Consider the following 57,671-nt stretch of genomic DNA (forward strand, 5'->3'; position numbering starts at 1 on the left):
CCCGCGCTGCGCACCGACCCGCTCGTCGCGCTGCCCACCGAGCCGCCCGCCACGGCCGGCGGCTGGAAAGTGCGCGAGGCTCCCTCGGGTGCGGAGTACGCCGCTTCGGTCGAGGCCGCCGTGGCGCGCATGAGGAGCGGTGAGTTCGACAAGGTCGTCCTCGCCCGCACCCTGGAGCTGTCCACGGACAGCCCGCTCGACCTGCCCGCCATGCTCCAGCGCCTGGCCCGCCGCGACCCGCGCGGCTACTCGTTCGCCGTGCCCACGGGCGCGGGCCGCACCCTCCTCGGCGCAAGCCCGGAGCTGCTCGTCTCCCGGCACGGCAACCGCCTGACCGCCAACCCCCTGGCCGGTTCGACGCCCCGCTCGGCGGACCTCGCCGAGGACGTGCGCCGGGCCGCCGCGCTGCTCGAATCGGCGAAGGACCTGCACGAGCACGCCGTCGTCGTGGACGCCGTGCACAAGGCCCTCGCCCCGTTCTGCACCGAGCTCGACGTGCCGGAACGGCCCACCCTGGTCCGCACCGCCACCATGTGGCACCTGTCGACGACCGTCACCGGCGAGCTTGCCGAACCGGCCACCTCCGCCCTGGAGTTGGCCACCGCCCTGCACCCGACTCCGGCTGTCTGCGGTACCCCTACCGGGCACGCCCGTGACGTGATCGGCGAGCTTGAGCCCTTCGACCGCGGCCACTACACCGGCATGGTGGGATGGAGCGACGCGCGCGGCGACGGCGAGTGGGTCGTCACGATCCGCTGCGCCGAGGCCGAGGAGACGCGGAGCGGCGGCGGACAGCTGCGGCTCTTCGCGGGCGCGGGCGTCGTGGCCGACTCCTCGCCGGAGGCCGAACGGGCCGAGACGGGCGCCAAGTTCCGTACGTTCCTGGATGCGGTGGGGGTCGACCGATGACGACGGCGGACAATCACAGAGAAGACAGCCGCAGAGACGCGCCGCGCATCCCTGAGGTGTTCGCCGAGCGGTACCGCGCGGCCGGGTACTGGCGCGGCGAGACGTTCGGCGGCATGCTCCGCGAGCGCGCCGACGCGCACCCGGCGCGGGTCGCGGTCACCGACGGGGACCGGAACTGGACGTACGGCGAACTCGACGTACGCGCCGATCAGTTGGCCGCCGGGTTCGCCGCTCGCGGCATCGCCAAGGGTGACCGGGTCGTCGTCCAGCTGCCGAACATCGCCGAGTTCTTCGAGGTGATCTTCGCGCTCTTCCGGATCGGCGCCCTGCCGGTCTTCGCGCTTCCCGCGCACCGCGAGACGGAGATCCACTACTTCTGCGAGTTCACCGAGGCCGTCGCCTACGTCATCCCGGACCGGCTCGGCGGCTTCGACCACCGTGACCTCGCATCGAAGATCCGCGCCGAAGTGCCCACGCTGCGCGAGGTGTTCGTGGTGGGCGACCCCGGCGAGCACACCGCGCTCGCCGACGTACCGCGCGAGCCGATCGAGATCGACGGGCCCGCCCCGTCCGACCTCGCGTTCCTCCAGCTGTCGGGCGGCAGCACCGGCGTACCCAAACTGATCCCCCGCACCCACGACGACTACATGTACTCGCTGTGGGGCTCGAACGAACTCTGTGGTGTGACGGAGGACTCCGTCTACCTCGTGGCACTGCCCGCGGCCCACAACTTCCCTCTCTCGTCGCCCGGTTCGCTCGGCCTGCTCTACGCGGGTGGCCGTGTCGTGATGTGCCCGCAGCCCGACCCGGACACCGCGTTCCCCCTCATCGAGCGGGAACGGGTGACGATCACCGGTCTCGTCCCGCCGCTCGCCCTGGTGTGGACGGACGCGGGGCGCTCCACGCCGTACGACATCTCCAGCCTCGACGTACTCCTCGTGGGTGGCGCGAAGTTCAGCGAGTCGGCCGCGCGCCGGGTCGCCCCGGCGCTCGGCTGCACCCTTCAGCAGGTCTTCGGGATGGCCGAGGGCCTGGTCAACTACACGCGTCTGGACGACCCGGCGGAGACGATCGTCACCACGCAGGGCCGTCCGATCTCCCCGGACGACGAGATCCGCATCGTCGACGACCTCGACCAGGACGTACCGGACGGCGATGCGGGCCACCTGCTGACCCGCGGCCCGTACACCATCCGCGGCTACTGGCGCGCGCCCGAGCACAACGCCCGCTCGTTCACCGCCGACGGCTTCTACCGCACCGGCGACATCGTGAGCCGCACCCCCACCGGTCATCTGGTGGTGGAGGGCCGGGCGAAGGACCAGATCAACCGCGGCGGCGAGAAGATCGCACCGGAGGAGGTCGAGAACATCATCCTCGCCCACCCCCACGTCCATGACGTGTCGGTCGTCGCCGTCCCCGACGAGTACCTCGGCGAGCGGACCCTCGCGTACGTGATCCTGCGCGCGGAGGCCGAGCCGCTGAAGCCCGTCGTCATCAAGAAGTTCGTACGGGAGCGTGGTCTGGCCGCGTACAAGGTCCCCGACCGGGTCGAGTTCGTGACCGCCTTCCCGCAGACCGGCATCGGCAAGATCAGCAAGAAGGACCAGCGGACGACCGCCGCGGCCCCGGGCGGCTGACCCCCGCCCTCAGCTCCGGGCAGCTGACCCCTGCCCGGCAGCACTCCGATCCACCCAGCTTTCCTTGAGTTTCCCGAAAGGCCCCCACCATGGCGCTCCCCGCCGTCACGCCGTACCCGATGCCCTCGCCCGAAGAGCTGCCCGACAACCGGGTCGAGTGGACCATCGACCCGCAGCGGGCGGTGCTGCTCGTCCATGACCTGCAGAACCACTTCCTGACCGCCTACACGCCCGACACCTCTCCGACCACGGAACTCCTCGCCAACGTCGGCGAGTTGGCGAAGGCGGCGCGCGCGTCCGGCATCCCCGTCCTGTACTCCGCGCAGCCGGGCGGCCAGACGCCGGCCGAGCGCGGCCTGCAGCAGGACTTCTGGGGCCCCGGACTGCCCGACGACGAGCACGCGAAGGCGATCGCGGGCCCGGTCGCGCCGGAGCCCGGCGACACCGTGCTCACGAAGTGGAAGTACAGCGCGTACGTCCGTACCGACCTCGAGGAGCGCATGCGCGAGGCGGGCCGGGACCAGATCGTCATCGTCGGCGTGTACGCGCACATCGGCGTCCTGATGACCGCCGCCGACGCGTGGATGCGTGACGTGCAGGCGTTCGTCGTCGCGGACGCCGTGGCCGACTTCTCCCGCGAGGACCACGACATGGCGCTGCGCTACGCGGCAGGACGCTGCGCGGTCGTCACCACCACCGACGCGGTTCTGAAGGGAATCTGACATGGCGCTCAGCGTGGAACTCATACGGGCCGACGTCGCCGATGTCCTCGGCGAGGACCCGGCCGACATCCCCGTCGACGAGAACCTCGTCGACTACGGCCTCGACTCGGTGCGCATCATGTCGCTCATCGAGCGCTGGCGCCGTGAGCACGACATCACCGCCACCTTCGTGGACCTGGCCGAGCAGCCCGCCATCGAGGCCTGGGCGCCGATTCTGGGAGCCTCCACATGAGGCTCACCGCTGCCCAGTCGGGCATGTGGTTCGCGCAGGCGCTCGACCCCGGGAGCCCGGCCCAGAACACGGCCGAGTGCCTGGAGATTCACGGTCCCATCGACCCGTCCGTCTTCGCGCGGACGCTGCGTCAGGTGGTGTCCGAGGCCGACGCGTTGCGCGTGAGGATCATCGAAGGGGCAGACGGGCCGCGCCAGTTGGAGGTCGTCGAACCGACGCTGCCGCTGATGGTGCGTGATCTGCGCGCCGCGTCCGACCCGGACGCCGAGGCGCAGGCGTGGATGCGCGAGGACCTGGCCACGCCGTTCGACCTGGCGGCCGGGCCGCTGTTCGCGCACGCGCTGTTCCGCGTCGGCGACGAGCGCTGGCTGTGGTACCAGCGGGTGCACCACATCGTGATGGACGGCTTCGGCTACTCGCTGCTCGCCCGCCGCACCGCCGAGGTCTACACCGCGCTCGCCGCGGGTGAGACGCCGGGTGAGAGCCCCTTCGGGCGCCTCGCGGACCTGGTCGCCGAGGACACCGCGTACCGCGCGTCGGAGACGTTCGAGACCGACCGCCGGTACTGGGACGGCGCCTTCGCCGACCGCCCCGACGCCCCCAACCTGGCCGGGCGCACCGCGCTGCCGTCGCGCACCTTCCACCGCCGCAGCGCCCGCCTCTCCCCCGAGGCGACATCGCGGCTGCGGGATTCGGCGTCCTCGATGCGGGCGACCTGGCCGGAGGTGCTCGTCGCCGCGCAGGCGCTGTACGTCTCCCGTGCCACCGGCTCCGCCGAGGTGGTGCTCGGCCTGCCCATGATGGGCCGCATGGGTTCGGTCGCCCTTCGCGTGCCCGGCATGGTGATGAACGTGCTGCCGCTGCGGCTCACCGTGACCCCGCAGGCCACCTTCGCCGAACTGACCCGGCAGGTGGTGCTCGGCATCCGCGCCGCCCGCCGCCACCAGCGCTACCGCTACGAGGACATCCGCCGCGACCTTGGCCTGCTCGGCGACGGCAGGTCCCTGGTCGGGCCGCTGGTCAACGTCATGCCGTTCGACTACGGCCTGACCTTCGCGGGCGCCCGCACGGACGCCCACAACCTGTCGGCGGGACCGGTCGAGGACCTCACGGTCAACGTCTACGACCGCGCCGACGGCAGCGGCCTGCGCATCGACTACGACGGCAACCCCGCCCTGTACGAGGCAGACGAACTCGGCGTCCACCAGGCGCGGTTCATGGAGCTCCTGGAACGCATCGCCGACGCGGGGCCACACACGCCGCTCGCCGAGCACACGATCGCCCGCCGCGTCGAACTCTCCCTGGTGGTCGACGAGTTCAACGCCACCGCCCACCCGGTGCCGCCCACCACGCTGATCGGCCCGATCGAGGGCCAGGCGGTCCGCACCCCGGACGCCACCGCCCTGGTCTTCGGCGACCAGGAGCTGACCTACGCCGAGCTGAACGCCCGCGCCAACCGGCTCGCCCACCACCTCATCGAGGTCGGCGTACGTCCCGGCGCGCTCGCCGCGGTCGCCGTGCCCCGCTCCCTGGACCTGGTGATCACGCTCCTCGCCGTGCTCAAGGCGGGCGGCGCCTACCTCCCGCTGGACCCGGACTATCCGGCGGACCGCCTCGCCTACATGCTGGAGGACGCGGGCCCCGCCTGCGTGATCGCGGACCGCGCCGACCGGGTGCCCGCGTCGGGCGTTCCGCTCGTAGCCCTTGACCGCCTGGACACGACGCCGTACGGCACGTACGACCCGCCACGCGCGCTCACCCCGCACCACCCCGCCTACGTCATCTACACGTCCGGGTCCACCGGCCGACCCAAGGGCGTCGTCGTGCCGCACTCGGCGATCGACAACCGGTTGCGCTGGATGCAGGCTCAGTACGAACTCGCCCCCGGTGACCGGGTGTTGCAGAAGACACCGTCCGGGTTCGACGTGTCGGTGTGGGAGTTCTTCTGGGCGCTGCGGGTGGGCGCCACGCTCGTCGTCGCCGAGCCGGGCGGTCACAAGGACCCGGCGTACCTCACGGGCGTCATCCGCGAACAGGACGTCACCGTCTGCCACTTCGTGCCGTCGATGCTCCAGGTGTTCCTCTCCGAACCGGCCGCGGCGGACTGCGCGTGCCTGCGGCACGTCTTCTGCAGCGGCGAGGCATTGCCGCGCGAGACGGTGCGGGAGTTCGGGCGGGTGCTCGACGGCGTACCGCTGCACAATCTGTACGGTCCGACCGAGGCCGCCGTCGATGTCACCTACCACCCGTGCGCCACCGACGCGACGGGCCCGGTGCCGATCGGAAAGCCCGTCTGGAACACGCGTCTGTACGTCCTGGACGCGGCGCTCCAGCCGTGCCCGCCCGGCATCCAGGGCGAGTTGTACCTGGCGGGGACCCAGCTGGCAGCTGAGTACCTGGGGCGGCCGGAACTGACCGCGTCCCGTTTCGTCGCCGACCCCTACGGCCCGCCCGGAACCCGCATGTACCGCACGGGCGACCTGGCGCGCTGGACCGAGCACGGCGAGATCGAGTACCTGGGCCGCACCGACCACCAGGTGAAGCTGCGCGGCCTACGCATCGAACTGGGCGAGATCGAGGCCGAGTTGGCGTCCGATCCGGCGGTGGGCGCGGCCAGTGTTCTGGTCCGTGAGGACCGTCCGGGCGACCAGCGGCTCGTCGGGTACGTGACGCCCTCGGACACCGGAGGCGTCGCCGACCCCGAGGAGCTGCGCGCCCGGCTCACCCGCACGCTGCCCGACTACATGGTGCCGGGCGCGATCCTCGTCCTGGACGACTTCCCGCTCAGCCCGAACGGCAAGCTGGACCGGCGCGCCCTGCCCGCCCCCGCCTTCGAGGGGTCGGGGGACGGAGGCCGGGTGCCCAGCGGCCACCGCGAGGAGACTCTCACGCGGCTCTTCGCCGAGATCCTCGGTGTGCCCCAACTCGGCGTGGACGACGCCTTCTTCGACCTCGGCGGCACCTCGCTCCTGGCGGCCCGCCTGGTCGCCAGGGTCCGCGACACGCTGGGCGCCGAGCTCACCATCGGCACGCTCTTCCAGGCGCAGACCCCGGCGGCGCTCGCCGTCCACCTGGACGCGGACCACACCGAGGCCGACCACGCCCTGGACGTGCTGCTTCCGCTGCGCGCGGGCGGCGACCGCACCCCGCTGTTCGCGTTTCACCCGGCGGGCGGCATGAGCTGGTGCTACTCGGGGCTGCTCTCGCGGCTCGACCCGGGCCAGCCGGTGTACGGCTTCCAGGCGCGCGGTCTGCACGGCGATGGTGAACTCCCCGACACCATGGAGGAGATGGCGGCCGAGTACGTCGACGCGCTGCGCGCCGTGCGGCCGCACGGCCCCTACCGGCTGCTCGGCTGGTCGGTGGGCGGTGTCCTCGCCCACACGGTCGCCGTACTGCTCCAGGAGGCGGGCGAGCAGGTCGAGTTGCTCGCGCTCCTCGACGCCTACCCGTCCGACCAGTGGCGCGACTCGGCGGTCCCGGCGGAGGCGGACGCCCTGAAGGCGCTTCTGCGGATGGCGGGTTACGACCTGACGGACGAGCTGACCCGAGAGGACGTGCTTGCCACGCTGCAGCGCGAGGGCAGCGCCCTGGCGGGACTGCCCGACCGGACGCTTTCGGCGGTCCTCGACATCGTGGTCAACAACGCCCGCCTGATGCGCGAGCACGAGCACCGTGCCTTCGACGGTGACGCCCTGTTCTTCACGGCAGCCGCGCCGCGCGCCGAGGACTGGCTGACGAGGGAGGCCTGGGCACCGTACGTCGGCGGCTCGATCAGCAACCACGACGTGGACTGCCTGCACCCGGAGCTGACCCAGCCGCGCCGCCTGGACGAGGTCTGCGCCGTCCTCGCCGCCCGCCTCAAGGAGCTGGACCACGCATGACGACCACACCCGGCCCGTTCGACCCGGCCGACACCGACACCGAGCCGACTCACCTGATCCTGGAGAACGCGCTCGGCGAGTACTCCCTGTGGCCGGTCTTCCGCGGCGCGCCCGCCGGCTGGACCCCGGTGTACGGCCCCGAGACGTACGGCCGTTGTGTGGCCCGCCTCCAGGATCCGCCCGCGTGACGGAGATCCAGCTCGTCCGCCCGGCCCCGCTCGACGTGTCGCTCCTCGACGCCGATGAGCGGCGCCGGGCTGCGGCGTTGCGGCGCCCGGCGGACCAGGAGCTGTACGCGGCGGCGCACTCGGCGCTGCGTCGGCGGCTCGGCGCGTACCTCCGCGTCGATCCGGCGGCGGTGGATCTTGTGCGGCTGCCGTGCCCGCTGTGCGGCGACCCGCACGGCCGCCCCGCCGTCGCCGGAGGGCTGGGCCCGCACTTCTCGCTGTCGCACACCGACGGCCTGGCCCTGCTCGCCTTCGCTGACCGGCCGGTCGGCGCCGATGTCGAGAAGCTGCCGTCCACGGGCGTGCTGGCCGACGTGGCGGCGTCCCTGCACCCCCAGGAGCAGGCCGAGCTGGCCGAACTCCCTCCCTCCGAGCGCCCGTTGGCCTTCGCCCGCTGCTGGACCCGCAAGGAGGCGTGCCTCAAGGGGACGGGCGAGGGCCTTGCCGGTGACGGGATGGCGTCGCTGCTGGTGGGGACGGGGCCCGCGCCCCTCGGTGTCCGGGGGTGGACGGTGCGGGACGTGGCCGTCCCCGAGGGCTACGCGGCGGCGGTCTCCACGGCGGACTCCGCGCCGAGCAGCCCGACGAGTCCGTCCGCGAGTTCGGTGCGCCAGCACAGGTAGTCGTGCCCGCCGTTGAACTCGCGGTACACGGCGTCGTCGTACCCCTTGTCCCGCAGGGTGGCGCGCAGCCTGCGCATGGCGGGCAGCGCGACCCACTCCTGCTCACCGGCCGAAAGCCAGAATCGCACGGGCAGCTTCTCGCTCGCGGCGATGCGCCCGGTCAGCCACTCGGAGCGTTCGAGGTCCGGCCCGTCGGGCCACCAGAAGGACCCCGACTGCGCGAGGACGCGGCCGAACCGCCCCGGTGCGACCAGGGCGGCGTACGCGGCGGTGAGGCCACCGAGGCTCTGGCCCGCGACGACGGTCCGCGCGGGGTCGCCGGTCAGGGAGATCCGCTCGCCCGCCCAGGGCAGCAGCTCGGTCTCCAGGAATCCGACGAACCGTTCGTTGCAGGCGAGTTCGGCCCAGCGCTGGTCGGCGCTCAGGGACTCGGGAAGCAGGGCGACCAGGGGCGGGATGCGGCCGTCGGCGATGAGGTTGTCGAGGAGCGCCGCGACATCCAGGCCCGGCTGCCACATCTCGCCGTCCATCAGCACCAGGACGGGCAGGTCACGCCCGCCGCCCGGCGGCTCGTACACATGCACCTGCCGCTCGTTGCCGAGCAGTTCGCTGCGGACGGTGTGCGTGCTGACGGCGCCTCGCGCGACGCCGTCCCTGCGCTGCCAGTCGTGGCCGGCCGGCGCCTGCGGCAGCTCGACGTACGAGACCGGGTCACCGCCCCAACGCCGGGCGAGGGTACGCGAGTTGAGCGGATCGGTGCGCTGCTGCTGTCGTAGCCAGGGCCAGTACGCGCCGTCCGTCCCCGGCCCTTCCCCCTCATCCACGCACAGGCTGTAGGTCGCACGCCAGTCCGCGCGCATGCGGACCGACCAGTGCCAGATGTCCGTACCCGGCACTCGTTCCATCAGATTGCGTGGCAGGTCACGCGGGTCGACGATCTTGTTCGGCATGACGAGGACGGCGCGGGTCGCGTCCGTGCCCCGCCACAGGAAGGTGACCACCCGGTGCTCGTCATCGCCCTGCGGGTCGGGCTCGACGACGGGCGCCCCACCCGCCTTCCGCACATCGCCCCAGAAGTCGCCCCGCTCCACGGCCCGGACCACCCACGCACTGTCCGCGCGCTCGACCGGCCGCGGCCGCGGGACGCGGGGTGGCCGACGGGTCGTCCCGTCGGGCGGAGCGGTGAGCGGCATGGGCGAGCCTCCAGGGGTTCACTGCGAACACGTAGCTAAGGGTGACCTTACTTGAGCCGGTCACCCCTGGGCCGACCAGGGCCGGGCCAGGTCTTACTGCCCCGCGCCCCCGGTACATTGCCGCCTATGTCGATACCGAACCCCCAGCCGAACCAACCCAACCAACCTGGCCAACCCAATCCGTACCAGCAGACCCCGAACCCCTATCAGCAGCCACCGGGCGCGGTGTCTCCTCAGCCGTACGGCCAGCCGCCGGGCCCGTACGGACAGCAGCCGGGCCCCTATGGCCAGCCGCCCGCCCCGCCAGGACCCCCGGCCGGCCCTCGCAAGCCCACGCCGGGCTGGGTGTGGGGAGTCGGCGGCGTCGTGGTCGCGTCGGCCCTGTGGGCGGGGGCACTCTTCGCCACCGGCAACCTCGGCTCCGACAGCGGTGGCGGCGACGACGCCAAGGCGGACCTCGCCGGTTACCAGTACACGAAGAGCCTCTGCGACGTCTCCCCGCTGGACGCCTTCAAGAAGAAGTACGAGATCGACTCGGACTCCACGGCGATCACCGACTACACCTCCCGGCAGAAGGCGTTCGACCAGAGCTACTGCAGCCGCAAGCTCAAGGACCCGGAAGCGGGCGCCGACTCCTACTCGAGCATCTTCGTCTACTCCACCGCCCGGTGGCACAAGACGACCGACCCGGCGGGCGACTTCGCCTCGGAGCAGAAGACGTACGAGGACCAGTCGCAGAAGACGTACAGCTACAAGACCAAGGCCGTGAGCGGCATCGGGGACGAGGCGTTCCTGGTGACCGAGACGAGCGGCACGGACGACGACGACCTCAACGGCATGACCCTTGCCGTGCGCGAGGGCTGGTTCACGTTCCAGATGCACTGGAGCTCGTACGCCGCCACGGACGACAAGTCCGAGCCGCCGACGGCGTCGGAGGTCGAGGAGATGCTCAAGTCCGACACGCGCGCGGCGATGGACGGACTGAAGAAGTCCTGACCCGAAGGGGGTTCAGGGTCGCGGCCACGGATGCCCCTCCAGTCGCTCGATGTCGCTGTTGAAGCGCTGGAGGAAGCCGGCGAACGTCGCCACGTCCTGTGGCGACCAGCTGTCCAGGACCTTCTCCAGACCCTGGGTGTACTCGGAGCGGTCGGCGTCGAGTTGCCGCGCCCCCTCGGCGGAGATGCGGAACTTGCGGGCCATGCCGCCGTCGGGGTCGGGGATGCGCTCGACGAGTCCGGCGCGCAGCATGGCCGCGGTCTGCCGGTTGAGGGTGGAGGCGTCCAGGCCGAAGGCGTCGGTGAGTTGGCCGATGGACATCGGGCCGTCCATCTGGATGCGGCTGAGCAGGATGTACGCGCTGCGGTCGAGGCGCCCGCCGGATGAGCGCGTGCGGGGGTTGAACAGGTGCGAGTGACGCCCTAGCAGCATCGTCTCGAACTCGACCTGCCCCACGGGCTTGTCCTTGCTTCCAGCGGGCTTGTCGACGCGACGACCGGATGTGTCCATGGAGTCATCGTACTCGGCATGTGCATCATGCATGCTCTATGTATAGTGCATATCGCGATGGCCGCCAGGTCACGCGCTCGTCCGGAAGCCGCCTGGAAGTCGTCCGGGGCCGTCCGGAAGAACCAAGGGAGAAGCCAGTGGTCAGCTCGAAGCCCGATGTCCGCCCAGGGCGCGTCGTCGGGGTACTCGCTCTCGCGGGCATCGTGGCCGCGATCATGCAGACGCTGGTAGTGCCCCTGATCGGCGACCTCCCCGGCATGCTCGGCACCAGCCCGTCGAACGCCTCATGGGTGGTCACGGCCACCCTGCTCTCGGCGGCGGTCGCGACGCCCGTGGCCGGCCGGCTCGGCGACATGTACGGCAAGCGGCGCATGCTGCTCGTCTCCGTGGTGCCGCTCGTCGCGGGTTCGGTGGTCTGCGCGCTGGCCTCCTCCGTGGTGCCGATGATCGTCGGCCGGGGACTGCAGGGCCTGGGCATGGGTGTCGTGCCGCTGGGCGTCAGCCTCCTGCGTGACGTGCTGCCTCCGGAGAAGCTCGGCTCCTCCATCGCCCTGATGAGCGCGTCCATGGGCGTGGGCGGCGCGCTCGGCCTGCCCTTCTCCGCGGCGGTCGCCGAGAACGCCAGCTGGCGCGTGCTGTTCTGGGTCGCCGCCGCCCTGAGCCTTCTGGTCGCCGTCCTGGCCTGGCTGTTCGTGCCCGCCGGGCGGGTGGGCACCGACTCGGCCCGCTTCGACGTCCTGGGCGCGGTCGGCCTGGGCAGCGGCCTCGTCTGTCTGCTGCTCGCCGTGTCCAAGGGCTCCGACTGGGGCTGGACGAGCGGCACCACGCTCGGCCTGTTCGCCGCCGCGGTCATCATCCTGCTGGCCTGGGGCCGGTGGGAGCTGCGCAGCGGCGAGCCGCTCGTCGATCTGCGCGTCGCCGCCCGCCCGCAGGTCCTGATGACCAACGCGGCCTCGGTGCTCGTCGGTTTCGCGATGTACGCCCAGTCTCTGGTCGTCCCTCAACTCCTCCAACTGCCCGAGGCCACGGGCTACGGCCTGGGCCAGTCGATGATGGCCATGGGCCTGTGGATGGCCCCGGCGGGCCTGATGATGATGGCCCTCGCACCACTCGGCGCCAAGCTCTCGGCCGCCCGCGGCCCGAAGGTGACGCTGTCGGTCGGAGCCCTGGTCATCTCCGTCGGCTACGGCTCCTCCCTGCTCCTGATGGGCTCGACCTGGGGCCTGTTGGTCGTGACGCTCATCTGCAACACGGGCGTCGGCCTCGCGTACGGCGCCATGCCCGCCCTGATCATGGGCGCGGTCCCCCGGTCGGCCACCGCGTCGGCCAACAGCTTCAACACCCTGATGCGCTCGATCGGCAGCTCCGTGGCGGCGGCCGTGATCGGCGTGGTCCTGGCCCAGATGACGACGGGCTTCGGCGGCCATTTCCTCCCGTCGGAGAACGGCTTCCGCGCCGCCATGCTCATGGGCTGCGGGGTGGGCCTCGCGGCGGCGGTGGTCGCGGCGTTCATTCCCGTACGCGAGGCGGAAACCGGCCCCGACAACGAAACGGCCACCGACCCGCTCCCGGCGTCAGAGGCCACGGCCTGAGCCCAGCGGGGGCCTGCTCCCGGCGGTGGCGAGCACGGGTGCGGGACGCTTCGGGGCCCCGGCGGGTTACATTTACAGTACCGAGCGCACCTCGCACGCCGTCATCCGTTTCGGCGTCGCCCTCGGGGAACGGCAATGCCGGAGCACGTCGTGTCCGGCGGGAAATGAGCCGCCCCATGCTTTCCTGCTCGAACTGTCGCGCCGTCGCCCGCATTCCGTTCCGCGCCCCGCAGTAGCTGCGTTCCTCTTTCCCGAGGACGCCGTCCGCGCGGGACGCGGCAGCGACGACAAGAACGACAAAAATTCAATGACGAGGAACTTCATGGGCCTGATGAATCTGGGAGTGCTCGCCTCCTCCCACAAGGAGAACGAGTTCCGACTGCCGTTGCACCCCGGCCACCTCGACCGGATCGCGTCGGACGTACGCGAGAAAATCTTCCTCGAAGAGGGCTACGGCGAACGGTTCGGCATCGGCGACGAGGCGCTGCGACCGCTAGTCGCCGGCCTGCGTTCCCGAGAGCAGATCCTCGCCGAGTGCGACATCGTGACGCTGCCCAAGCCGATGCACGAGGACGTCGCCGGGCTGCGCGAGGGCCAAGTGCTGTGGGGATGGCCGCACTGCGTCCAGGACGAGAAGATGACGCAGATCGCCATCGACCGACGGCTGACCCTCATCGCCTGGGAAGCCATGAACCACTGGACATCCACGGGCGCCTTCAGCGTCCACGTGTTCCACAAGAACAACGAACTCGCCGGCTACTCCTCGGTGTTGCACGCCCTGCAGCTCGGCGGGCTGACCGGAAGCTACGGACGACGCCTGCGCGCGGTGGTCATCAGCTTCGGTGCCACGGCGCGCGGAGCGGTCACCGGCCTGGGCGCGATGGGGGTCTCCGATGTCACGGTGCTCACCCAGCGCGCGGCGGCGGCGGTGGCCTCACCGATGCCGTCGGTCGTGATGGAACACTTCGCTGAGCAGGAGGGCAACCCTTCCCACTTGCAGGCACTCACCCAGCCCCGCCCCATGCCACTCGCGGAGTACTTGGCCGGGTTCGACATCATCGTCAACTGCGTCCGGCAGGACACCGACGCACCGCTGATGTTCGTCACCGAGCAGGAACTCGCCTCGTTCCGGCCGGGGACCTTCTTCATCGACGTCTCCTGCGACGAGGGCATGGGCTTCGAATGGGCCCGTCCGACCACCTTCGGAGAGCCGATGCACCTGGTCGGACCCGGCTGCCACTACTACGGGGTGGATCACAGCCCGTCCCATCTGTGGAACTCCGCCACGTGGGAGAACAGCGAGGCGCTCCTCCCCTACCTGCGCACGGTCATGACCGGCCCCGCGTCATGGGAAGCCGACGCCACGATCAGGAACGCCGTCGAGATCCAGGACGGTGTCGTCCTGAACCCGAAGATCCTCTCGTTCCAGCACCGGGCGGCCGCCTACCCCCACGCCGCTGAGATCCCGGCGCCGCGCGCCTTCATACAGCCGACCTGACGGATTCTGGCCGCGTGGGGCTGAGACGACCACGAAAACGTGGACGGTGCTGACCGAGATTCGGTCAGCACCGTCCACGTTTGTGCTCTTGTGTCCGAGGGGGGACTTGAACCCCCACGCCCGATAAAGGGCACTAGCACCTCAAGCTAGCGCGTCTGCCATTCCGCCACCCGGACTAGGTGTCTGCCGTTCGCGGGGTGTTCCCCGCGGCGACATGGACAACAATACCAAGCTTTCGGAGTGCCTTTCACCTGCGTATCCGTACGCCGCCGGGTGGATGCCCGGCGGCGCGCACCGGCACATCTACAGTCTCACCATGAGTGACGGTCTGATTACTGGAGTGCTCGGTGATGTGAAGGTGCGGCGGCCTCGGCTGTTGTCCCCGTTGCGCGAGCATCTGCGGGACACCATGTGGTTCGCGCCCACCGCCGGGCTCGTGGGGGCCATGGTGCTGTGGATGGCCTCGGCGGAGCTGGACAGTCAGATCGTGGCCGCGGCGCAGGACGCCGGGGACTACGACACCGTCAAGAGCCTGATGGGGATCGCCGAGGACGCCAAGGCGGTGATCAGCACCATCGGCTCGGCCATGATGACCTTCATCGGTGTCGTCTTCAGCATCTCGCTGGTGGCCGTGCAGATGGCCAGCGGGCAGTTCAGCCCGCGGGTGGTGCGGCTGTACGTCAGGTCGCGGATCACCAAGATCACGCTCACCGTCTTCCTTGCGACGTTCCTGTTCTCCCTGATGACGCTGACGTCCTTCGACAGCGAGAGCGATCCGCGGCTCCTGACGAGCGTGCCGCTGGTCGAGTCGATCCTGGCGATGGCGATGGTGTTCCTGAGCCTGCTGCTCTTCGTGGCGTACGTGAACGGCACGCTCCGCATGATGCGGATCAGCTTCGTCATCGACCGGATCGCCCGGGAGTCGTTCCGGGTGGCCGTGAAGCACCCGCCCGAAGGCGCGGTGGACGACGAACACCTCGGCCCCGCCACCGCCCGGATCACTCACCACGGCCGGGCCGGAGTCCTGCGGGACGTGCACATCGCCCGCGTCGTGCGGGCGGCCAGGCGGCACGGCGTGGTGCTGCGGCTGCTGCCACGCATCGGGGACTTCATGGTGCCGGGGACTGCTGTGTTCACCGTCCACGGCGGGGCGGCGCCGCCGCGGCGCGCGCTGCGGTACACGGTGTCCGTGGGCGTGGAGCGCACCTTCCACCAGGACCTCGGCTTCGGTCTTCGCCAGCTCGCCGACATCGCCCTGCGGGCCCTGTCCCCCGCGGTGAACGACCCGACCACCGCCGTGCAGGCCCTGGACCGCATCATCCAGTTCCTGGCGTCGGTGGCCGGGTATCCCCTTGGCGCCCTGCGCCACCGTGACCGGCGCGGGGCGGTGCGGATGGTGCAGCCCGTGCCGGACTGGACCGCCCTGGTGGATCTCGGGTTCGCCGAGATCCGGGGCTGCGCGGTCGGCAATCCGCAGGTCACACGGCGCATGCTGGCCGGCCTCGACGACCTGCTGCGGCTCGCGCCCGATGAGCGCAGGGAGCCGCTCCTGCGCCACCGCGAGCTGCTCGAGCAGGCGGTGGAACGCACGGTCCCGGAGGCCGCGGACCGCGCGTTCGCACTGCTGCCCGACCGGCAGGGCATCGGCTAGGGCCGCTCCCCTGCCGGGCGGTGGGAGTTCACGCCGTCCCAGGCAGCTCAGGCCATTCCCGGCAGCTCACGCCATCAGGTGGTAGCTGGGGAAGTTCCCCGGCGGCCGCTCCGTCGCCGGGCCGTGCGTGACCGCCCTCACCAGTAGCTCGCCGCCGACGAACGCGCCGCGCCAGGACGCGCCGAACCCGCCGAACAGCTCGTCCCTGTCACCGCGCGAACGAGGCTTGCCACGCCCCGTCTTGAACGCGCGGATCTGCGGCGCGAGACGGTCGTACGTCGCGGTGTCGTCGGTCGACAGCGTGGCGACCAGCGCTCCGTTCGACGCGTTCATGGCAGCGAGCAGCTCCGCCTCCGTGTCGACCAGGACGATGGTGTCGACCGGGCCGAACGGCTCCGCGTGATGCAGCGGCGAGGACGGGGGCGGGTTGAGGAGCGTGACGGGGTGGACGTACGCGTCCGTGTCCTGGCCCGGCAGGAAGAGGTCCCCCGCCGAGGCGCCGCGGAACAGTGGCACGGCGCCGCGGTCGATCGCCTCCGTCACCTGGTCGCCCAGTTCCTTCGCCTTCGCCGCGTTGATCAGCGGGCCGAAGTCCAGTTGCGGGAACGGGTCTTCGGCGTGCTCGACCGCCAGGGGGTGACCGACGCGGACGGTGCGGACGGCCGGGAGGTAGGCGGCGAGGAACTCGTCGAAGAGGCCCCGCTGGACGACGAAGCGCGGATACGCCGTGCAGCGCTGCTTGCCGTAGTCGAAGAGCTTGGGGATGACGGCGCTGAGCGCGTCCCAGTCGCTGTAGTTCCAGATGCCCCAGGTGTTGAGTCCTTCCTGTTCGAGGATGTGCCGCTTGCCGAGGTCCGCGACGGCCGTGGCGACGGCGGCGCCCGTGTCACGTCCGCCGACGAAGGAGACGCAGCCGATCTCCGGCGCGCGGACCAGCGCTTCGGACAGTTCGCCACCGCTGCCGCTCACGAGGGTGACGGGAATGCCTTCGCGGGCGGCAAGCGCGCACGCCAGGGTCAGACAGGCGACGCCGCCATCGGTCGGGGTCTTGGCGATGACCGCGTTGCCCGCGAGTGCCTGTACCAACACCGCGTGAACGAGCACGCTCATCGGGTAGTTCCAGCTCGCGATGTTGGATACGGGACCGTCCAGCGAGGTCCGGCCCTCGATCATCGGCTCGATGCCGTCGACGTACCAGCGCACGCCGTCGATGGCCCGGTCGACATCGGCCTGGGCGAGCCGCCAGGGCTTGCCGATCTCCCAGACGAGGAGGAGGGCGAGCAGTTCGCGGTGTTCGGTGAGGGCGTCGAGGGCGGCGGCGACGCGGGCGCGCCGCTCCTCCAACGGCACGTGGCGCCAGGCCCTGTGCTGGTCGAGTGAGGCGCGTACGGCCTGGTGGGCGGTGGCGGCGTCGAGGCGCGGCGGGCCCGCGATGGGGCTGCCGTCGACGGGGGATGTGGCGGGCAGGGCCCGGCCGTCCGCATGCCAGGTCCCGTTCCAGAGGTTCAGGACGCGGTCGTCGCGGAAGGCCTCGGGCGCGACGGCGAGGCAGCGTCGCCAGGCGTCGGACCAGGCCGTTCCGGCTTTGAGGACGCGGGGGTTGGTGAGGGTGGGGTTGGTGAGGGTGGGGTTGGTGAAGGTGGGTGCCATTCGGGTGTCTCCGCTCACGGTGCACAGTCGGGGCGGGAGGTACATGGCTCGTGCGGTGCCGCTCAGTTCGCAGGCCGCACGTGTGCTGGGGGACGCTAGTGCAGTCAGGGCCTGTCACCTATGAGTGACATCACGCCCCGAGCTGGTTGAGAACGAGGCGGGCTGTTTCCGTAGGTGTGGCGCCGACGCGCACCCCGGCGGCCTCCAGCGCCTCCTGCTTCGCGCGCGCGGTGCCGGACGAGCCCGAGACGATGGCTCCCGCGTGCCCCATGGTCTTGCCTTCGGGAGCGGTGAAGCCTGCGATGTAGGCGACGACGGGTTTGGTGACGGACCGTTGGATGTAGGCGGCCGCGCGTTCCTCCGCGTCACCGCCGATCTCACCGATGAGGACGATCAGTTCGGTGTCGGGGTCGTCCTCGAAGGCGGCGAGGCAGTCGATGTGCGTGGTGCCGACGACGGGGTCGCCGCCGATGCCGACGCAGGTGGAGAAGCCGATGTCGCGCAGCTCGTAAATGAGTTGGTAGGTGAGCGTGCCGGACTTCGACACCAGACCGACGCGTCCGGGTTTGGTGATGTCGGCGGGGATGATGCCCGCGTTGGCCTGCCCCGGGGTGATGAGACCCGGGCAGTTGGGTCCGATGACGCGGGTGCCGCGCTCCTTGGCGTACGCGTGGAAGGCGACGGAGTCGTGTACGGGGATGCCCTCCGTGATGACCACGGCCAGGCCGATCCCGGCGTCGGCGGCCTCGGTGACCGCCGCCTTGGAGAAGGCGGGTGGCACGAAGACCACGGTGACATCTGCGCCCGTGGCCTCGATGCCGTCGCGGACCGAACCGAAGACGGGGACGGCGCGGTCGTCGAAGTCGACGGTGCGTCCTGCCTTGCGGGGGTTGACGCCGCCGACGACGTCCGTGCCCGCCGCGAGCATGCGGCGGGTGTGCTTCATGCCCTCGGCGCCGGTCATGCCCTGGACGAGGACCTTGCTCTCCTTGGTGAGGTAGATCGCCATGTCCCGGCTCCTTAGGCTGCGTTGGTGTGACCGGCGAGTTCGGCGGCGCGGCGTGCGGCGCTGTCCATAGTGGTGGCCTGCTGGACGAGGGGATGGGAGCGTTCGTCGAGGATGGCGCGGCCGCGTACGGCGTTGTTGCCGTCGAGGCGGACGACGAGCGGCTTGGTCAACTGGACTGATTCCAGGGCCTGGACGATGCCGTCGGCGACGGCATCGCACGCGGTGATGCCACCGAAGACATTGACGAAGACGGACTTGACCGCGGGGTCGGAGAGGATGACGGAGAGGCCGTCGGCCATGATCTGGGCGGAGGCGCCGCCTCCGATGTCGAGGAAGTTCGCGGGGCGCGCGCCGCAGCCCGCGACCACGTCGAGGGTGGACATGACGAGGCCCGCGCCGTTGCCGATGATGCCGACCTCGCCGTCGAGCTTCACGTAGTTGAGGCCCTTGGAGGCGGCCGCCGATTCCAGTGGGTCGTCGTGTGCGGAGTCGTCGGCGCCCCAGCGCGCCTGCCGGAAGCGGGCGTTGCCGTCCAGGGTGACCTTGCCGTCGAGGGCGAGGATCTCTCCCTGCGCCGTACGGACGAGGGGGTTCACCTCGACGAGGAGCGCGTCCTCGCGGATCAGCACCTGCCACAGCTTGACCAGTACGTCGGCAGTCGCCTCGGGAAGTCCCGCAGCGGCGGCGATCTCGGCCGCCTTCGCCTCGTCCACTCCCGCCGCCGGATCGATCTCTACGCGCGCGACGGCCTCCGGCCGGCTCGCGGCCACCTCCTCGATCTCCATGCCGCCCTCGGCCGACGCGATCGCGAGGAAGCGCCCTGCCGCGCGGTCCAGTACGTACGAGACGTAGAACTCGCTGTCGATCTCCACGGGTTGGGCCAGCATCACCTTGCGCACGGTGTGGCCCTTGATGTCCATGCCGAGGATCTGGCGGGCGGTGATCTCGGCTGCGGCCGGGTCGGCGGCGACTTTGACGCCGCCCGCCTTGCCGCGTCCTCCGGTCTTCACCTGGGCCTTGACGACGACGCGACCGCCCAGGCGTTCGGCGCCCGCGCGTGCCTCCTTCGCCGTGTCGGCGACCTCTGCTTGCGGCACCAAGATGCCGTATTCCTCGAAGAGTTCCCTTGCCTGGTGCTCGAACAGGTCCATTCCGGCTCCTGACTTAAAAGTGCCGCACGCCCCCTGGACACCACCCACCGGATGCGGGATAACAAGCTTCATACAGTATTCGTCGACTGTATGCAATCTACCGCGAGAGCACCTCCGAGCAGCGTGTGAGCGTGTGTGAGCGCTCCAACTCCCCTACGAAGGGACAGGACTTCGCCATGCCCGACGGCAGCAGCGACACGAACCAAACCCACATCTCCGGTGGGCATCTGGTCGCCAAGGCACTCAAAGCAGAGGGTGTGGAGGTCATCTACACCCTGTGCGGCGGCCACATCATCGACATCTACGACGGCTGCGTCGACGAGGGGATCGATGTCGTCGACGTACGCCACGAGCAGGTCGCCGCCCACGCGGCCGACGGCTACGCGCGCCTCACCGGAAAGCCGGGATGCGCCGTGGTGACGGCAGGACCGGGAACCACGGACGCCGTCACGGGCGTCGCGAACGCCTTCCGCGCGGAGTCCCCCATGCTCCTCATCGGCGGCCAGGGAGCGCACACCCAGCACAAGATGGGGTCACTTCAAGACCTTCCGCACGTCGACATGATGACGCCGATCACCAAGTTCGCCGCGACGGTGCCGGACACGGCGCGCGTCGCCGACATGGTGTCGATGGCGTTCCGCGAGTGCTATCACGGCGCTCCTGGCCCGTCCTTCCTGGAGATACCGCGCGATGTGCTCGACGCCAAGGTGCCGGTGGAGAAGGCCCGGGTGCCGCAGGCCGGGCAGTATCGCGCGTCCACCCGCTCGGCCGGCGACCCCGAGGCCATCGAGAAGCTCGCCGACCTGCTCGTGCACGCCGAGAAGCCCGCGATCCTCCTTGGCAGCCAGGTGTGGACGACGCGCGGCACCGAGTCCGCCATCGAGCTGGTGCGGACCCTGAACGTGCCCGCCTACATGAACGGCGCGGGCCGCGGCACCCTGCCGCCCGGGGACCCGCACCACTTCCAGCTCTCGCGGCGGTACGCCTTCTCGAACGCCGACCTCATCGTCATCGTGGGGACGCCCTTCGACTTCCGTATGGGCTACGGGAAGCGGCTCTCCCCTGACGCCACCGTCGTACAGATCGACCTCGACTACCGCACCGTCGGCAAGAACAGGGACATCGACCTGGGCATCGTCGGTGACGCGGGGCTGATCCTGAAGTCGGTCACCGAGGCCGCGTCCGGGCGCCTCAACGGAGGCGCGTCCAAGCGCAAGGAGTGGATCGACGAGCTGCGCGCCGCCGAGCAGACGGCGATCGAGAAGCGGCTGCCGAATCTGAAGTCCGACGCCTCGCCGATCCATCCGTACCGCCTCGTCAGCGAAATCAACGACTTCCTTACCGAAGACTCGATCTACATCGGCGACGGCGGCGACATCGTCACCTTCTCCGGGCAGGTCGTGCAGCCCAAGTCGCCCGGCCACTGGATGGACCCAGGACCGCTCGGCACGCTCGGCGTCGGCATCCCCTTCGTGCTCGCGGCCAAGCAGGCTCGGCCCGACAAGGAGGTGGTGGCCCTCTTCGGAGACGGTGCCTTCTCACTGACCGGCTGGGACTTCGAGACCCTCGTCCGCTACAACCTGCCCTTCGTCGGGGTCGTCGGCAACAACTCCTCGATGAACCAGATCCGTTACGGCCAGAAGGCCAAGTACGGCGAGGAGCGCCAGCGGATCGGCAACACCCTCGGAGACGTCCACTACGACAAGTTCGCCCAGATGCTGGGCGGCTACGGCGAAGAGGTCCGTGACCCCGCCGACATCGGCCCCGCGCTGCAGCGGGCGCGCGAGTCGGGCAAGCCCTCGCTGATCAACGTATGGGTCGATCCGGACGCGTACGCCCCCGGAACCATGAACCAGACCATGTACAAGTGAGGAGCCCGCGCGATGACGACCAAGGCTCTTGAGGGCGTACGCGTCCTCGACATGACACACGTCCAGTCCGGGCCCTCCGCCACCCAGCTGCTCGCGTGGCTCGGTGCGGATGTGGTGAAGCTGGAGGCGCCATCCGGAGACATCACGCGCAAGCAGCTGCGTGACCTCCCCGACGTCGACTCGCTCTACTTCACGATGCTCAACTGCAACAAGCGGAGCATCACTCTCAACACCAAGACCGAGCGCGGCAAGGAGCTGCTCACCGAGCTGATCCGACGCTCCGACGTGATGGTCGAGAACTTCGGCCCGGGCGCCGTTGACCGGATGGGGTTCACCTGGGAGCGCATCCAGGAGATCAACCCACGGATCGTCTACGCCTCGATCAAGGGCTTCGGAGACGGCCCCTACACCAACTTCAAGGCCTACGAAGTGGTGGCGCAGGCCATGGGCGGCTCCATGTCGACCACGGGCTTCGAGGACGGTCCTCCGCTCGCCACGGGCGCCCAGATCGGTGACTCCGGAACCGGCATCCACGCCGTCGCAGGGATTCTCGCCGCCCTCTTCCAGAGGGAGAACACCGGTCGCGGGCAGCGCGTGAACGTGGCCATGCAGCACGCGGTGCTCAACCTGTGCCGGGTCAAGCTGCGCGACCAGCAGCGCCTGGCGCACGGGCCGCTCGCCGAGTACCCGAACGAGGACTTCGGCGACGAGGTGCCACGCTCGGGCAACGCGAGCGGCGGCGGGCAGCCGGGCTGGGCGGTCAAGTGCGCGCCCGGCGGACCGAACGACTACGTGTACGTCATCGTGCAGCCCGTCGGCTGGCAGCCGCTCACCGAACTCATCGGGCGTCCCGAGCTCGCGGAGGACCCCGAGTGGGCCTCTCCGGAGTCACGGCTTCCCAAGCTCGGCAAGATGTTCCAGCTGATCGAGGAGTGGTCATCGACGCTCCCCAAGTGGGACGTCCTTGAGCGGCTCAACGCCCACAACATCCCGTGCGGCCCGATCCTCTCCACCAAGGAGATCATCGAGGACGCCTCGCTGGCCGCCAACGAGATGGTCGTCGAGGTCGCGCACCCGCAGCGCGGCTCCTTCACCACGGTCGGCTCCCCGCTGAAACTGTCGGACTCCCCCGTGAACGTGGTCAGTTCGCCGCTTCTGGGCGAGCACAACGCGGAGGTCTTCGTCGGTGAACTGGGCCTCGGCGACGAGGAACTGCGCCTGCTCAAGTCGAACGGAGTGATCTGAGTGATGGCCGAAGACCGCGCACTGACGGTGCGGACGCTCCTCGACAGCGTGCGCGCCGAGGGACGGACCTCGCTGACGGCGCCCGAGGGCAAGATCCTCGCGGACGCGTACGGGATCGCGGTGCCCGGCGAGGAGCTGGCGACGGACGTGGACGAGGCGGTGGCGCACGCGGCCCGCTTCGAAGGGCCCGTCGTCATGAAGATCGTCTCCCCCGACATCCTGCACAAGACCGACGCGGGCGGCGTCATCGTCGGCGTGGAGGGCGCCACCGACGTACGGGCCGCCTTCTGCGAGATCGTCGGGAACGCGCGCGCGTACGCGCCAAAAGCACGCATCGAGGGCGTCCAGGTGCAGGAGCTGCTGCCCTCCGGCCAGGAAGTGATCGTCGGGGCGGTGACCGATCCGACGTTCGGGAAGGTCGTCGCCTTCGGTCTCGGCGGCGTACTCGTCGAGGTCCTCAAGGACGTCACGTTCCGTCTCGCGCCGGTCGACGCGGACGAGGCCGCCTCGATGCTCGACTCGATCCGCGCCGCCGAAATCCTGCGGGGCGTGCGGGGCGCGCCTGCGGTGGACCGGTGGGCCGTCGCCGAGCAGATACGCCGGGTGTCCCAACTGGTCACCGACTTCCCGGAGATCGCCGAGGTGGACCTCAACCCGGTGATCGCCACTCCGGAGGGGGCGATCGCCGCGGACATCCGCGTCATCCTCGCCGAAGGGACTCCGAAGCAGCGCCCTACGTACACGCGCGAGGAGATCCTCACGACGATGCGGCGGCTGATGGAGCCCCGCTCGGTCGCCGTGATCGGCGCCTCCAACGAGCCGGGCAAGATCGGCAATTCGGTGATGCGCAATCTCATCGACGGCGGCTTCTCCGGGGAGATCCATCCGGTGAACCCCAAGGCCGATGACATCTTGGGCCGCAAGGCGTACAAGAGTGTCACGGACGTTCCCGGTGAGGTGGATGTGGCGGTCTTCGCGATCCCCGCCAAGTTCGTGGCGTCGGCCTTGGAGGAGGTGGGTCGCAAGGGCATCCCCAATGCGGTCCTGATCCCCTCCGGGTTCGCAGAGACCGGTGAACACGCCCTCCAGGACGAGATCGTGGAGATCGGTGAGCGCCTTGGGGTGCGGCTGCTCGGCCCGAACATCTACGGCTACTACTCGACGTGGCAGGACCTGTGTGCCACGTTCTGCACGCCGTACGACGTCAAGGGCGGGGTCGCCCTGACGAGTCAGTCCGGCGGCATCGGGATGGCCATCCTCGGCTTCGCGCGCACTACGAAGACGGGCGTCTCGGCGATCGTCGGGCTCGGCAACAAGTCCGACCTGGACGAGGACGACCTCCTCACGTGGTTCGGCGAGGACCCCAACACCAAGTGCATCGCCATGCACCTGGAGGACCTCAAGGACGGCCGTGCCTTCGTGGAGGCCGCGCGGGCGACCGTCCCGAAGAAGCCGGTCGTGGTCCTGAAGGCCGGACGTACGGCCGCCGGGGCGAAGGCCGCCGGATCGCACACGGGCGCCCTGGCGGGCGATGACGCCGTGTACGACGACATCCTCAGGCAGGCGGGCGTCATCAGGGCCCCCGGGCTCAACGAGATGCTGGAGTACGCGCGCGCGTTGCCGGTGCTTCCCACCCCGCAGGGCGACAACATCGTGATCATCACGGGTGCGGGCGGCTCCGGCGTCCTGCTCTCCGACGCGGTGACCGACAACGGGCTGCGCCTCATGGAGATCCCCGACGACCTGGACGCGTCCTTCAAGGCGTTCATCCCGCCCTTCGGGGCGGCGGGAAACCCCGTCGACATCACCGGGGGCGAGCCCCCGTCGACGTACGAGGCGACGATCAGGCTCGGCCTGGAGGACCCCCGCATTCACGCCCTCGTCCTGGGCTACTGGCACACCATCGTCACCCCGCCCATGGTCTTCGCCGAGCTGACGGCCCGCGTGGTCGCGGAGTTCCGTGAGCGCGGCATCGAGAAGCCCGTCGTGGCATCCCTGGCGGGCGACGTCGAGGTGGAGGAGGCCTGCCAATACCTCTTCGAGCGGGGCGTCGTGGCGTACCCGTACACGACGGAGAAGCCGGTGGCCGCGCTCGGCGCGAAGTACCGATGGGCCCGAGCGGCCGGCCTGTTGGGGGGCGGTCGATGAGGTGACCGGTGTTGGGGCCGGCCGCCGGTGCGCGTCGGCCGGCCCCGGGACCCGTGCGCACACGAAAGGAATTGGACAGGGGGCGCTGGCCAGGATCTTTTCGACGCGAGGGGTGCTGAATCAACATGACGACAACCGACATACCCACAGCCGTCCCGTACAGGGAGGTGACGGACGCCAACGGCCGGATGTACCGAGTCGGCGAGACCGATATCGACATCATGGGCCGCAAGCGCAAGTGGATGGTCATCCTGCCGTGGATCGGCATGATGGGCATCAGCTCGGCCGAGTACGCGTTCGCGTCGGCCGAGGACACCCTGCACACCGCGCATGCCTGGGGCGACACCCACATCTTCTGGATGCTGGGGGTCTGGGTCTTCTTCCAGGCCGCGGTGGCCTTCCCGGCGGGCAAGCTGCGCGAGAGCGGCAAGCTTCCGGCGCGCTGGGCGATGATGTGCGGCGCTGTCGGAACGCTGCTGGGTTATCTGTCACTGGCGTTCGCGCCACATGTCATCGTCGCCTACATCGGCTTCGGCATGTTCAGCGGTATGGGCGCCGGCATGGTGTACGCGACCTGCGTGAACATGGTCGGCAAGTGGTATCCCGAACGGAAGGGAGGAAAGACCGGATTCGTCAACGGCGGATTCGCCTACGGCTCGGTGCCGTTCGTGTTCATCTTCACCAGCTACATGGACCTGACGAACTTCCGCTGGGTGCTTGTGAGCGTCGGCCTCTTCCTGGCGGCGACGGTCGCCGTGGCCGGTTACTTCTTCCGGGACCCGCCGAAGAACTGGTGGCCGGCCGACGTGGACCCGCTGCGGCCGCCGGACGACCCACGGGCCAGGCGCGCCATGGCGATGAATCCGCCCGCCGTGCGGCAGTACACGCCCAAGGAGGCGTGGCAGACCGGACGGGTCGCGCTGATGTGGTTCTGCCTGCTGTGCACATCCGGCGTGAACATCTTCGGCATCGCCTTCCAGGTGGACATCGGAAAGGAAGCCGGATTCGCCGGCGGAATCGTCGCCACGGCCATGTCCTTGAAGGCCATCGTCAACGGCACGGGCCGAGGCGTCATCGGCTGGCTCTCGGACCTCTACGGACGCAAGCGCTGCCTGATATTCGTCTGCATCGTCCTGGGGCTTTCCCAGTACGGAATCCTGTGGTCGGCGGACATCAAGAACCTCCCGCTGTTCCTCGTCTTCTCCAGCATCTCAGGCTTCGGAGGCGGCGCCATCTTCCCGATGTTCGCCGCGATGACGGCGGACTACTTCGGCGAGAACAACAACGCCTCCAACTACGGCCTGGTCTACAGCTCCAAGCTGGTCTCCGGGCTTCTCGGCTCCGGAATGGGCGCCGTCGTGGTGAGCAACTGGGGCCACACCGGGGCCTTCACGCTGGCCGGCTCCATTTCCCTGTTCGCCGGATTCATCGCGCTCTTCCTCTCTCAGCCCGGAAGGCCCAAGGACAAAGGCATCAAACCCAACCCGCAACCCCTCGGTGAGGAGATGGCCTGATATGACGGCGGAGCCCATCGCCACAGGCAACAAGACGCCGGAGAGCGGCACCCCGTATCGCGAGATCACCGACGAGCACGGCCGCGTCTATCGCGTGGGCGAGACGGACCGGGACATCCTCGGCCACTCCCGCAAGATCATGGTGTACCTGCCGTGGATCGCGATGATGGCCATCAGTGTCTTCGAGTACGCGTTCGGCTCGGCGGAGGACACCCTGTCCCACGCCCACGGCTGGACGCAGTCCAACACCTTCTGGATTCTGAGTGTCTGGGTCTTCTTCCAGGCAGGCGTGGCGTTCCCCGCCGGATGGATGCGCGAGAAGGGCATCCTGACGGCACGAAACGCCATGTACACCGGGTCGTTCATGTGCCTGGTCGGATTCCTCGCCCTGTCGCACCTGCACAATGTATGGCTCGCGATCATTGGGTTCGGTGTCATCGGCGGCGTGGGTTCCGGCCTCGTCTATGCGACCTGCATCAACATGGTCGCCAAGTGGTTCCCCGAGCGCCGCGGCGCGAAGACGGGGTTCGTCAACGGCGGATTCGCCTACGGCTCGCTGCCGTTCATCTTCATCTTCAACTACGCCTTCGACACGGGCAATTACCACCGCGTCCTCGACCTGATCGGCGCCTACATCCTGGTCGTCGTGCTGGCCTGTGCCTTCTTCTTCAAGGACCCACCGAAGAACTGGTGGCCCTCCGACGTCGACCCGTTGGAGAAGTCGGGCGCTTCGAAGGACGCGGTGAGCCTCGCCAAAAACCCGCCCGCGGTACGTCAGTTCACACCGAAGGCAGCCATCAGGACGGGAATGCTGCCCCTGATGTGGTTCACCCTCGTCATGACCGCGGGTGTGTCCATCTTCGGGATCTCCTTCCAGGTGGACTTCGCCAAGGAGGTGGGCTTCGGACCGCTGGTCGCCGCGACGTCTATGGGGCTCATGGCCGTCATCAACGGCATCGGACGCGGAGTGGTCGGCTGGCTCTCCGACATCTGGGGCCGCAAGGCGACCCTTGTGTTCGTGATCCTGGTCCTCGGACTCTCACAGTTCGGTGTGATCTGGGCGGGCGACATCCACAGCGAGTGGCTCTTTCTGATCTTCGCGTTCCTCTCGGGATTCGGTGGCGGTGCGTTCTACCCGATGTTCGCGGCGCTGACCCCGGACTACTTCGGGGAGAACTACAACGCCACCAACTACGGGCTCGTCTACAGCGGCAAGCTGATCAGCGGCCTGTTCGGCGGCGGGCTCGGCTCGATGGTGGTCGCCGCGTGGGGCTACAACGGCGCGTACGCCCTCGCGGGCGGCATCTCCATGCTGGCAGCGGCCGTCGCGCTGTTGCTCCGCCAGCCGGGGCGGGAGAGTGCGCCGGCACCCGCCTGATTCCCGTGACGTCACACAGCTCTCGCCGCGCGGCTTCCGCGCGGCGAGAGCTGTGTGTGCGGGCGCTTCAGTGCTCCAGTGCCTCAGTGCCTCTTGCGGAGAGCCGCCAGGTTGTCGTACCCGATCTTCGCGAGCTTCAGGGACTGGCCGGGATCGGTGCCGCTGGGCGCGTTGTCCTGCTCGACCATCGGGTTGTGGTAGTTCTTCTCGCCGACCCGGCTGAAGAAGGTGCGGTAGTCGATGACACCCTCGCCGAAGGCCACCATGTCGTAGCCCTGGCCGCTGGTGTCGTTGCGGGTGCCGTCCTTGGCGTGGAACAGCGGGTAGCGCTTGTTGTTGCGGCTGACAAGCCCTGCCGGATCGAAGACCTTCTTGCGCTGGGAGCCGTCGTGCGCGGTGTACGTGTGGAACTTGTACTGCGCGACGTGCGCCCAGTAGATGTCCATCTCCAGCCAGACCGTCCTCGGGTCAGTGGCCTTGAGGAAATACTCGAGCCTGCGGATGCCGGAGCTGCGGGTCGGACGGCCCTGCGCGTCGAGCGGGCCGCCGTCGAGCAGGAAGCCGTACGCCGCGTCGTGATTGTGGGTGTAGAGCTTGATGCCGGCCTTGCGCGCGATGGCGCCCAGGGCGTTCCACTTGTCGGCGGCGACATCCCAATCGGCCTTGTACGAGCTGTTGGTGGGGTCGCCGCCGGTTCCCATGTGGTCAAGGCCGAGGATGTTGGCGATCTCCAGGTGCTTCTTGAACGTGTCGAGGTCGGGCTGCGTGAGCGGCCAAGACCCCGGTATGAAGCCGTGGTTGCCCTGGGCGCGCAGGCCGTACTCGTCGAGCCAGGAGCGCAGCAGCTTGGCGCCCTCGACGGACTCGAGACTGGCGCCGCCGGGGGCGTTGGCGTGCTGGCCGTAACCCGCGAACTCGACCTGCTTGTACCCGTAGCGGGCCAGCTCCTTGAACACCTCGCGGAAACCGGAGGGCAGGTCGGAGGCGAGCGGGTCGCGGCCGGTCGCGTCCCGCACCGTGTAGAGGATGATTCCGCGCTTGTTCGCGGGCACCAGTTCGCGGCCGTGGCCGTGGCCCCCTGTCTGCGACTGGGCGAAGGACGGTGCCGCGCCGAACACGGGCGCGGCGATGGCGCCCGCGCCGACTGCGGTGCACGTGCTGAGGAAGCGGCGGCGGTTGATGCCGAGACGCTGTCTGAGGGCCTCGTCGGCGGGAGTGTCGTGGAAGTCGGTCACGGGTGCCTCTCTTGGGCTCTTCGACGTGCGGGCGGACGCCACTGGCGCGTTGTCAGTGACGCGTGTTTCACTCTTAGTAACTGCTCCTGGTCGGGCGGGTGCTGGGGCGAGGTGTGTCTCAGCCCAGGCCGGCCAGGTCCAGGAGGAGGGATTTCACTTCGGTGGCCGCGACGCGGCCGCTGACAGCGCGGGGGGTGGAGCACAGAATGAGCGGTCCGGAATCGGGGTCCTCGCTCGTGGGGAGGCGGCCATGGCTGCCGCGAATAGGTGACGGGTCCAGGGGCACGACCGCCATGCGATAGCGCATGCCGAGTTTCTTGCGGGCCAGGGCGCCCGCGGCCTTGACGCGGACGTAGGGGTCCTCGGGGTCCATGAAGAGCTCGACGGGGTCGTAGCCGGGTTTGCGGTGGATCTCGACGAGCTGCGCGAAGTCGGGCGCGCGGTCGTCGTCGAGCCAGTAGTAGTACGTGAACCAGGCGTCCGGCTCCGCGACGGCGACGAGTTCGCCGGAGCGCGGGTGGTCCAGGTGATTGGCCTTCTTGCCCTCGTCGTCGAGGAGTTGCTCGATGCCGGGCAAGTCTGCCAGTGCCTGTCGGGTGACTTCGAGGTCCTCGGGCCTGCGCACGTAGATGTGGGCGATCTGGTGATCCGCGACGGCGAAGGCGCGCGACGTCATGGGATCCAGGTACTCCATGCCGTCCTGCGTGTGCACTTCGAGCAGTCCTGCGCGGCGCAGGGCGCGGTTGATGTCTACGGGGCGGTCCACGCGGGTGATGCCGTACTCGGAGAGCGCGACGACGGTGCGGCCCTCCGCCTTGGCGTCGTCGAGGAGGGGAGCGATGACCTGGTCGAGTTCGGCGGCGGCCTGGTGGGAGCGCGGGTCGTCGGGGCCGAAGCGCTGCAGGTCGTAGTCGAGGTGAGGGAGGTAGCACAGGGCCAGGTCGGGGTGGCGGGTGGCGATGATGTGGCGTGTGGCGTTCGCTATCCAGCGGCTGGAGACGATGTCTGCGCCGGGGCCCCAGAAGTGGAAGAGGGGGAACGTGCCGAATTTCTCGGTGAGTTCGTCGTGCAGGGCCGGGGGCCGGGTGTAGCAGTCGGGTTCTTTGCGGCCGTCGGCGTAGTAGACGGGACGGGGGGTGATGGTGATGTCGGTGTCGGCGCCCATGGCGTACCACCAGCAGATGTTGGCGACGGTGTAGCCGGGGTGCGCGCGGCGGGCGGCGTCCCACAGCTTGTCGCCCGCGACGAGGCCGTTGTGCTGGCGCCACAGGAGTACGTCGCCGAGTTCACGGAAGTACCAGCCGTTGCCGACGATGCCGTGCTCGGCGGGGGTGGTGCCGGTGAGGAAGGTGGACTGGGCGGCGCAGGTGACGGCGGGCAGGACCGTGCCGAGGGGGGCCTGGGAGCCGGACTGGCCCAGGGACTTGAGGTGCGGCATGTGGTCGAGGAGACGGGGGGTGAGGCCGACGACGTCCAGGACGAGGAGGGGTGTGGGGCTCATGGGAGTTCCTTCAGGCCGAGGTCCGTCAGGAGGTCGCGGGCAAGGGTGAGTTCGGCGGCGATGCCGTCGGCGAGCTGGGGGCGGGAGCGGGGGCGCAGTTCGGGGGGCAGTGCCTGCCAGGTGTAGGTCTCGACCTCCAGGTGACGGGTGCGCGGGGCGGACCCGCCGACCAGGTGGGCGAGGGTGTCCTTGAGTACGGGGAGCGTGGAGGTGAGGGGCGGCGCGGGAGGCGCGTGCAGGGGGACGTGGAAGTGGGCGCGCCAGGGTGCCGTCTGGGGCAGGGCGTCGCCGGCGAGGGATTCGCCGAGGTCGTCGGTACCGCGCAAGCCGGTGGCGGTGCGGGTGCGGGTCTGGTGCAGGAAGCGGGGTTCGTCGAAGGCGGCGAGGGCCTCGCGGACTTGGGGGAGATGGGGGTGTTCGGCGTGCAGGGCGGCGGAGAGCTGGGACTTGACGACGGGGATGCCCGCGGCGGCGAGCGCCTCCAGCGCGGTCCGCGGGTCCTCGAAGGAGGTGGCGAGGTGGCATGTGTCGACGCAGACACCGATGCGGTCGTGGCCGATCGCGGTGAGCGGGGCGATGGCGTCGCCCGTGGTCTCCACGGTGCAGCCCGGTTCCGGTTCGAGGCCGACGCGGATCGACTTGCCGGTCAACTCGGCGAGTGCGTCCAGGCGTTGGGCGAGCGCGGTGAGAGCGGCGCGAGCGGCCTCTGCGTGGGTGGTGTCGAAGGGGGTGCGCCAGGCGAGAGGAAGGGTGGAGATGGTGCCTTCGGCGGCGTCGTCCGGGAGGAGCGCGGCGAGCAGACGGGCCAGGTCGGTCGTGTGGGAGAGACGCTCGGGGTCGGTCCAGTCCGGTTTGTAGACGCGGTACTTGACCTCTTCCGCGCCGAATCCCTCATACGGGAAGCCGTTGAGGGTGACGACTTCCAGGCCGCGCCGGTCGAGTTCGTTGCGCAGGCCGCGCAACGCGGCCGGGTCGGTGATCAGGGCGCGCGCGGCGTCCTTGGCGAGCCACAGGCCGATGCCAAGGCGGTCCCTGCCGAGCCGCTTGCGGACGGGTTCGCAGTGGTCGCGGAGTTGCGCGAGGACGCCGTCGAGGGTCTCCGCGGGGTGGACGTTGGTGCAGTACGCGAGGTGGACGACGCTGCCGTCGGGGTGCCGGAAGCGCATGGCTCACGCCCCGCCGCGGAGGATGGAGTTGCCCTCGTGGGTGGCTTCGGGGGCAGGGACGTCGAGATTGAGGCGGCCGCTGAGCCCGTAGAAGGCGACCGGGTTGCGCCACAGCACCAGGTCGACGTCGTCCTCGCTGAAACCGGAGTCGAGCATGGCGTCGGCGACCTTGCGGGTCTTGAGCGGGTCGCTCTTGCCCCAGTCGGCCGCCGAGTTGACCAGGACCCGCTCGGGCCCGTGGTCGCGCAGGATGGCGACCATCCGGTCCTCGTCCATCTTGGTGTCGGGATAGACGGAGAAGCCGAGCCAGCAGCCGCTGTCCTTGGCCTCCTTGACCGTGGTCTCGTTGAGATGGTCGATGAGGACCCGCTCCAGGGGCAGCGCGGATTCCCGAACGACATCGAGGGTGCGGCGCAGGCCGACGAGTTTGTCGCGGTGCGGGGTGTGGACGAGCGCGGGCAGCTCGTGGTCGGCGGCGAGCTGGAGCTGGGCGGTGAGCGCTGCGTCCTCGGCGGGGGTCATGGAGTCGTAGCCGATCTCACCGACGGCCACGACGTTGTCCTTGACGAGATACCGGGGCAGCTCGTCAAGGACCGGGGTGCAGCGGGGGTCGTTCGCCTCTTTGGGGTTGAGGGCGATGGTGCAGTGGTGGGCGATCCCGTACTGGGCCGCGCGGAAGGGCTCCCAGCCCAGGAGGGAGTCGAAGTAGTCGAAGAAGGAGGCGGGTGAGGTGCGGGGCTGGCCCAGCCAGAACGCGGGCTCGACGACGGCACGGACGCCTGCGGCATACATGGCCTGGTAGTCGTCGGTGGTGCGGGACGTCATGTGGATGTGGGGGTCGAAGATGCGCATCAGGACTCCTGCTCCTCGCCGGTGGAAGGGGTCGCGGGGGCCGAGGGCGCCGCTGCGGCCGAGGGGGCCGTAGGGGCGGTCAGGGCCAGGACGCGGTGCAGATCGCTGGGGACGGTGCGACCGGCGGCGGTGCGTTCGCCGGCGTAGTCGCCGAGCATGCGGGCGAGTTCGGCGTCGGCGTGGGCGCGGCGGTCGAGTTCGGCGACGGCGTCCACGGGGACGCCGGTGAACAGGCACTTGAGAACCGCGTGGCGCCAGTCGTGCGGGGCGAGATGCCGGGCGGCGTACGGACCGACGGCGGCGGCGACGAGCCGGGTGTCGTTGGTGCGCAGGGCGTCCTCGACCAGAGGCAGCGTCTCCGGGCCCTTGACCAGGTGGGGCAGGGCGTGCAGGACGGCGCGGCGCTCGGCCGCGGTGCCTTGTTCGTAGACGCGGGTGAGGGTGGCCGGGTCCGCGTCGGCCGCGTGCAGGAGCAGCACGCGGGCGGCGTCGGCGTGGTCCTGCCCGCAGCGTCGCCCGGCTTCGGCGAAGCGCAACTCCCAGACAGGGGCCGTGTTCTGCTTCGGTCGCCCGCGCTCGGCGGTGGCCTCCGCGGTGGCCTGGTCCAGCCAGGCGCGGGCGGCCCCGTCGAGGGCGGCTTCGAGGCGGTTTCGGAGGTCTTCGATGACGGGGGCATCGGTCACGGGGTTCCTCCTCTGACTGGGGTGGGGGCGGCCGGAGCGGTGCGGGACGATGCGATTCGGGGCGGTGCGTGGGCTGCCTCGGTCGCCGCCTTGCGCAAGAACTCGATCGACCGGGAGGCGAGTTGGGGGCCCGCGTGGGAATGGCGGGGCAGTTCGACGACGGTGAGGCCCTGGTAGCCGGTGGAGGCCAGGGCTTCGAGGACGGGCGGGAAGTCGATCTCGCCGTCCCCGAACGGGAGGTGTTCGTGGACGCCGCGGCGCATGTCCTCGATCTGGACGTGCCGTAGCCAGGGGGCGGCGGCGCGTACGCAGTCGGCGGGCGACTGCGGTTCGAGGCACTGGCAGTGGCCGATGTCGAGGGTGAGACCCAGGAGCTGGGGGTCGCCAAGGTCGTGACGGAGCCGGTGGAAGTCGGCGAGCGTGGAGAGGAGGTGGCCGGGTTCGGGTTCGATGGCCAGTGGCACGGCGGCGCCGGACGCGGCGTCCAGTACGGGGCCGAGGGCTTCGGCGAGTCGCTGCCAGGCGGTGTCCTCCGGAGTGCCTTCGGGGGTGACGCCGCTGAAGCAGTGCACGGCGTGGGCGCCCAGGTCGGCGGCCACCTGAACGGCACGGATCAGCAGGCGGACACGGGCGGCGCGCGCGTCCGGGTCGGGGTCCAGGAGTGAGGGGCCGTGCTTGCGGCGCGGGTCGAGCACGTAGCGGGCGCCGGTCTCGATCGTCGCCGTCAGACCGAGCCGCTCCAGGCCGCGGGCCACGCGGCGGGTACGGGCGGCGAGGTCGGGGGCGAGGGGGTCGAGGTGCATGTGGTCGAGGGTGAGTCCGACGCCCGCGTAGCCGAGGTCGGCGAGGAGGCCGAGGGCGTCGTCGAGGCGGAGGTCGGTCAGGCCGTTGGTGCCGTATCCGAAGCGGAGGGGAGCCAAGAGGGTCAAGGGGGCCAAGGGTGATGAAGCCTCCGTCCCGGTGGGGGGCACGCTCCGTGCTGTTGTCTGCGCCCGCGAGGGGTTCCTCCGGTCTGGCGTCTCCGTCATGTGACGCTCACCTTCCGGCCGAACTTGCGGGCCGCCGGGGCCAGCGCGGCGGTCAGCAGTGCGGAGCCCAGGGCGCCTGTGCGGGCGGAGAGCGCGGCCTGGAGCGGGATCATGGCTCGGATGCCGCCGCCCACGGCCCGCTGGGTGAGCTGGGGCGACGGGTTGAGCGCGGCGTGGAAGAGGGGTCGGGCCGCGGTGGCCGCGTAGGTGGCGGCGAGCGCGGCCTGGACGGCACCGCGAGCCCCCGTCCGCCAGGCACTGCCTGGGTACGCCGAGGCGGATCCCGGCACGCCGCCGATACGCCAGGCTCGGCCCACCGTGCCAAGGCCACCTCGGGGGCCAGTACCGGTACGAGCGCCACCGCTCCGGGCAAGCAGTTGCGTGAGCGCTGCCGTGGCCGCGAGCGCGCACAGTGGTGCCGCCGTGGAGCCGCCCTGTGCCTCGCGGCGCGAGACCGCGGTCACCGCGAGGGTGTGGGCGCCGAGAACCAGGGCCGTGGGCACCGCCGCTCGGACACCGGAGCCGGAGCCCAACCCCGAGCCCAACCCCGAGCCCGAGCCCAACCCCGAGCTCGCGACCGTGCCATATCCGCCCGCCGCAGTGGACGCCGAGGTAGCCGCCGAGGTAGCCGCCGCCCCCAGGAGCAAGTCGAGGGCGCGGGCCGTGGCCATGGCAGCTGGGCCCGCCGGGGTGTGCTTCAGACCCAGGTCGTACGCCCAGATCGTGGCCGCCAAGCCGCCCGCCACCGTCAGGGCGGGGCGCCCCGCGCCGACGGCCAGGGCCAGTGGCCCTGCCGTCAGGGCCGCCGCGGCGCCCAGTGCGGCCGAAGGGGCGATGCGGCCGGACGGCAACGGGCGGTGAGGGCGTTCGATCGCGTCCTCCGCCCGGTCCGCCCAGTCGTTGAGGGCCATGCCCGCTTCGTAGAGGGAGAGAGAGGCGGCGATGGCGAGGAGAGTGCGGCGGTTGGGGCGCAGCCCGGTCGCCGCCGCGCCGGCGAGGGCGTCACCGGGGACGGTGAACAGGGCGGATACACGCAGCAGTTCGGCCCAGTCACGGCCGGCGCCCAGACGCACACCACCGCGAGGTTCCGCACGGCCCACGCCCGTACCCGAGCCACGCCCTGCGTCCCGATCAGCCCCCACACTCGCACCCGCACCCGCACCCACAGCCCCGCCCGTCACGCACCCACCCCCCGCAGCCGCGAGGCGAACCCCACCAGCGCCTCGTACTGCTCGGCGAGGGCCGACGAGGAGCCGTCGTCCGGGTCCTTGAAGTAGAAGCCCAACTCCCCCAAGGGCCCTGACAGGCCCCGCTCGTGGGCGCGGGCCAGCAAGCGGGCCAGGTCCAGGATCAAGGGTGCCGCCAGTGCCGAGTCGCAGCCCTGCCAGGTCGTCTGCAGGACCATCCGCGCGCCGAGGAAACCGTCGAAAGCGATGTGGTCCCAGGCGGTCTTCCAGTCGCCGAGCGACGGGACGTCGTCGATGTGGACCTCGCCCTCCGGGGCGGAGCCCAGGGTGTCGGCCAACACCCGTTCCTTGCCCGCGTTCTTCGCTGCCGCCGCGGCCGGGTCCGCGAGGGCCGCGCCGTCGCCGCCGCCCAGGAGGTTCGTGCCGGACCAGGCGCGGACGGCCAGCGCACGCTGGGCGAACATCGGGCCCAGGACCGAGCGCAGGAGTGTCTGGCCCGTCTTGCCGTCCCGGCCCGCGTAGGGGAGTCCGGACGAGGCGGCCACCGGGGCGAGTGCCGGGTGGTGCAGGCCGGCCGACGGGGTGAAGTTCACGTACGGGCAGCCCGCCCGCAGCGCCGCCGCCGCGTAGAGAGAGCTGGCGGGCAGCCTGTCCTCACCCTCCACCGGCACCGGTTCCGTCGAAGCCACGTTCACCACCACCGCACGGGCGAGGCCCCGGCGACGTACGAAATCGCGGAGGTCGGCGGCGAAGGACGCGATCAGTTCCTCGTCCGTCCTGCCGTCGGACTCCCCGCGGCGCGGTCCGCCCGTGCGGATCTCCGCGTCCGCCGCCGCCAGTTCCGCGCCCACCGCCGAGGGAACGCCGTGCGGGAGCACGCCCCCGGCGGCCAGCTGCTCCGCCCGCTTGGGCAGCGGGCACTCCATCACGTCGTGGCCGCCGAAGACCAGCGACGACAACGTTGGCAGACCGCAGTCCGTGAACGGCGGTGTCTCCGTGACCATGCCGGTCGGCGGGTGCAGCCCTGCCGTCACGGCCGCGCATCCCGCGACAGCCGTCGTGGCGACCGAGCCGCGCGCCCCGATCAGCCACACCCCGGTCGGTCCGCCACCCGAAGAACCAGAAGAACCAGAAGTAGAAGAGGTAGAAGAGTTGGACACGGCTGCCTCCTGTCGTACACGCGGCGAACGCGCGGGGATACAAGACGGGGAGATGAGACGGGGAGATGGAACGGGACAAGACGGCGGACGGGGATAAGACGGCGGGCGGAGGTCCGGCGTCCTCCGCCCGCCGTCGTCTAGCGGCCCACGCCGGACGCGGTGCGGGCCGGCAGGTCCTTCACCCGGATGTCGCGGAAGGAGACCTGGTCATCGGCTCCATGGTTCTGGATGCCGATGTGACCGTCCTTCAGGCTCCTCGCCGGATCCGTGTTGGTGAAGTCGTTGATCTTCACTCCGTTGAGATAGATCCGAAGGCGTTCGCCCTCGACCCGGAGTTCGTACGTGTTCCACTCCCCCGGCGGGTTCAGCGCCTTGTCGCGCTTCTTCAGGTCGGCGGACTTGAAGCCGTAGACGGAGCCCGTGGTCTTCTCCGGGACGTCGGTGGCGTCGATCTGGATCTCATAGCCGTTGTTCACGGCCGACCAGGGGTCGTCGGAGGCCGGGAAGCCCACGAAGATCCCGGAGTTGTCGTCGCCGTTCATGCGCCAGTCCAGCTTGAGGGAGTAGGAGCCGAGCTCCTTCGCCCCGTCGTACCAGAGCATGCCCATGCCGCCGACGGTCGTCAGGGTGCCTTCGCCCTCGTTCAGGGCGAAGGAGCCTGGGCCCGCCTGTTTCCAGGCCTCAAGGGACTTGGCCGTGCCGTCGAAGACCGGCGTGTAGCCCTTCTCCGGGCGGCAGTCGGCCTGCGCCGCGCCCGTCGCCCAGCGGATCCCGCCGAGCAGATGCGTGCGGTAGGCGGGATCGGCGAACGACTCCTTGGTGTGGCCGCTGCCCGTGTAGAAGGAGCGGCCGCCCTGGTAATCCTGGCACCAGGCGATGGGATGGTCGCCGGACATCGAGCCGCCCGTGTAGGACGACTCGTCGAGCGACGCCAGGACGTGGGCGCGGTCCCGGGGGTTGGAGCGGTAGTTGTACCACTCGTCGGTCCGGTCCCAGATCCCCGGCAGATGCGCCGTGGACGGGTGCCCGTGGTCCTCGACCTGGACCTTCGCGGGCTGGATCGCGGGATGCGACTGGAAGTACGCGCCCGCGAGTCCGCCGTAGAAGGGCCAGTCGTACTCGGTGTCGGCGGCGGCGTGCACGCCCACGTACCCGCCGCCCTTCTTGATGTAGCCCTCGAAGGCGGCCTGCTGTGTGGCATTGAGGACGTCGCCGGTCGTGGAGAGCCAGAGCACGGCGTCGTACCGCGCGAGGTTCTTGGCCGTGAAGGCCCCGGCGTCCTCGGTCGCGTCGACGGCGAAGCCGTTCGCCGCGCCGAGCTCCTTGATGGCCGCGATGCCGTCGGGAATCGAGTCGTGGCGGAAGCCCGCGGTCTTGGAGAAGACCAGGACCTTCTCGCCCGCCGCCGAAGCGGAAGACTCCGAACCCGAAGACTCCGAACCCGAAGGCTCCGGCTTGGAAGCCGCGGGGCCCGATACGCAGCCGATGAGCAGGGTGGCCGCGGCTGTCGCGGTGGCGATCCGTGCGGATGCGCGCATGGTGACCCCTTCCTCAGCTGGTGGTGAAGGTGAAGTCGTCGACGTCGTACAGGGCTCCGGTGCCCGTGCCCTTGAAGACCAGGAAGAGCGTCGTCGTCTTCGTGGGTGCCTTGCTGATGGTGGTGCTCACGTCCGCGTACGTCTCCCAGCCGCCGGTCGGTGTCACCTTCGCCTTGCCGAGGAGCCTGCCGGTGGCCGACCCGCTGCGGACCTCGAGCGTGCCGCCCGCGCCGGCCGACGCGACGCGCGCGGTCAGCTTGGTGGCGTTGCCGAGGATGTAGGGCTTGAAGGAGATCCAGTCGCCGTTGTTGATGTCGCCGACCGTCTTGCCGCCGTGCGCCGGGGTGTGGTTGGCCACGGAGACGCCCTTGGAGTCGTTGTAGTGCTCGCCCTGGCGGTGCTTGGGCTGGACGACGTTCTGGTCGTGGGTGGTCAGCGCGGGCTGGCCGTTCGCGCCCTTGTCGGTGTACTCGGCGTCGAAGACCCCGAAGATGTTGGCGTTCGGGTCGTGCTCGCCGTCCGCCGACGTCTGGATGGTGCCTTCGCAACCGTTGGCCGATGTGACCGGGTGGCCGTGGCTGTCATGGCCGAGGATGTGGGTGACCTTGACCTTCGTGCAGTCGATCGGGCCGTCTTCCCTGTCGGTCACCTTCACCTTGAAGGGCACCTTGTCGCCGAAGGTGAACATCTGTCCGTCACCGGGGAGTTCCAGGGTCACCTTGGGCGCGGTGTTGCCGACGGTGATGTGCGCGCTGGCCGAACCGGTGCGCCCGGTGGAGTCCTTGACGGTCACGGTCGCGGTGTAGACGCCGTTCTTCTTGTACGTGTACGAGGGGTTCTGCTGGGTCGACTTGCCGCCGTCACCGAAGTCCCACGCGTAGGTCAGCGTTCCGCCGTCGGCGTCCGTGGCCTTCGCGGTGAAGCTGGTCTTGAGCGGGGCCTGGCCGCTGGTCACGGAGGCGCTCGCCTCGACGACCGGCGAGTGACCGTCCGTGGCGTTCTCGATGCGGAAGAGACCGGAGTTCTCGTCGCCGCCGAACCAGGCCGTGCCGTAGTCCAGGACGTAGAGCGCGCCGTCGGGGCCGAACTCCATGTCCATGATCTGTGTGCCCGTCCACGGGAACGGGTTGATCTTCGAGACCGTGCCGTCCGCGCCCTGCTCGATGCGCTTGATCCAGCGCCGTCCGAACTCTCCGGCGAAGAAGTCGCCGTCGTACGCCTCCGGGAACTTCACCGGGGAGGTGTTCGCCGCGTCATAGCGGTAGACGGGGCCGCCCATCGGGGACTCGGAGCCGGAGCCGAACTCGGGGACGGAACCGCCGTCGTACGGAATCCAGGCTTCCTGCGCGGCGGGAAGGTCGGTCAGGCCGGTGTTGTGCACGGAATCGTTCTTCGGCGCTGCGCAGTCGAAGGCCGCGCCGGAGGCCTGCGTGGCGAAGTCGTAGTCGATGTACGCGTCGTTCTTGCCGGTGCAGTACGGCCAGCCGAAGTTGCCCGGCTTGGTCACACGGGCGAACTCGACCTGGCCCGCGGGGCCGCGCTTGGGGTCGGCCGCTCCCGCGTCGGGGCCATAGTCACCGACGTAGACCGTGCCGGTGGGCTTGTCGACGCTCATGCGGAAGGGGTTGCGGAAGCCCATCGCGTAGATCTCGGGGCGGGTCTTCTCGGTGCCCGGCGCGAAGAGGTTGCCGTCCGGGACGGTGTACGAACCGTCGTCGCCGACCTTGATGCGCAGGATCTTGCCGCGCAGGTCGTTGCTGTTGCCGGCGCTGCGGCGGGCGTCGAAGGCGGGGTTGCGGTCCGCGCGCTCGTCGATGGGCGTGAAGCCGTCCGAGGCGAAGGGGTTGGAGTCGTCGCCCGTCGAGAGGTAGAGGTTGCCGTCCTTGTCGAAGTCGATGTCACCGCCGACGTGGCAGCAGATGCCGCGGCTCGCGGGGACGTCGAGGACCTTCTTCTCGCTCGCGTTGTCGAGGGTGCCGTCGGCCTTCAGGACGAAGCGGGAGAGGCGGTTGACGCCGTCGAACTTCTTGAAGTCCTCGGCCGTGCCGGTCTCCGGGGCGTCGCCCGCCGGGGTGTCGAGCGGGGGCGCGTAGTAGAGGTAGATCGCGCGGTTCTCGCTGAACTTCGGGTCGAGGCCCACACCTTGGAGGCCCTCTTCGTCGTGCGAGTAGACCGGTATCTTGCCCGCGATCTTGGTGTTGCCCGCGGCGTCCGTGAGGCGGAGCGTGCCGTCGCGGGATGTGTGCAGGACCGAGCGGTCGGGCAGGACGGTGAGCGTCATCGGCTCGCCGGTCTCGGTCTCGCCCTTGGCGAGGGTGACTTGCTGGAAGTCCTCGGCCGCGGCGGCCTTGCCACTGGCCGCCTTGTCGGCCTGTGCCTGGGCGGCGCGGACGGCCTCCGGGTCGGCGGCGTTCGCGGTGGGTGCGGTGAGGCTGAGAGTGGCGCCGGCCAGCAGGGTGCCGGTGAAGAGCGCGAGGGTCTTGCGGAGTCTCAGGCGTTTCCTGTGCACGGGGTTCCTCCGGAAGGGGGACGGTCGTACGCGGGTGTGGTGCGTGGGCGCTGGGCGCCGGGGTGCGCCGTCACCCCGGAAGGTTCATGTCCTGTACACATCAGGGACGGTAGCCACGTTTGTCCGTGGCGGAAAGCCCTTGCACTGCATCAGAGTTCAGCTTTTTCCTTGGGCAGGACAAAGTGACTCCGGGCGGGTATCGCCGGTGGCGACTCAGTTCCCGCCGAACGCCGCGTCGAACGACGCCGTCGGCGGCTCGAAGTCGTACGCCTTCAGGCGCTTCAACGCCTCCGGCGCCCCCTGGAGGCGGTCCATCCCGGCGTCCTCCCACTCCACCGAGATCGGGCCCTCGTACGCGATCGAGCCCAGCATCCGGAACACGTCCTCCCAGGGGACGTCCCCGTGGCCCGCCGACACGAAGTCCCAGCCGCGGCGCGGGTCGCCCCACGGGAGGTGCGAGCCCAGGCGTCCGTTGCGGCCGTCCAGGCGGCGCCTCGCCTCCTTGCAGTCGACGTGGTAGATCCGGTCCCGGAAGTCGTAGAGGAAGCCGACCGGATCCAGGTCCTGCCAGACGAAGTGCGAGGGGTCGAAGTTCAGGCCGAAGGCCGTGCGGTGGTCGACCGCCTCCAGGGCGCGCTGTGTTGTCCAGTAGTCGTACGCGATCTCCGAGGGATGCACCTCATGCGCGAAGCGCACGCCCTGTACGTCGAAGACGTCGAGGATCGGGTTCCAGCGCTCGGCGAAATCCTCGTAACCGCGCTCGATCATCGACTCCGGCGCCGGCGGGAACATCGCCACCAGATGCCAGATCGACGAGCCCGTGAAGCCGACGACCGTGTCGACGCCGAAGGCCGCCGCCGCGCGTGCCGTGTCCTCGATCTCGCGGGCGGCCCGCTGCCGGACGCCCTCCGCCTCGCCGTCGCCCCAGATGCGGGCGGGCAGGATCGCCTGATGCCGCTCGTCGATGATCGCGTCACAGACGGCCTGCCCGACCAGGTGGTTGGAGATGGCCCAGCACTTGAGGCCGTATTTGTCGAGGAGCTGACGGCGCGAGTCCAGGTAGGAACGGTCGTTCAGCGCCTTGTCGACCTCGAAGTGGTCGCCCCAGCAGGCGAGTTCGAGGCCGTCGTAGCCGAAGTCGCGGGCGAGGCGGCAGACCTCCTCCAGCGGCAGGTCGGCCCACTGGCCGGTGAAGAGCGTGAAGTCGCGGGGCATGACCGAGCCTCCTCAGACAGGCGTTCGTTCAGGAAAGTGATCAGACAGAGACGGGGGTGGACGCGATCGGGGTGTAGACCGAGTTCTTCGCCGCGCTCTCCTCCACCGCGGCGAGCACCCGCTGCACCGAAAGCCCCGCGGCGAAGGACGGCTCGGGCTGCTCGCCGGTGGCGATGGCGTGCAGCAGGTCGCGGGCCTGGTGCACGAACGTGTGCTCGTAGCCGAGTCCGTGGCCCGGCGGCCACCAGGCCTCCAGGTACGGATGGCCGGGCTCGGTCACCAGGATGCGGCGGAAGCCCGATGACGTGGCGGGCTCCGTGTGGTCGTGGAAGGAGAGCTCGTTCAGGCGCTCCAGATCGAAGGCCAACGACCCCTCGGAGCCGTTGAGTTCGACCTTCAGGGCGTTCTTGCGGCCCGCCGCGAAGCGGGTCGCCTCGAAGGAGGCGAGGGCGCCCGACGGGAAGCGGCCGGTGAAGACCGCCGCGTCGTCCACCGTGACCTGACCGGTCGCGGCGCCGCCCTCCGCCGTGAGCCCGCTCGACGCCCCGTCGGGCAGCGGCCGCTCCCGTACGAACGTCTCGGTCAGCGCCGAGACCCCTGCCACCGGCTCCCCCACCAGATACTGCGCGAGGTCCACGATGTGCGCCCCCAGGTCGCCGAGCGCGCCCGAACCCGCGCGGTCCTTGCGCAGCCGCCACGTCAGCGGGAAGGCGGGGTCGACCAGCCAGTCCTGGAGGTAGGTGAGCCGGACGTGCCGCAGCGTGCCGAGCCGTCCCTCGTCGACCATCTGCCGGGCGAGCGCGAGCGCGGGAACGCGGCGGTAGTTGAAGCCGACCATCGCCACCTGCCCCCGTGCGCGGGCCCGTTCGGCGGCATCGGCCATCGCCTCGGCCTCCTCGACGGTGTTGGCGAGCGGCTTCTCGCACAGCACGTGCTTGCCCGCGTCGAGCGCGGCGATCGCGATCTCCGCGTGGCTGTCGCCTGGGGTGCAGATGTCGATGATGTCGACGTCGTCACGGGCCACGAGTGCGCGCCAGTCGGTCTCCGCGGCCGCCCACCCGAGCCGGTCCGCCGCGGCGCGCACGGCGGAGCCGTCGCGTCCGCAGACCGCCGAGAGGACCGGCCGCAGCGGCAGATCGAAGACGCGTCCGACGGTGCGCCAGCCCTGGGAGTGGGCGGCGCCCATGAAGGCGTATCCGACCATGCCCACCCCCAACGGCCGCTTACCTGTCCCAGCCTCGTGTTCCGTCTCACGCATGCGGTACTCCTCCTCGTCGACGCTCGGTGGGGGGTGCGGACGCGCGCATCACTTGAAGCCGGTGGACATGTACTTGCTGATGTTTTCCTTGTCGACCACGGCCGAGTACAGGGTGATGAAGGCCGGGATCTCGAACTCGGCCATACCGCTGACGCCCTTGCTCTGGCCGAGCGCGCGGGCCAGGTCGATCGCCGACGCCGCCATCGACGGCGGGTAGAGCACGGTGGCCTTGAGCACGCTGTCGTCGGACTCGATGGCCTGGAAGGCGGAGAGCGCGCCCGCGCCGCCGACCATCAGGAAGTCGTCGCGGCCCGCCTGCTTGATGGCGCGCAGGGCGCCCACGCCCTGGTCGTCGTCGTGGTTCCACAGGGCGTCGAAGTTCTTCTGCGCCTGCAGGAGCTGGGACATCTTCTGCTGCCCCGACTCGACGGTGAACTCGGCGGCCTGCCGTGCCACCTTCTCGATGTTCGAGTAGTTCTTCAGGGCGTCGTCGAAGCCCTTCGTGCGCTGCTTCGTGAGCTCCAGGTTGTCGAGGCCCGCCAGCTCGATGACCTTGGCGCCCTTCTTGTCCTTGAGCTTCTCGCCAATGTAGTGACCGGCGCTGAGGCCCATGCCGTAGTTGTCGCCGCCGATCCAGCAGCGGTAGGCCTGCGGCGAGGCGAAGACCCGGTCGAGGTTGACGACGGGGATGCCCGCCCGCATGGCCTTCAGGCCGACCTGGGTGAGCGCCTTGCCGTCGGCCGGCAGGATCACCAGGACGTCGACCTTCTTGTTGATCAGCGTCTCGACCTGGCCGATCTGGGCGGCGGTGTCGTTCGAGCCCTCGGTCGCCTCCAGCGTGACGTCCGAGTACTTCTTCGCCCGCTCCGTGGCGTTGTCGTTGATCGCGTTGAGCCAGCCGTGGTCGGCCTGCGGACCCGCGAAGCCGATGGTGACCTTCTTGCCGGGCTTGTCGTCGGCGACCTGCTGGCTCTTGTCGTCCGAGCCCTCGTCCTTCGACTCATTGCTGGTGCACCCGGTGATGAGAGCACCTGTCGACAGGGCGGCGGCTCCGAAGAGCAGTCCTCTGCGGCTCGCGAATGGGGATGTCTCTGGCATGGCGGTGAACCCTTCGGGTCTGCGGATCAGGTATGGGAGGACGTGCGTCGCTGGACAAGCACCGCGGCGACGATGATCGCCCCCTTGGCGATCTGCTGGACATCGCTCTGGAGGTTGTTCAGCGCGAAGATGTTCTGGATCGTCATGAAGATCAGTACGCCGAGCACGGAGCCGGTGATGGTGCCGCGGCCGCCGCTGAGCAGGGTGCCGCCGATGATCGCGGCGGCGATGGCGTCGAGCTCGTAGAGGTTGCCGTTGGTGTTCTGGCCCGATCCGGAGAGGATGATCAGCAGGAAGGCCGCGATCCCGCAGCAGAGCCCGGAGAGCAGGTAGAGGTACAGGCGCTGCCTGCGTACGTCGATGCCTGCGAGCCGTGCCGCCTCCGCGTTGCCGCCGACCGCGACCGAGCGCCGCCCGAAGGTGGTGCGGTTCAGGAGCAGCCAGCCGACGACGGTGACGGCCGCGAAGACGAGCACGAGCGGCGGTATGCCGAGGATGTAGGAGTCGCGCTCGCCGAGCTTCAACACCCCGTCCACGGTGACCATTTGGGTCTTGCCGTCGGTGATCTGAAGCGCGAGGCCGCGGCCCGACGCCAGCATGGCGAGGGTCGCGATGAACGGCACAAGACCGCCGTACGCGATGAGCATTCCGTTGACGAGGCCGCAGGCCATGCCGACGAGCACCGCGGTGAACAGGATGCCCGCCCAGCCGTACTCCTGGGTGGCGACCGTCGTGGCCCACACCGAGGCGAGCGCGACGATCGCGCCGACCGACAGGTCGATGCCGCCGGAGATGATCACGAAGGTCATGCCGACCGTGACGACGCCGATGACGGACGCCTGGGTCAGGATCAGCTGGAGGTTGTCGGTGTCGAGGAACGAGTCGGGCTGGGTGATGCCGCCGATCAGGATCAGGACGGCGAGCACACCGAGCAGGGACAGCGTCCGCACGTCGGCACGTGCGGTGAGCGTCCGCAACGGGCTTGGGCCGTCCGCCGGTCCACTCTTCGATACGGCGGGCCGTGGCGGCGATGCGGGCTGCGTCATGACGCCGGGCTCCCTTCGAGTACGAGGTCGAGTACGCGGTGTTCGTCGAGGTCACGGGCCGGCGCCGTATGGACGACGCGGCCCTCGCGGAGGACCAGGACGCGGTCGGCGAGGCCGAGGACTTCGGGCACTTCACTGGAGACGAGCAGGACGGCGAGGCCGTCGTCGGCGAGGCGGCGGATCACGGCGTACAGCTCGGCGCGGGCGCCGACGTCCACGCCGCGGGTCGGCTCGTCGAGCAGCAGGACGCGGCAGCCGCGGAGCAGCCAGCGGGCCAGGACGGCCTTCTGCTGGTTGCCGCCGGAGAGCGTGCGCACGGGCGCGGAGGGGTTGTCGGGGCGCAGGGACAGCTCGCGGGTCGCGGTCTGCGCGGCCTTCTTCTCGGCTCCGCGGTCGAGCCAACCGCCGCGCGAGAAGCGGGACATGGAGGAGACCGACACATTGTTGGTGACGGACTCCAGCATCAGCAGGGCCTGCGCCTTGCGCTCCTCGGGGGCGAGCCCGAGCCCCGCGCGGACGGCGGCGCGGACGCTGCCGGGCTTCAACGGCTTTCCGTCGACGGTGACTTGACCGGCGGTCGGTTTGCGTGCGCCGTAGATGGCCTCCAGGACCTCGGAGCGGCCGGAGCCGACGAGCCCGGCGAGGCCGACGATCTCGCCGGGGCGCAGTTCGAGGTCGAGGGGTTCGAATTCACCGGCGCGGGCGAGCCCCGTCACCTTCAAGACCGGTTCGGCCAGGGGTGGTTCGGTGGGCCGGTCCGGGAAGACGTACTCGACGTTTCGGCCGGTCATCAGGGCGACGACGTCGCGGGTCGGGGTCTCCTTCGCGGAGAGCCCGACCGCCACCGCACGGCCGTCCTTGAGGACGGTGACGCGGTCGCCGATGCGGCGGATCTCTTCGAGGCGGTGGGAGATGTAGACGACGGCGACACCGTCCGCCGTCAGATCGCCGACGATGCGGAAGAGGTTGTCGACCTCGCCCGGGTCGAGGGCGGCCGACGGCTCGTCCATGACGATGAGGCGCACTTCGTGGGAGAGCGCGCGAGCCATGGACACGATCTGCTGCTGGGCGGCGGAGAGGTCACCGACGAGCGTTCCCGGGTCGATCTCGTCGTGCCCAAGTCGCCTGAGAAGCCCGGCAGTTGAAGCCTTCGCCTCTCGCCCCTTCACGACGAAACCGGCCGCGGTCGGCTCATGTCCGAGGTGGACGTTCTCGGCGACGGACAGGGCCTCCACCAGGTCGAGCTCCTGGTAGATGGTGGCGATGCCGAGGCGCATGGCGGCGATCGGCGACTTGAGCGTGGTGCGCTCGCCGCGCCAGGTGATCTCGCCGCCGTCGGGCTGGTGCGCCCCGGCGAGGACCTTGATGAGCGTGGACTTCCCGGCGCCGTTCTGGCCGAGCAGGCAGTGCACTTCACCTGCCTGGACGTGGAGGTCGACGCCGTCGAGGGCGCGGACGCCGGGGAACGACTTGGTGATGCCGGACATGGTGAGCAGCGGTGGTTCTGGTGCCATGACGGGTCCCTTGGGCGGGTGCGGCCGGTTACAGGGCAGGGCGGGGTAAGGCGATGGCCCCTTCGGACGGGGCGAGGCTGTTTCGGAGCAGGGCGAGGCAGCGCGCTGTACTGGGTGAGGTGTGGTGCGGTGTGCTGCTTGGTGTCGTACGGGTGGTCGTACGGGTCGTACTTACCGGTCAGGCCGGTGAGAACAGATGGTCGCTGATGAGCCGGGCGCCGCCGATCACTCCGGCGGTCGGTCCCAACTCACCCAGGACGATGGGGAGGTTGCCGGTCGCCAGGGGCAGCGACTGGCGGTAGACCTGCGTGCGGATGGCGGCGAGCAGCGTATGGCCGAGGCCGGTCACACCGCCGCCGATCACCACGAGGCCCGGGTTGAAGAAGCTGACGAGGCCCGCGATGACCTGGCCGGTGCGGTTGCCGCCCGCGCGGATGAGGTCCAGTGCGGTGGCGTCACCGGCGGCGGCTGCCGCCGAGACGTCGACCGCGCTGAGCTTCCCGGCTGCTTCCAGGCGGGTCGCGAGTTCCTGGGAGAGCCCTTGGCCGACGGCGTCCTCCGCGTCGCGGGCGAGTGCCGCGCCGCTGAAGTAGGCCTCCAGGCAGCCCTTGTTGCCGCAGGCGCAGGGCCGCCCGTCCGGTTCCACCTGGATGTGGCCGATGTCGCCCGCGCTGCCGGTCACCCCTCGGTAGACCTCACCGCCGACGACGATCCCGCAGCCGATGCCCGTGCCGATCTTGACGCAGAGGAAGTCGCCCACGGAGCGTGCGACGCCCGCGTGCTGTTCCCCCATCGCCATCAGGTTCACGTCGTTGTCGACCATGACGGGGCAGCCCAGATCCTGACTGATGGCCTCCCGTACGGGGAAACCGTCCCATCCCGGCATGATCGGCGGGGCGACCGGGACGCCTTCGGGGAAGCGGACGGGACCCGGGACGCCGATCCCGGCGCCGTCGAACCCTTCCGCGAGCCCGGAGGCCTTCAACTTGGCCGCCATGGCGAGGACTTGCTCGAAGACCGCGACGGGGCCCTCGCGCACGTCCATGGGTTGGTTGATGTGGCCGAGGACCTCCAGCTCGGCATTGGTCACCGCTACGTCGACCGAGGTCGCGCCGATGTCCACGCCGAGGAAGCGGAGGGCGGGGGCCAGGCGGATGTTGTGGGAGCGACGGCCGCCGCGCGAGGCGGCGAGTCCGTCGGCGACCACGAGTCCGGTCTCCAGGAGCCGGTCCACCTCGACGGCCAGCTTCGACCGCGAGAGGTCGACCTGATCGCCCAGCTGGGCACGGGAGTTGGGCCCTCCGTCACGCAGCAGCCGCAGCAGTCGCGCCTGGTGCGCATTGGCGGGTCGAGCCGTCATACGTCTCACGCGCCCCTCCCCGCCTCAGTGGGCAACTCACGTCGTCCAACTCGTTCCGCCGCGGCGGATTCTCGCCGTCGCGTCGGGCTTTCGAGGGGAACGTAGCAGCGCCTGCCGGGAGTGGGAAGAAGTTGCGCAGGAATTACCCATGACTTTCTCCAGTCACAGGACAAAGAGACGGACAGATGACGGACAGACGACGGGGCTGACGCGTCAGGCGTCGCGCTCGCGCCGGTGGTACGTCTCCCGTGTGTGCTCCGTGTGCGCGCGCATGATCTCCGTGGCCCGGCGCTCGTCGCGCTCGGCGATCGCCGCGATCAGCTGGCGGTGCTCGATCCAGGACTGCTTGCCGCGCCGGCGGGCCACCGGCGTGTAGTACCAGCGCACGCGGCGGTCCACCTGCCCGGCGAGCTCGGCGAGGACGACATTGCCCGCGAGCTCCATCACCTTGGCGTGGAAGGCCGCGTTCGTGGCCACCACCAGGTCCACCTCGCCGTCCGTGACGGCCTGCTCACCCTTGGCGCACAGCTCTTCCAGTGCGGTGATCCCCGCGGTGCCCGTGTTGGCCGCCGCGAGCCGGGCGGCCTCCGCCTCAAGGAGCGTGCGGACCGTGAGCAGCTGGTCCGCCTCCTCCTCGGTGGGCTCGTGCACAAACGCGCCCTGCGCGGGGCGCAGATCGACCCAGCCCTCGGTGTTGAGCCGCTGCAGCGCCTCGCGCACCGGCTGCCGTGACACACCCAGGTGCCCGGCCAGTTCACTCTCCACGAGGTGCTGGCCCGGCTGCAGCGCGCGGGTCGTGATGAGCTCGAGCAGCGCTTCGTAGACCCGCTCACGGAGCGGACCGGGCCGTTCGAGCTTGGGCACCGCCCCCTGCGGCAGTCCTGTGGACAACATCGCGGTCCCCTCCTCGACGATTGCCTTTTGTCTACAGTCTACTGAGCACAATGGCCAGCACTAGGGGGAGTTGGCCCGGTCACACGACGCAGGGCGGTGCTCCGCCGCGCTACGGGCAGCGGATGACCTGGCCCGCGTACGACAGGTTCCCGCCGAAGCCGAAGAGCAGCACCGGATCCCCGTGGACGATCTCGCCGCGTTCCACCAGCTTGGACAGGGCGAGCGGGATGCTGCCCGCCGAGGTGTTGCCGGAGTTCACGACGTCGCGCGCGACGACCGCGTTGACCGCGCCGATCCGCTCGGCAAGCGGCTCGATGATGCGCAGGTTGGCCTGGTGCAGGACGACCGCCGCCAGGTCCGCAGGAGTGAGACCGGCCCGCTCGCAGGCCTTGCGGGCGAGCGGCGGAAGCTGCGTCGTCGCCCAGCGGTAGACGCTCTGGCCCTCCTGCGCGAACCGCGGCGGCGTGCCCTCGATACGGACGGCATTGCCCATCTCGGGCACCGAGCCCCAGAGCACGGGGCCGATGCCGGGCACCTCGCCGGGACCGCAGGCCTCGACGACGGCCGCGCCGGCCCCGTCCCCGACCAGGACGCACGTGGTGCGGTCCGTCCAGTCGGCCACCTCGGACATCTTGTCCGCGCCGATCACCAGGGCACGGGTGGCGCCCCCGGCCCGTACGGCGTGGTCCGCGGTGGCCAGCGCGTGCGTGAAGCCCGCGCAGACCACGTTGATGTCCATGGCGGCCGGTGACGGGATGCCGAGGCGGGCCGCCACCCGCGCCGCCATGTTCGGCGAGCGGTCGATCGCGGTGGAGGTGGCGACCAGGACGAGGTCGATGGCGTCGGGGGCGAGTCCGGCGGCGGCGAGGGCCTTGGCCCCGGCCTGCGCGGCGAGCTCGTCGACCGGCTCCTCGGGTCCCGCGATGTGGCGGGTGCGGATGCCCACGCGGGAGCGGATCCACTCGTCGCTGGTGTCGACCATGCCCGTCAGGTCCTCGTTGGTGAGGATCTTGGCGGGCTGGTAGTGGCCGACGGCGGCGATGCGTGAGCCGTGCATGAACGGGTCCCCCTTGGTGCCGGAGATGCGGGACCGTCCAGTCTGGTCAGCGACTCACCAGTAACAGGACACGTAAAGCGACAGGAAACGGGCGTGGGCTTTGGACACTTCTCATCATCAGGTCACCCGGTGAAGAGCTGAGTGGCCTTGTGTACGAGTTCATACAGCCCATATCCGAGCGGAACCCCCACCCAGAGCCAGGCGGCGACGATCAGCGCCCTGCGGCGGGGCGGACTACTGGGCGGCGTGCTGGTCGGTGCCGTCATGGGCGGCCTCCCTCGGGGCGGGGATGTGGTGGCGGGCATGGACGGGCCGGACGAACTCGTTCGCCACGAAGCCGACGATCAGCAGTCCGATCATGATCGTGAGGGAGAGGCCGTAGAGCCCCGCTCCGCTCTTGCCCGCCTCTTCCTGGTGGTCGGCGACCCAGTTCACGATCAGCGGCCCGAGGACGCCCGCCGTCGACCAGGCGGTCAGGAGCCGCCCATGGATCGCGCCGACCTGGTAGGTCCCGAAGAGGTCCTTCAGATACGCGGGGATCGTCGCGAATCCGCCTCCGTAGAAGGAGAGGATCACCAGGGCGCAGACGATGAAGAGCGGCTTCGACGCGTCTCCGAACTGGACGATCAGCAGATACATCAGTGCGCCGACGCCCAGGTAGACGCGGTAGACGTTCTTGCGGCCGATCAGGTCGGACGTCGACGACCAGCCGATGCGTCCGGCCATGTTCGCGGCGGAGAGCAGGGCGACGAAGCCCGCGGCGGCCGCGGCCGAGACCGGCGTCGAGGTGTCCGAGAAGAAGTCGGTGATCATCGGCGCCGCCTTCTCCAGGATGCCGATGCCCGCCGTCACGTTCATGCAGAGCACGATCCACAGGCACCAGAACTGGGGCGTCCGCACGGCGGCCCGCGCGGACACCTGCGGCCCGTCGAGCACACCGGGAGCGCCGGGCGCCCGCGCCCCTTCCGTACGCGGAACCCGCACGAGGAGCACGCCGAGCGACATGAAGGCGGCGTACGTGAGGCCGTGCACGAGGAACGCGAGGGCGATGCCGTCGGCGTCCGCGCCGAAGGAGTCCAGCATCTGCGCCGACCACGGCGACGCGATGAGCGCGCCGCCGCCGAAGCCCATGATCGCGATGCCGGTCGCCATGCCGGGGCGATCGGGGAACCACTTGATCAGTGTCGACACGGGCGAGATGTAACCGATGCCCAGGCCGATACCGCCGACGAAGCCGTATCCGAAGACGATCAGCCAGTACTGACTGATCGCCGCGCCGAGTGCCGCGATCAGGAAGCCGGAGGAGAAGCAGACGAGGGCGACCGTCATCGCCCAGCGCGGCCCGTTGCGCTCCACGAGCGTGCCGCCGAACGCCGCCGAGAGGCCGAGCATCACGATGCCGAGCTGGAAGGGGAGCGCGCTCTGCGTGCCGCTGAGGTGGAGCGCGGATTCCAGCGGGGGCTTGAAGACGCTCCAGGCGTAGGCCTGGCCGATGGAGAGGTGTACGGACAGGGCGGCGGGCGGTACGAGCCAGCGGCTCCATCCCGGAGGTGCGACGGGGGGCCTCATGATCCCGAACAGTAGGAATACAGGAGGGGAGTTGGGAAGAGGCCGACGCGTTTTCGTCGACGGTATGCAATGTGTCGCGCGACCCCTTGCTGGGCCAAGTTCCATACTGTAGACAATATTCCATCGACAGTTATGGCATGCGATGTCGAAAGTCATGGGCATGCGACGTCGACCCTGAGCCTTCTTCGGATCCCTCAACCGAACGGAGCGCGCCACCGTGAAAGTCGCAGTCCTTGGCGCCGGTGCGATCGGCGCCTACGTCGGAGCCGCGCTGCACCGCGCCGGTGCCGACGTCCATCTCGTAGCCCGTGGACCGCATCTGGCGGCCATGAGGCAGCACGGAGTACGTGTCCTCAGCCCTCGCGGCGACTTCACCGCGCGGGCCCACGCCACCGACGACCCGGCCGACATCGGCCCGGTCGACTTCGTCTTCCTGGGCTTGAAGGCCAACTCGTACGCGGCGTGCGGGCCGCTGATCGAGCCGCTCCTGCACGACAAGACGGCGGTGATAGCCGCCCAGAACGGCATCCCCTGGTGGTACTTCCACCGGCACGGAGGCCCGCACGACGGCCACCGCGTCACGAGCGTGGACCCCGACGGCGCGGTCAGTGCGGTGATCGCGCCCGAACGGGCCATCGGTTGTGTGGTGTACGCGGCAACCGAACTGGAGGGGCCGGGAGTTGTCCGGCACCTGGAAGGTACCCGGTTCTCCGTCGGGGAACCCGACCGCTCGCGCTCCGAGCGCTGTCTCGCCTTCAGCGAGGCCATGCAGGCGGGCGGTCTCAAATGCCCCGTGGAGCCCGAACTGCGCGGCGACATCTGGATCAAGCTGCTCGGCAACATCTCCTTCAACCCGATCAGCGCGCTCGCCCGCGCCACGATGCGCGAGATGTGCCTGCACGGCGGCACGCGCCGCGTCATCGAGATCATGATGAACGAGACGCTCGCCGTCGCGGCGGCCCTCGGCTGCCGCCCCGACATCTCCGTCGAGCGGCGCCTCGCGGGCGCCGAGCGGGTGGGCGACCACCGCACCTCCACACTCCAGGACCTGGAGCGCGGCAAACCGCTTGAACTCGACGTGCTGCTCGCGGCCGTCGTGGAACTCGCGGAGATCACCGGGGTCCCGGTGCCGACGCTCCGTACCGTCCACGCCATCTCGGATCTGCTGGCCGACCGCATGAGGAGCGCGGCATGAGCAAGAAACGGGACCGGGTGCCCAAGACGTACGCCCGGCTCACCCACCCCCTCGTACGCGATTCGCGCGACGAGCCGTTCCGTCAGGCCACCTGGGACGAGGCGCTGGCCCGGACGGCGGCGGGGCTGCAGGCCGCGCGCGGCGCGTTCGGGATGTTCTCCTGCGCCCGCGCGACCAACGAAATGAACTACGTGGCCCAGAAGTTCGCCCGCGTGGTGATGGGCACGAACAACGTCGACTCCTGCAACCGCACCTGCCACGCACCGAGCGTCGCGGGCCTCTCCGCGGCCTTCGGTTCGGGCGGCGGCACCTCTTCTTATGAAGAGGTCGAACACACCGATCTGATCGTGATGTGGGGCTCCAACGCCCGCTTCGCGCACCCGATCTTCTTCCAGCACGTCCTGAAGGGGATCAGGAACGGCGCCCGCATGTACGCCGTCGACCCGCGCCGCACCAAGACCGCCGAGTGGGCGGAGAGCTGGCTCGGTCTGAACGTCGGCACGGACATCCCGATGGCGCACGCGATCGGCCGCGAGATCATCCACGAGGGCCTGGCCAACAGGGCGTTCATCGAGCGTGCCACGTCCGGCTTCGAGGAGTACGCGGCCCTGGTCGAGCCGTGGACGCTTACGCTCGCCGAGAAGGTGACGGGCGTACCCGCCGCCGCCATCAAGGAGTTGGCGCACGCCTACGCCCGCGCCGAGCGGGCGCAGCTGTGCTGGACGCTCGGCATCACCGAGCACCACAACGGCACGGACAACGTCCGCGCGCTGATCAACCTCTCGCTCCTGACCGGCCACGTGGGGCGTTACGGCTCGGGACTGCAGCCCCTGCGCGGACAGAACAACGTGCAGGGCGGCGGCGACATGGGCGCGATCCCCAACCGCCTGCCCGGCTTCCAGGACATCCTCGACCCCGACACCCGGCTGAAGTTCGAGACGGCGTGGGACACGGTCATCCAGCCGCGCTACGGGCTGAATCTGACGGAGATGTTCGAGGCGATGGAGGAGGGTGCGCTCAAGGCCGTCTACTGCATCGGCGAGAACCCCGCGCAGTCGGAGGCCGACAGCGAGCAGGCGATGCGGCGGATGCGGGCCCTGGACTTCTTCGTGGTCCAGGACATCTTCCTCACCAAGACCGCCGAGCTGGCCGATGTCGTGCTTCCGGCGACCGCCGCCTGGGCGGAGACCGACGGTACGACGACCAACAGCGAGCGGCGCGTGCAGCGGGTGCGCAAGGCCCTGCGGCCGCCCGGTGAGGCGCGCGAGGACATCGACATCCTCTGCGATCTCGCCGAACGTCTCGGCCACGACTGGAAGTACGCGGACGCGCAGGCGGTCTGGGACGAGCTGCGGTCGGTGTCGCCGGACCACTGGGGCATGACGTACGACCGCCTCGAGTCCCTGCAGGGCATCCAGTGGCCCTGCCCGTCGGAGGAGCGGGTCGAACCTACGTACCTGCACGGCCGGTTGTGGGAGTCGGCCCCCGCACGGAGGGGCGTGCTCGCGCCCTTCGGGCTCGTCGCGCACGACCCGCCGGTCGACCTCACGGACGACTCGTACCCGATCCGGCTCACGACGGGACGGCGGCTCGACTCCTACAACACCGGGGTGCAGACCGGGAGTTTCGCCTCGCCGCTGCGGCGCGGTGAGTACGTCGAGCTGTGCCCGGAGGACGCGGAGCGGTACGGGGTCGTGGTCGGCGAGGAGGTCCGGGTGTCGTCGCGGCGCGGCGCGGTGACGGCGCCCGTGTGGGTGGACCCGGGGCTGCGCCCCGGTCTGGCCTTCATGACCATGCACTTTCCCGACGAGGTCGACACCAACCAGCTCACGATCGAGGCCAATTGCCCGATCGCGGGCACGGCGGAGTTCAAGGCGTCGGCGATACGTATCGACAAGCTGATCGACAAGCTGACCGTGCCGGCGACGGTCCAGTGAGGTGAGGTGAGGTGACGTATGGATCTGCACTTCGGTGACAGCAAGCCGACGGACGAGGAGCGAGCCGCCGTGGACGCGCTGCTCGGTCCGCCCGAGACCGCGTGGGAGGGGGCCGACGACCGCAGCGACGCGGACCTGCGGTGGGCGCGGGGTGGCCGTGCGGCGCGGGAGCGGCGGGATGAGCTGTTGCCGGGGTTGCACGCGCTCAACGACCGCGTGGGGTGGGTGAGCGAGGGGGGTCTGGACTACCTCTGCCGGCGGCTGATGGTGCCGCCGGCGGAGGGGTATGGGGTGGCCACGTTTTACTCGATGTTCTCGGTGCGGGCGCGTCCCGCGACGGTGGTTCGGGTGTGTACGGATCTTGCTTGTGGGGGTGGGGCGGAGCTGTGCGGGGAGGTGGAGGCGCGGCTGGGTTCGGAGTCCGGGGTCGCCGTCGAGCGCTCGCCCTGCCTGGGGCTGTGTGAGCGGGCTCCGGCTGCGTTGGTGGTGCGGGCCGGTGTGCCTGCGGCGCTTCTTTCCCCAACCCCGCCCCTTCCCGGCTGTATCGATGTGCGGCTCCGCCGCGGGCCGCTGGCGCGGGGGCCTGGCGTGACCGCCGATCGCCTTGACGGCTCGTCCTCAAACGCCGGACGGGCTAAAGCCCTCCCGGATGCCGGACGGGCTGAAGCCCTCCCGCCCGGCCGCGATCTTTCAGCCCGTCCGGCGATTGAGGACGAACTCGGCGGAGCCGGTGATCGACGGCCACCCCAGGCGGCGGAGCCGTGGGATTCGGGTAGGGGCGGGAGCGGGGAGAGAACCTACGCCACCGCAACCCTCGCCCCCGCCGCACCCGACACCCTCACCCAAGCCGCCCTCGCCCCCGAATCCGCCCCCGCAGAGCCCTCCGCGGCCCTCGCCGTTCCCCAAGCAGGACAGGACGGCCTCCTGCTGCTCAGCAGGATCGGCAAGGTGGACCCCACCTCCCTGGACGACTACCGCGCGCACGGCGGCTACACCGCCCTGAGGCAGGCCTTCGCCATCGGCCCCGCCGCCGTCATCCGCGAGGTGACCGACTCCGGCCTCGTCGGCCGAGGCGGCGCCGCCTTCCCCACGGGAAGGAAGTGGCAGGCCACCGCCTCGCAGCCGGACCACCCCCACTACCTCGTCTGCAACGCGGACGAGTCCGAGCCCGGCACCTTCAAGGACCGGGTGATCATGGAGGGCGACCCGTACTCGCTCATCGAGTCGATGACCATCGCGGGGTACGCGACCGGCGCCCACCTCGGTTACCTCTACCTCCGCGGCGAGTACCCCCGCGCCCTGGAACGGCTGAACCACGCCATCACCCAGGCACGCGCGCGTGGACTGCTCGGGGACGACGTCCTGGGGCAGGGGTACGCCTTCGACATCGAGATCCGGAGAGGCGCGGGCGCCTACATCTGCGGTGAGGAGACCGCGCTCTTCAATTCCATCGAGGGGTATCGGGGGGAGCCGCGGTCCAAGCCGCCCTTCCCTGTGGAGAAGGGGCTTTTCGGCAAGCCCACCGCCGAGAACAACGTCGAGACCCTCGTCAATGTGCTCCCCATCCTCACCATGGGCGCACAGGCCTACGCCGCCATCGGCACGGAGAAGTCCACCGGGCCCAAGCTCTTCTGCGTCTCCGGAAGCGTCGAACGCCCCGGCATCTACGAGCTCCCCTTCGGCGCCACCCTCGGCGAACTCCTCGCCATCGCCGGGATGCCGGACAACCTCCGCGCGGTCCTCCTGGGCGGCGCGGCCGGAGGCTTCGTACGGCCCGACGAGCTCGACATCCCGCTCACCTTCGAGGGGACCAGGGACGCGGGCGCCACGCTCGGTTCGGGAGTCGTCCTCGCCCTGGACGACACCGTGCCGCTCCCCCGCGTCCTGCTCCGTATCGCCGAGTTCTTCCGCGACGAGTCCTGCGGGCAGTGCGTGCCCTGCCGGGTCGGCACCGTCCGGCAGGAGGAGGCCCTGCACCGCATCGTCGAGCGGACCGGGGCCGAGGCCGCCGGCGACATCGCTCTCCTGCGCGAGGTGGGGCGGACCATGCGGGACGCCTCCATCTGCGGGCTCGGCCAGACCGCGTGGAACGCCGTGGAATCCGCCATCGACCGCCTGGGGGCGTACAAGTGACCGCCGTACCGCTGGGAATCCCGCGCCGTCTCGTCGAGTTCACGCTTGACGGGCAGGACGCCAGAGTGCCCGAGGGGGCGACCATCCTGGAGGCCTGCCGGGCCGCGGGCAAGGACGTCCCGACCCTCTGCGAGGGCGACACGCTCACCCCGAAGAACGCCTGCCGGGTGTGTGTCGTGGAGGTCGAGGGCGCCCGTACCCTCGCCCCGGCCTGCTCGCGCCGGGCCGAGCCGGGCATGACCGTCCTCACCGACACCGAGCGCACCCGGCACAGCCGAAAGGTCGTGCTCGAACTTCTCGCGTCGTCCGTCGACATGTCGACCACGCCGAAGGTCGCGGGCTGGCTCAAGGAGTACGACGCCAAGCCCGACCGCTTCGGCCCGGACGCCGCACGGCTCAATGAGGAGCCCAGGGTCGACAACGACCTCTATGTGCGCGACTACGACAAGTGCATCCTCTGCTACAAGTGCGTCGACGCCTGCGGCGATCAGTGGCAGAACACGTTCGCCATCTCCGTGGTGGGCCGCGGTTTCGACGCCCGGATCGCCGTCGAGCACGACGGGCCGCTGACCGACTCCGCGTGCGTGTACTGCGGGAACTGCATCGAGGTCTGCCCGACCGGAGCCCTCAGCTTCAAGTCCGAGTTCGACATGCGGGCCGCGGGGACCTGGGACGAGGAGCGGCAGACCGAGACGACGACGGTGTGCGCGTACTGCGGAGTCGGCTGCAATCTGACCCTGCACGTGCAGGACAATGACATCGTGAAGGTCACCTCACCGCACGACAATCCGGTGACCCACGGCAACCTCTGCATCAAGGGCCGTTTCGGCTACCAGCACGTACAGAACCGGGACTGATCGACATGGGACGAGTCACGGAGCGCCGCCGCGTCATCC

Annotated in this window: 46 protein-coding genes and 1 tRNA gene (1 of these 47 running past the window's edge); 21 read left to right on the forward strand and 26 right to left on the reverse strand. The window is 70.0% G+C overall.

Annotated features, from left to right (window positions below; all coding sequences use genetic code 11):
• The 7 genes from ABD378_RS35330 to ABD378_RS35360 form a co-directional block, all read left to right on the forward strand.
• On the forward strand, positions 1-909 hold a 909-nt coding region (locus ABD378_RS35330), incomplete at its 5' end, for an isochorismate synthase (RefSeq protein ID WP_344527907.1).
• Positions 906-2,546, forward strand: a complete 1,641-nt coding sequence (locus ABD378_RS35335; protein ID WP_344527909.1) for a (2,3-dihydroxybenzoyl)adenylate synthase — start codon at positions 906-908, stop codon at positions 2,544-2,546. The genes ABD378_RS35330 and ABD378_RS35335, both read left to right, overlap by 4 nt.
• Before the next feature lie 89 nt (positions 2,547-2,635).
• The gene (locus ABD378_RS35340) at positions 2,636-3,268 is read left to right on the forward strand and encodes an isochorismatase family protein (RefSeq protein ID WP_344527911.1); all 633 of its coding nucleotides are present in this window, start codon (positions 2,636-2,638) and stop codon (positions 3,266-3,268) included.
• A gap of 1 nt (position 3,269) precedes the next feature.
• Positions 3,270-3,500 carry a phosphopantetheine-binding protein gene (locus ABD378_RS35345; protein WP_344527913.1) on the forward strand — a complete coding sequence of 77 codons (231 nt, stop codon included), beginning with the start codon at positions 3,270-3,272 and terminating at the stop codon, positions 3,498-3,500.
• The gene (locus tag ABD378_RS35350) at positions 3,497-7,384 is read left to right on the forward strand and encodes an amino acid adenylation domain-containing protein (protein WP_344527915.1); all 3,888 of its coding nucleotides are present in this window, start codon (positions 3,497-3,499) and stop codon (positions 7,382-7,384) included. The genes ABD378_RS35345 and ABD378_RS35350 overlap by 4 nt, the downstream gene beginning before the upstream one ends.
• The gene (locus ABD378_RS35355; RefSeq protein ID WP_344527917.1) at positions 7,381-7,572 is read left to right on the forward strand and encodes an MbtH family NRPS accessory protein; all 192 of its coding nucleotides are present in this window, start codon (positions 7,381-7,383) and stop codon (positions 7,570-7,572) included. Before ABD378_RS35350 ends, ABD378_RS35355 begins: the two co-directional genes overlap by 4 nt.
• Positions 7,569-8,234 carry a 4'-phosphopantetheinyl transferase family protein gene (locus ABD378_RS35360; protein ID WP_344527919.1) on the forward strand — a complete coding sequence of 222 codons (666 nt, stop codon included), beginning with the start codon at positions 7,569-7,571 and terminating at the stop codon, positions 8,232-8,234. The genes ABD378_RS35355 and ABD378_RS35360 overlap by 4 nt, the downstream gene beginning before the upstream one ends.
• On the opposite strand, the gene fes is transcribed toward ABD378_RS35360, so the two are convergent.
• A complete protein-coding gene (gene fes, locus ABD378_RS35365; protein WP_344527921.1) occupies positions 8,150-9,427 on the reverse strand; it encodes an enterochelin esterase in 1,278 nt (425 codons plus the stop codon). The two genes, ABD378_RS35360 and fes, sit on opposite strands and share 85 nt — an antisense overlap.
• Positions 9,428-9,553: 126 nt before the next feature.
• Here fes and ABD378_RS35370 point away from each other — a divergent pair, with 126 nt between their 5' ends.
• The gene (locus ABD378_RS35370) at positions 9,554-10,423 is read left to right on the forward strand and encodes a hypothetical protein (RefSeq protein ID WP_344527923.1); all 870 of its coding nucleotides are present in this window, start codon (positions 9,554-9,556) and stop codon (positions 10,421-10,423) included.
• Between the two features lie 12 nt (positions 10,424-10,435).
• On the opposite strand, the gene ABD378_RS35375 is transcribed toward ABD378_RS35370, so the two are convergent.
• Positions 10,436-10,933: a MarR family winged helix-turn-helix transcriptional regulator gene (locus ABD378_RS35375; protein ID WP_344527925.1), complete on the reverse strand. Its 498-nt coding sequence runs from the start codon at positions 10,931-10,933 to the stop codon at positions 10,436-10,438.
• Between the two features lie 137 nt (positions 10,934-11,070).
• On the opposite strand from ABD378_RS35375, the gene ABD378_RS35380 reads away from it, so the two are divergent.
• Positions 11,071-12,525 (forward strand): MFS transporter, encoded by a 1,455-nt coding sequence (locus tag ABD378_RS35380; RefSeq protein WP_344527927.1) that lies wholly within the window; start codon positions 11,071-11,073, stop codon positions 12,523-12,525.
• Positions 12,526-12,847: 322 nt separating this feature from the next.
• Positions 12,848-14,023, forward strand: coding sequence for a N(5)-(carboxyethyl)ornithine synthase (locus tag ABD378_RS35385; RefSeq protein ID WP_344528007.1), 1,176 nt, complete (start codon positions 12,848-12,850; stop codon positions 14,021-14,023).
• Between the two features lie 91 nt (positions 14,024-14,114).
• On the opposite strand, the gene ABD378_RS35390 is transcribed toward ABD378_RS35385, so the two are convergent.
• A tRNA-Leu gene (locus tag ABD378_RS35390) sits at positions 14,115-14,199 on the reverse strand.
• Between the two features lie 140 nt (positions 14,200-14,339).
• Here ABD378_RS35390 and ABD378_RS35395 point away from each other — a divergent pair.
• Positions 14,340-15,674 carry a DUF2254 domain-containing protein gene (locus ABD378_RS35395; protein WP_344527929.1) on the forward strand — a complete coding sequence of 445 codons (1,335 nt, stop codon included), beginning with the start codon at positions 14,340-14,342 and terminating at the stop codon, positions 15,672-15,674.
• 66 nt (positions 15,675-15,740) lie between these two features.
• Here ABD378_RS35395 and ABD378_RS35400 read toward each other — a convergent pair whose 3' ends face one another.
• The 3 genes from ABD378_RS35400 to sucC form a co-directional block, all read right to left on the reverse strand.
• Positions 15,741-17,324 carry an aldehyde dehydrogenase family protein gene (locus ABD378_RS35400; protein ID WP_344527931.1) on the reverse strand — a complete coding sequence of 528 codons (1,584 nt, stop codon included), beginning with the start codon at positions 17,322-17,324 and terminating at the stop codon, positions 15,741-15,743.
• Positions 17,325-17,454: 130 nt separating this feature from the next.
• A complete protein-coding gene (sucD, locus tag ABD378_RS35405) occupies positions 17,455-18,333 on the reverse strand; it encodes a succinate--CoA ligase subunit alpha (protein ID WP_344527933.1) in 879 nt (292 codons plus the stop codon).
• Positions 18,334-18,344: 11 nt separating this feature from the next.
• Positions 18,345-19,484 (reverse strand): ADP-forming succinate--CoA ligase subunit beta, encoded by a 1,140-nt coding sequence (sucC, locus tag ABD378_RS35410; protein ID WP_344527935.1) that lies wholly within the window; start codon positions 19,482-19,484, stop codon positions 18,345-18,347.
• A 176-nt stretch (positions 19,485-19,660) separates the two neighbouring features.
• Between sucC and ABD378_RS35415 the strand changes: the two genes are divergently transcribed.
• From ABD378_RS35415 to ABD378_RS35435, 5 genes are all read left to right on the forward strand, one after another.
• Positions 19,661-21,355: a thiamine pyrophosphate-binding protein gene (locus tag ABD378_RS35415; RefSeq protein WP_344528009.1), complete on the forward strand. Its 1,695-nt coding sequence runs from the start codon at positions 19,661-19,663 to the stop codon at positions 21,353-21,355.
• Positions 21,356-21,367: 12 nt separating this feature from the next.
• Positions 21,368-22,600: a formyl-CoA transferase gene (frc, locus tag ABD378_RS35420; protein ID WP_344527937.1), complete on the forward strand. Its 1,233-nt coding sequence runs from the start codon at positions 21,368-21,370 to the stop codon at positions 22,598-22,600.
• 3 nt (positions 22,601-22,603) lie between these two features.
• Positions 22,604-24,748 carry an acetate--CoA ligase family protein gene (locus ABD378_RS35425; protein ID WP_344527939.1) on the forward strand — a complete coding sequence of 715 codons (2,145 nt, stop codon included), beginning with the start codon at positions 22,604-22,606 and terminating at the stop codon, positions 24,746-24,748.
• Between the two features lie 125 nt (positions 24,749-24,873).
• Positions 24,874-26,262: an OFA family MFS transporter gene (locus tag ABD378_RS35430; RefSeq protein WP_344527941.1), complete on the forward strand. Its 1,389-nt coding sequence runs from the start codon at positions 24,874-24,876 to the stop codon at positions 26,260-26,262.
• A 1-nt stretch (position 26,263) separates the two neighbouring features.
• Positions 26,264-27,640: an OFA family MFS transporter gene (locus ABD378_RS35435; RefSeq protein ID WP_344527943.1), complete on the forward strand. Its 1,377-nt coding sequence runs from the start codon at positions 26,264-26,266 to the stop codon at positions 27,638-27,640.
• Between the two features lie 83 nt (positions 27,641-27,723).
• Here the strand turns inward: ABD378_RS35435 and ABD378_RS35440 are convergent, their stop codons facing one another.
• The 20 genes from ABD378_RS35440 to ABD378_RS35535 form a co-directional block, all read right to left on the reverse strand.
• On the reverse strand, positions 27,724-28,875 hold the full coding sequence (locus ABD378_RS35440; protein WP_344527945.1) for a sugar phosphate isomerase/epimerase family protein: 1,152 nt from the start codon (positions 28,873-28,875) through the stop codon (positions 27,724-27,726).
• A gap of 118 nt (positions 28,876-28,993) precedes the next feature.
• Positions 28,994-30,376: an alkaline phosphatase family protein gene (locus tag ABD378_RS35445; RefSeq protein ID WP_344527947.1), complete on the reverse strand. Its 1,383-nt coding sequence runs from the start codon at positions 30,374-30,376 to the stop codon at positions 28,994-28,996.
• Positions 30,373-31,542, reverse strand: a complete 1,170-nt coding sequence (gene eboE, locus ABD378_RS35450) for a metabolite traffic protein EboE (protein WP_344527949.1) — start codon at positions 31,540-31,542, stop codon at positions 30,373-30,375. The genes ABD378_RS35445 and eboE overlap by 4 nt, the downstream gene beginning before the upstream one ends.
• Positions 31,543-31,545: 3 nt before the next feature.
• The gene (locus tag ABD378_RS35455) at positions 31,546-32,394 is read right to left on the reverse strand and encodes a TatD family hydrolase (RefSeq protein WP_344527951.1); all 849 of its coding nucleotides are present in this window, start codon (positions 32,392-32,394) and stop codon (positions 31,546-31,548) included.
• Positions 32,394-33,077, reverse strand: coding sequence for an EboA domain-containing protein (locus tag ABD378_RS35460; protein ID WP_344527953.1), 684 nt, complete (start codon positions 33,075-33,077; stop codon positions 32,394-32,396). The genes ABD378_RS35455 and ABD378_RS35460 overlap by 1 nt, the downstream gene beginning before the upstream one ends.
• Complete coding sequence (locus ABD378_RS35465) at positions 33,074-33,997, reverse strand: sugar phosphate isomerase/epimerase family protein (RefSeq protein ID WP_344528011.1); 924 nt, start codon at positions 33,995-33,997, stop codon at positions 33,074-33,076. Before ABD378_RS35465 ends, ABD378_RS35460 begins: the two co-directional genes overlap by 4 nt.
• Positions 33,998-34,101: 104 nt before the next feature.
• Positions 34,102-35,286: an SCO3242 family prenyltransferase gene (locus tag ABD378_RS35470; protein WP_425583930.1), complete on the reverse strand. Its 1,185-nt coding sequence runs from the start codon at positions 35,284-35,286 to the stop codon at positions 34,102-34,104.
• Positions 35,283-36,452, reverse strand: coding sequence for an inositol-3-phosphate synthase (locus ABD378_RS35475; RefSeq protein ID WP_425583932.1), 1,170 nt, complete (start codon positions 36,450-36,452; stop codon positions 35,283-35,285). The genes ABD378_RS35470 and ABD378_RS35475 overlap by 4 nt, the downstream gene beginning before the upstream one ends.
• A 137-nt stretch (positions 36,453-36,589) precedes the next feature.
• Positions 36,590-37,990: a ThuA domain-containing protein gene (locus ABD378_RS35480; protein WP_344527957.1), complete on the reverse strand. Its 1,401-nt coding sequence runs from the start codon at positions 37,988-37,990 to the stop codon at positions 36,590-36,592.
• 13 nt (positions 37,991-38,003) lie between these two features.
• Positions 38,004-40,499 carry a PQQ-dependent sugar dehydrogenase gene (locus tag ABD378_RS35485; protein WP_344527959.1) on the reverse strand — a complete coding sequence of 832 codons (2,496 nt, stop codon included), beginning with the start codon at positions 40,497-40,499 and terminating at the stop codon, positions 38,004-38,006.
• Between the two features lie 213 nt (positions 40,500-40,712).
• Positions 40,713-41,714 (reverse strand): sugar phosphate isomerase/epimerase family protein, encoded by a 1,002-nt coding sequence (locus ABD378_RS35490; RefSeq protein ID WP_344527960.1) that lies wholly within the window; start codon positions 41,712-41,714, stop codon positions 40,713-40,715.
• A gap of 40 nt (positions 41,715-41,754) precedes the next feature.
• Entirely contained in the window at positions 41,755-42,972 is a 1,218-nt protein-coding gene (locus ABD378_RS35495; RefSeq protein WP_344527962.1) for a Gfo/Idh/MocA family protein, read from the reverse strand.
• A gap of 48 nt (positions 42,973-43,020) precedes the next feature.
• On the reverse strand, positions 43,021-44,070 hold the full coding sequence (locus tag ABD378_RS35500) for a substrate-binding domain-containing protein (RefSeq protein WP_344527964.1): 1,050 nt from the start codon (positions 44,068-44,070) through the stop codon (positions 43,021-43,023).
• A 26-nt stretch (positions 44,071-44,096) separates the two neighbouring features.
• Positions 44,097-45,116, reverse strand: coding sequence for an ABC transporter permease (locus ABD378_RS35505; RefSeq protein WP_344527966.1), 1,020 nt, complete (start codon positions 45,114-45,116; stop codon positions 44,097-44,099).
• Positions 45,113-46,630 (reverse strand): sugar ABC transporter ATP-binding protein, encoded by a 1,518-nt coding sequence (locus ABD378_RS35510; RefSeq protein WP_344527968.1) that lies wholly within the window; start codon positions 46,628-46,630, stop codon positions 45,113-45,115. Before ABD378_RS35510 ends, ABD378_RS35505 begins: the two co-directional genes overlap by 4 nt.
• A 178-nt stretch (positions 46,631-46,808) precedes the next feature.
• Complete coding sequence (locus ABD378_RS35515) at positions 46,809-47,990, reverse strand: ROK family transcriptional regulator (protein WP_249586653.1); 1,182 nt, start codon at positions 47,988-47,990, stop codon at positions 46,809-46,811.
• Positions 47,991-48,203: 213 nt separating this feature from the next.
• Entirely contained in the window at positions 48,204-48,884 is a 681-nt protein-coding gene (locus ABD378_RS35520) for a GntR family transcriptional regulator (protein ID WP_344527973.1), read from the reverse strand.
• A 109-nt stretch (positions 48,885-48,993) separates the two neighbouring features.
• The gene (locus ABD378_RS35525; RefSeq protein WP_344527975.1) at positions 48,994-49,941 is read right to left on the reverse strand and encodes a beta-ketoacyl-ACP synthase III; all 948 of its coding nucleotides are present in this window, start codon (positions 49,939-49,941) and stop codon (positions 48,994-48,996) included.
• A gap of 122 nt (positions 49,942-50,063) precedes the next feature.
• On the reverse strand, positions 50,064-50,207 hold the full coding sequence (locus ABD378_RS35530; RefSeq protein ID WP_202121416.1) for an MFS transporter small subunit: 144 nt from the start codon (positions 50,205-50,207) through the stop codon (positions 50,064-50,066).
• Positions 50,176-51,510: an OFA family MFS transporter gene (locus tag ABD378_RS35535; RefSeq protein ID WP_344527979.1), complete on the reverse strand. Its 1,335-nt coding sequence runs from the start codon at positions 51,508-51,510 to the stop codon at positions 50,176-50,178. Before ABD378_RS35535 ends, ABD378_RS35530 begins: the two co-directional genes overlap by 32 nt.
• Before the next feature lie 217 nt (positions 51,511-51,727).
• On the opposite strand from ABD378_RS35535, the gene ABD378_RS35540 reads away from it, so the two are divergent.
• The 5 genes in view from ABD378_RS35540 to fdhD are tightly spaced (at most 18 nt apart) and all read left to right on the forward strand, a layout consistent with a single transcriptional unit that may run on beyond the window.
• On the forward strand, positions 51,728-52,705 hold the full coding sequence (locus ABD378_RS35540; RefSeq protein WP_344527981.1) for a 2-dehydropantoate 2-reductase: 978 nt from the start codon (positions 51,728-51,730) through the stop codon (positions 52,703-52,705).
• Positions 52,702-54,642 carry a molybdopterin oxidoreductase family protein gene (locus ABD378_RS35545; RefSeq protein ID WP_344527983.1) on the forward strand — a complete coding sequence of 647 codons (1,941 nt, stop codon included), beginning with the start codon at positions 52,702-52,704 and terminating at the stop codon, positions 54,640-54,642. Before ABD378_RS35540 ends, ABD378_RS35545 begins: the two co-directional genes overlap by 4 nt.
• An 18-nt stretch (positions 54,643-54,660) precedes the next feature.
• Complete coding sequence (locus ABD378_RS35550; protein WP_344527985.1) at positions 54,661-56,775, forward strand: NADH-ubiquinone oxidoreductase-F iron-sulfur binding region domain-containing protein; 2,115 nt, start codon at positions 54,661-54,663, stop codon at positions 56,773-56,775.
• Positions 56,772-57,632 (forward strand): 2Fe-2S iron-sulfur cluster-binding protein, encoded by an 861-nt coding sequence (locus tag ABD378_RS35555; protein WP_344527987.1) that lies wholly within the window; start codon positions 56,772-56,774, stop codon positions 57,630-57,632. Before ABD378_RS35550 ends, ABD378_RS35555 begins: the two co-directional genes overlap by 4 nt.
• 5 nt (positions 57,633-57,637) lie before the next feature.
• On the forward strand, positions 57,638-57,671 hold the beginning of the coding sequence (gene fdhD, locus ABD378_RS35560; protein ID WP_344527989.1) for a formate dehydrogenase accessory sulfurtransferase FdhD. It continues 815 nt past the right edge of the window; the window shows 34 of its 849 coding nt (coding positions 1-34); the start codon lies at positions 57,638-57,640; its stop codon lies beyond the right edge, outside the window.

Source organism: Streptomyces rectiviolaceus (assembly GCF_039533825.1).
Lineage (GTDB): Bacteria > Actinomycetota > Actinomycetes > Streptomycetales > Streptomycetaceae > Streptomyces > Streptomyces rectiviolaceus.

Bases quoted from the DNA above. Each gene is read 5' to 3' on its own strand.
- ABD378_RS35335 (WP_344527909.1), top strand. From the start codon at position 906: ATGACGACGGCGGACAATCACAGAGAAGACAGCCGCAGAGACGCGCCG.
- ABD378_RS35340 (WP_344527911.1), top strand. From the start codon at position 2,636: ATGGCGCTCCCCGCCGTCACGCCGTACCCGATGCCCTCGCCCGAAGAG.
- ABD378_RS35345 (WP_344527913.1), top strand. From the start codon at position 3,270: ATGGCGCTCAGCGTGGAACTCATACGGGCCGACGTCGCCGATGTCCTC.
- ABD378_RS35350 (WP_344527915.1), top strand. From the start codon at position 3,497: ATGAGGCTCACCGCTGCCCAGTCGGGCATGTGGTTCGCGCAGGCGCTC.
- ABD378_RS35355 (WP_344527917.1), top strand. From the start codon at position 7,381: ATGACGACCACACCCGGCCCGTTCGACCCGGCCGACACCGACACCGAG.
- fes (WP_344527921.1), bottom strand. From the start codon at position 9,427: ATGCCGCTCACCGCTCCGCCCGACGGGACGACCCGTCGGCCACCCCGC.
- ABD378_RS35370 (WP_344527923.1), top strand. From the start codon at position 9,554: ATGTCGATACCGAACCCCCAGCCGAACCAACCCAACCAACCTGGCCAA.
- ABD378_RS35375 (WP_344527925.1), bottom strand. From the start codon at position 10,933: ATGGACACATCCGGTCGTCGCGTCGACAAGCCCGCTGGAAGCAAGGAC.
- ABD378_RS35385 (WP_344528007.1), top strand. From the start codon at position 12,848: ATGGGCCTGATGAATCTGGGAGTGCTCGCCTCCTCCCACAAGGAGAAC.
- ABD378_RS35395 (WP_344527929.1), top strand. From the start codon at position 14,340: ATGAGTGACGGTCTGATTACTGGAGTGCTCGGTGATGTGAAGGTGCGG.
- ABD378_RS35400 (WP_344527931.1), bottom strand. From the start codon at position 17,324: ATGGCACCCACCTTCACCAACCCCACCCTCACCAACCCCACCCTCACC.
- sucD (WP_344527933.1), bottom strand. From the start codon at position 18,333: ATGGCGATCTACCTCACCAAGGAGAGCAAGGTCCTCGTCCAGGGCATG.
- sucC (WP_344527935.1), bottom strand. From the start codon at position 19,484: ATGGACCTGTTCGAGCACCAGGCAAGGGAACTCTTCGAGGAATACGGC.
- ABD378_RS35415 (WP_344528009.1), top strand. From the start codon at position 19,661: ATGCCCGACGGCAGCAGCGACACGAACCAAACCCACATCTCCGGTGGG.
- frc (WP_344527937.1), top strand. From the start codon at position 21,368: ATGACGACCAAGGCTCTTGAGGGCGTACGCGTCCTCGACATGACACAC.
- ABD378_RS35425 (WP_344527939.1), top strand. From the start codon at position 22,604: ATGGCCGAAGACCGCGCACTGACGGTGCGGACGCTCCTCGACAGCGTG.
- ABD378_RS35430 (WP_344527941.1), top strand. From the start codon at position 24,874: ATGACGACAACCGACATACCCACAGCCGTCCCGTACAGGGAGGTGACG.
- ABD378_RS35435 (WP_344527943.1), top strand. From the start codon at position 26,264: ATGACGGCGGAGCCCATCGCCACAGGCAACAAGACGCCGGAGAGCGGC.
- ABD378_RS35445 (WP_344527947.1), bottom strand. From the start codon at position 30,376: ATGAGCCCCACACCCCTCCTCGTCCTGGACGTCGTCGGCCTCACCCCC.
- eboE (WP_344527949.1), bottom strand. From the start codon at position 31,542: ATGCGCTTCCGGCACCCCGACGGCAGCGTCGTCCACCTCGCGTACTGC.
- ABD378_RS35455 (WP_344527951.1), bottom strand. From the start codon at position 32,394: ATGCGCATCTTCGACCCCCACATCCACATGACGTCCCGCACCACCGAC.
- ABD378_RS35480 (WP_344527957.1), bottom strand. From the start codon at position 37,990: ATGCGCGCATCCGCACGGATCGCCACCGCGACAGCCGCGGCCACCCTG.
- ABD378_RS35490 (WP_344527960.1), bottom strand. From the start codon at position 41,714: ATGCCCCGCGACTTCACGCTCTTCACCGGCCAGTGGGCCGACCTGCCG.
- ABD378_RS35495 (WP_344527962.1), bottom strand. From the start codon at position 42,972: ATGCGTGAGACGGAACACGAGGCTGGGACAGGTAAGCGGCCGTTGGGG.
- ABD378_RS35500 (WP_344527964.1), bottom strand. From the start codon at position 44,070: ATGCCAGAGACATCCCCATTCGCGAGCCGCAGAGGACTGCTCTTCGGA.
- ABD378_RS35505 (WP_344527966.1), bottom strand. From the start codon at position 45,116: ATGACGCAGCCCGCATCGCCGCCACGGCCCGCCGTATCGAAGAGTGGA.
- ABD378_RS35510 (WP_344527968.1), bottom strand. From the start codon at position 46,630: ATGGCACCAGAACCACCGCTGCTCACCATGTCCGGCATCACCAAGTCG.
- ABD378_RS35515 (WP_249586653.1), bottom strand. From the start codon at position 47,990: ATGACGGCTCGACCCGCCAATGCGCACCAGGCGCGACTGCTGCGGCTG.
- ABD378_RS35520 (WP_344527973.1), bottom strand. From the start codon at position 48,884: ATGTTGTCCACAGGACTGCCGCAGGGGGCGGTGCCCAAGCTCGAACGG.
- ABD378_RS35525 (WP_344527975.1), bottom strand. From the start codon at position 49,941: ATGCACGGCTCACGCATCGCCGCCGTCGGCCACTACCAGCCCGCCAAG.
- ABD378_RS35530 (WP_202121416.1), bottom strand. From the start codon at position 50,207: ATGACGGCACCGACCAGCACGCCGCCCAGTAGTCCGCCCCGCCGCAGG.
- ABD378_RS35535 (WP_344527979.1), bottom strand. From the start codon at position 51,510: ATGAGGCCCCCCGTCGCACCTCCGGGATGGAGCCGCTGGCTCGTACCG.
- ABD378_RS35545 (WP_344527983.1), top strand. From the start codon at position 52,702: ATGAGCAAGAAACGGGACCGGGTGCCCAAGACGTACGCCCGGCTCACC.
- ABD378_RS35550 (WP_344527985.1), top strand. From the start codon at position 54,661: ATGGATCTGCACTTCGGTGACAGCAAGCCGACGGACGAGGAGCGAGCC.